The sequence below is a fragment of the Streptomyces sp. NPDC039430 genome (genome assembly GCF_055639435.1).
Genome location: NZ_JBVKAK010000023.1, coordinates 1 through 57,671 on the forward strand (window position 1 = coordinate 1; position 57,671 = coordinate 57,671).

At 73.3% G+C, this 57,671-nt stretch carries 18 protein-coding genes (1 of these 18 running past the window's edge); 9 read left to right on the forward strand and 9 right to left on the reverse strand.

The features are described 5' to 3' along the window. Window positions 1-172: 172 nt before the first annotated feature. The 4 genes from ACZ7LS_RS34205 to ACZ7LS_RS34220 all read right to left on the reverse strand — a co-directional run bounded on the left by ACZ7LS_RS34205 (window position 173) and on the right by ACZ7LS_RS34220 (window position 3,644). A complete protein-coding gene (locus ACZ7LS_RS34205) occupies window positions 173-550 on the reverse strand; it encodes a hypothetical protein (RefSeq protein ID WP_382529987.1) in 378 nt (125 codons plus the stop codon). A gap of 75 nt (window positions 551-625) precedes the next feature. Continuing rightward, window positions 626-934: an SCO5918 family protein gene (locus tag ACZ7LS_RS34210; RefSeq protein WP_382529989.1), complete on the reverse strand. Its 309-nt coding sequence runs from the start codon at window positions 932-934 to the stop codon at window positions 626-628. Between the two features lie 85 nt (window positions 935-1,019). Then, window positions 1,020-2,438: a DUF6056 family protein gene (locus ACZ7LS_RS34215; protein ID WP_385135258.1), complete on the reverse strand. Its 1,419-nt coding sequence runs from the start codon at window positions 2,436-2,438 to the stop codon at window positions 1,020-1,022. A 213-nt stretch (window positions 2,439-2,651) separates the two neighbouring features. Beyond that, window positions 2,652-3,644 (reverse strand): glycosyltransferase family 2 protein, encoded by a 993-nt coding sequence (locus ACZ7LS_RS34220; RefSeq protein WP_382529993.1) that lies wholly within the window; start codon window positions 3,642-3,644, stop codon window positions 2,652-2,654. A gap of 714 nt (window positions 3,645-4,358) precedes the next feature. On the opposite strand from ACZ7LS_RS34220, the gene ACZ7LS_RS34225 reads away from it, so the two are divergent. The 6 genes from ACZ7LS_RS34225 (at window position 4,359) to ACZ7LS_RS34250 (ending at window position 20,385) form a co-directional block, all read left to right on the forward strand. After that, a complete protein-coding gene (locus ACZ7LS_RS34225; protein ID WP_469449216.1) occupies window positions 4,359-11,570 on the forward strand; it encodes an SDR family oxidoreductase in 7,212 nt (2,403 codons plus the stop codon). 5 nt (window positions 11,571-11,575) lie between these two features. Then, entirely contained in the window at window positions 11,576-16,135 is a 4,560-nt protein-coding gene (locus ACZ7LS_RS34230) for a beta-ketoacyl synthase N-terminal-like domain-containing protein (RefSeq protein WP_385135253.1), read from the forward strand. Next, window positions 16,125-16,460: an acyl carrier protein gene (locus tag ACZ7LS_RS34235; protein WP_382529999.1), complete on the forward strand. Its 336-nt coding sequence runs from the start codon at window positions 16,125-16,127 to the stop codon at window positions 16,458-16,460. The genes ACZ7LS_RS34230 and ACZ7LS_RS34235 overlap by 11 nt, the downstream gene beginning before the upstream one ends. 4 nt (window positions 16,461-16,464) lie before the next feature. Then, entirely contained in the window at window positions 16,465-17,274 is an 810-nt protein-coding gene (locus tag ACZ7LS_RS34240; RefSeq protein WP_382530001.1) for an alpha/beta fold hydrolase, read from the forward strand. Beyond that, window positions 17,271-18,461: a glycosyltransferase gene (locus tag ACZ7LS_RS34245; RefSeq protein ID WP_382668835.1), complete on the forward strand. Its 1,191-nt coding sequence runs from the start codon at window positions 17,271-17,273 to the stop codon at window positions 18,459-18,461. Before ACZ7LS_RS34240 ends, ACZ7LS_RS34245 begins: the two co-directional genes overlap by 4 nt. Window positions 18,462-18,534: 73 nt before the next feature. Beyond that, window positions 18,535-20,385, forward strand: a complete 1,851-nt coding sequence (locus tag ACZ7LS_RS34250) for an ABC transporter ATP-binding protein (protein ID WP_382668837.1) — start codon at window positions 18,535-18,537, stop codon at window positions 20,383-20,385. Window positions 20,386-20,478: 93 nt separating this feature from the next. Here ACZ7LS_RS34250 and ACZ7LS_RS34255 read toward each other — a convergent pair whose 3' ends face one another. From ACZ7LS_RS34255 to ACZ7LS_RS34275, 5 genes are all read right to left on the reverse strand, one after another. Then, entirely contained in the window at window positions 20,479-21,279 is an 801-nt protein-coding gene (locus ACZ7LS_RS34255; RefSeq protein ID WP_382668840.1) for an SGNH/GDSL hydrolase family protein, read from the reverse strand. Window positions 21,280-21,354: 75 nt separating this feature from the next. Further along, on the reverse strand, window positions 21,355-22,026 hold the full coding sequence (locus tag ACZ7LS_RS34260; protein WP_385135250.1) for a 4'-phosphopantetheinyl transferase family protein: 672 nt from the start codon (window positions 22,024-22,026) through the stop codon (window positions 21,355-21,357). Between the two features lie 8 nt (window positions 22,027-22,034). Further along, window positions 22,035-22,883 carry a metallophosphoesterase family protein gene (locus ACZ7LS_RS34265; protein ID WP_382530011.1) on the reverse strand — a complete coding sequence of 283 codons (849 nt, stop codon included), beginning with the start codon at window positions 22,881-22,883 and terminating at the stop codon, window positions 22,035-22,037. Window positions 22,884-22,973: 90 nt separating this feature from the next. Beyond that, window positions 22,974-24,824, reverse strand: a complete 1,851-nt coding sequence (locus ACZ7LS_RS34270) for an ABC transporter ATP-binding protein (protein ID WP_385135248.1) — start codon at window positions 24,822-24,824, stop codon at window positions 22,974-22,976. Continuing rightward, the gene (locus ACZ7LS_RS34275; RefSeq protein ID WP_382875289.1) at window positions 24,793-26,559 is read right to left on the reverse strand and encodes an ABC transporter ATP-binding protein; all 1,767 of its coding nucleotides are present in this window, start codon (window positions 26,557-26,559) and stop codon (window positions 24,793-24,795) included. The genes ACZ7LS_RS34270 and ACZ7LS_RS34275 overlap by 32 nt, the downstream gene beginning before the upstream one ends. A gap of 275 nt (window positions 26,560-26,834) precedes the next feature. Between ACZ7LS_RS34275 and ACZ7LS_RS34280 the strand changes: the two genes are divergently transcribed. The 3 genes from ACZ7LS_RS34280 to ACZ7LS_RS34290 all read left to right on the forward strand — a co-directional run. Next, the gene (locus ACZ7LS_RS34280) at window positions 26,835-27,866 is read left to right on the forward strand and encodes a GDP-mannose 4,6-dehydratase (RefSeq protein ID WP_382530017.1); all 1,032 of its coding nucleotides are present in this window, start codon (window positions 26,835-26,837) and stop codon (window positions 27,864-27,866) included. A 183-nt stretch (window positions 27,867-28,049) separates the two neighbouring features. Beyond that, window positions 28,050-56,735 (forward strand): type I polyketide synthase, encoded by a 28,686-nt coding sequence (locus tag ACZ7LS_RS34285; RefSeq protein ID WP_385135246.1) that lies wholly within the window; start codon window positions 28,050-28,052, stop codon window positions 56,733-56,735. Window positions 56,736-56,759: 24 nt separating this feature from the next. Then, window positions 56,760-57,671, forward strand: the beginning of a protein-coding gene (locus tag ACZ7LS_RS34290; RefSeq protein WP_385341701.1) for a type I polyketide synthase. Its footprint extends 15,573 nt past the window's final position; the window shows 912 of its 16,485 coding nt (coding positions 1-912); it begins with the start codon at window positions 56,760-56,762; its stop codon lies beyond the right edge, outside the window.

A 57,671-nucleotide genomic window follows, 5' to 3' on the forward strand; every position in this document is an offset into this window, starting at 1 on the left:
GCAGAACCGCCCCCGCTTCCTCGACCAGCATGGTCATCTCACTGATCGTTTCCCCCAACAAAGCACCCTTCGAGGCCGGTGACGAACCCAATCGGAAGTGCCCCGGTACCAGCTGGTACCGGGGCACTTCCGCTGAGTGTGCGAAGGGGGTTCGGAGGGGGAGCGGACGGCCTCAGCCGTCGGAGTAGCTGAAGTCTCCCACCGTCCAGGCGTTCACGTCCCCGATGGCGATGCGGTACATGCCACCGGTCTCCGGGATCCCGAAACTTCCCTGGAGGATCCGGGCGACATGGAAATGCAGATGGGTGGGCGGCTCGTCCGGCCGCGACGCGCGGGCATCGGCGGCGGCCGGACCGAAGACGGCGGCGAACGGTCCCAGTCGCTCGGAGTCCTCCAGGACCTCGGCGACCCGCTCCCTCCACACAACTTCCGGCGCCAGCCGTCCTGTGATGACGGCGCCCTGGACGACCACGGTGAGGGACATCTGATTGCTTTGCTCGGACTCCACGGTGGTGGCGATGTCAACAAGCAGATGATCAGGCTTCGACATGGGCGCCGACTCTACTACGCGGGCGCCGCCCTGAGTGAGCGTACGGAACACGGGCCGTGGTCCGTCCGGCGCGGATCAGTCCCGCGCGGCGGGGCCGAGCAGCGCCGACGCGGTTTCGAGCGGGGTGAGCGGCTCCGGCGCGACGGGAGCCGGGACGGCGTGACAGGTGAAGCCGAGCCTGGTCAGCGCCCTCGTCACCTCGAAAGAGGTGAAATCGCGGCGGTCCTGCCGTGTGATGACTTCTCCCACCTGCTTGACGGGGTAGGCACGGCGGCCGATGACCACGGATTCGCCGGTGATGGGTTCCGGCTTGATGCCCTTCATCGCCTGCTGCACCTCGCTCTTGACCAGTTCGAAGGGGAAGCGGGCGATGACGCAGCGCATAGTGCCTCGGGGGGAAGAAGGGGAGGTGCGGATACGTCAGCATCCCACAAGAACGCGCGTGGAGGTGCCGGTGGCGGCGGCGGGATCAGGGGAGCCTCTCCGCGCGGGTGATCCGCTTCAGGTGGTAGTAGTCGGCGACACACCGGGCGGGCCAGGTCTTGCCTCCCCTGTGCCCGAACGGCTCCCCCATCCCGCTGACGGACAGCGGCTTGTACGGGAGGACCCGCGCGCCCCGCGCCGCCCGCTCCCGCAGCCAGTGGTCCTGGTGGTCCCACCTCTCGGCCCGTACCCGCATGCTCTCGCCCAGCTCGCCGAGCGGGAAGGCCAGTCCGACGCACACCGCGACGCACATCGCCGCCGCGGCGGCCGTCGCGACGGCGCCGGTACGCGTCGCGCACCCCGGGAACGTATGCCCGCGCGACGCATGACCGCGCAACGCCCGGCCCAGAAGCGCTCCGGCACCCGTCAGAAGCACGACATACAGCAGGAGGTAGTCGTTCCAGGTCCGGTACGCGAACACCACATGCGGTCCGAAGAGCGGGTACGTGATGACCGTGCAGACGTATCCGGCGACCAGGAACGTGACGGTGCCCGCGCCCAGCAGCAGGAGTGGGCTGTGCGGCAGCAGAACCGGCGCGCGCCCTTCGCGGTCCCCGGTCAGCAGCGCCAGCAGCACACCGGCCGCGAGGGCGCCCAGATACCACCAGCCGGTGAGCAGGGTCCCGAGGATGTCCAGGAACCCGTCCAGGGAGCCGGCGAGCGATTCGGGCGCGAACATCGAGCCGGTCCCGGCGTCGTACCGCTCACGGCGGTTGAGTGATCCGGGGGAGGTGAGCAGGAGCAGTGTGCCCATCACGATCCCGGCCACACCGGCCAGGCACCAGGCGCGCGCCCGCGCCCGTACGCGAGGGGCGAGGATCCGGCGGTTGAGCAGCAGCAGGGCCGTGAGCACGACCAGGGCGACGACCGATGTCTCCTCCGAGAGGGTGCCGAGGAAGACGCCCACGACGAGCGCGCACGCCGCCGCCACCACGCGTCCCCGGCGCGACCCGGCCCACAGCAGGGGCACGGCGGCGGCGCACGCCAGGACCGGTGCGACGGTGTGCGAGACGGAGGAGGCGGGCCAGTAGAACGTCTTGTACGTGTTGGGGCTCGCGAGGAGGAACACCACCGTCACCATGGACGCCGCGAACAGCGGTACACCACGCGGCGCCGTCCGGCCGGTCAGGCGCAGCAGCAGTACGGTCACGGCCCACAGCAGCCCCAGCATCACCACACCGCTGACCAGGCCGAACCACTGGTGGCCCGCGACCCCGAACTTCGCGTACACCCCGACCAGCAGCCCGTTCCCGAGCCGTCCGTTGTCCGTCAGATAGAACTTCCCGACCAGCCCCGTGATGCCGTGATCGCGCACGCCGGGCAGAAAACACCAGTCGTCCGCGCTGGGACGGACCTGGCGGCCGAGCCAGAACGCCCACCCGAGAAGGGCCAGTGGCAGTGACAACAGGCCCAGTACGCCGTATCCCGGCCACGGACGTACGGAGCGTACGGATGGCCCGCGGCCGTGCTCCCGCCGCCGCGGGGGTCGGGCGTCCGGCTGCTCCGGGGTGATGACGCTCGACGCGCCCGCGGCCATGTACACCACTGCCTTTCGAAAGGGGAAGTTCCGTTTCCGGCTGGACCGCGCCCGGCGGGAACGCGTCCGGCCGCCGGTTCCCTATCGCTCCGAACGGGCTTGTCCGACGGAGACCGCCGATGGCGCACCGGACGGAAAGGACGTACGCGTCGTGTCCGTTTCCCGGACCACATAGTGCGGACGGCGCTTCGCCTCGTGGTAAATCCGCCCGACGTATTCGCCGATGACACCGAGCGTGGCGAGCTGGATTCCGCTGAGCGCCACGATGGCGGTCATGAGCGTCGTATAGCCCGGCGCGTCCACACCGTTCAGGGCGACATTCGCGATGATCCACAGCGCGTACACGAGAGCGGAGAGAAAGAGCCAGAGACCGGTATGGATGGCGAGCCGCAAGGGGCGGCTGTTGAAGGAGAGCAGTCCGTCGATGCCGTAGTTGAGCAGATTCCGGCCGCCCCACTTGGAGGTACCGGCCGCGCGCTGGACATTCCGGTAGGTGAAGCTCGCCGTGTCGAAGCCGATCCAGGAGAAGATCCCCTTGGAGAATCTATTGCTTTCCGGCAGGGACAGCACGCTGTTCACCGCATGGCGCGAGAGCAGTCTGAAATCGCCTGCCCCGTCCACGACATGGACATCCATACAGCGCCGCACCAGCCGGTAGTAGACCCTGCTGAGCGCGGTGCGCAGGGCGCTCTCGCCGGTGCGGTCGCGCTGGGCGACGACCTGGTCGTAGCCGTGTCGGTGCAGCTCAAGCATGCGGGGCACCAGCTCCGGGGGGTGCTGGAGGTCCGCGTCCATGAGCACGACCGCGTCTCCCCGGGACATGCGCAGTCCCGCGAGCATGGCGGCCTCTTTGCCGAAGTTGCGGCTGAAGGAGGTGTACCGGACGCGCGGGTCCGCTGCCGCCAGTTCGCTGAGGTGTCTTCTGGTGCCGTCCACGCTGCCGTCGTCCACGTAGCAGATCTCGAAGGTCTGCCGGGTCGGTCCGAGGGCGGCGAGCAGAGCGGTGTGAAAGGCGGCGAGCACCTCGCTCTCATTGAAACACGGTACGACGATGGAAATCTGAGGGGGCGTCATCTCACTCCGCATACCCGTGGTGGGCGGGAAGGAATGGTCACCGAAAGCGAACGGTTCGCGAGGGGAAACCGTTGTAATACGGTGCTGTTCGTGGTCTTGAGGGAGTGTTGACCGGTCCTGCCCGTAGTGTTTTCCGGCGCTGTCACGGAAAGAGGGGACGCGCGTGCGAGGACGTGTGCGTCAACGGGCGGAAGCGGGCGGGCATATGGGCAGGAAGAGCTGTGATGGAACGTTCCTCACTCTTCTTCCTCCGATTCACGCCGCGTTCACTGATGCGGTGGCAACTATAAGATTTATCTATCGCCTACTCAAGCGTCACCACGGCATGGCGCCGAGGCAGGTGAAGCGTTTCTGCACATGGTCACGCCGCGTAGGCATGCCCTGTGGGCGACAGAATGCGAGACCCGGGTACTGTGATCTCTGGCACAGCTGATGGCCCGGAGACAGATCCTGCATTTCATGGGCATGACAGGTCGATATCACGCACATGATCCGCGGATTGCGCTCCTGGTAAGGCGTCCGATTACTGCCCCCTCGCGAGGGTTCTTCGACTACGGAGTGTGTGGGGCAGGGGCTACGCGTAACTCGTAGCGCAGCGTGAGCAGTTGACCCCCGGGAGGGAGGGCCAGTTAACTACCGGCCAGTCAACCTCACGGTCTGCCCCCCACGGTCAAGCCCTCACGGTCAACCCCCCACCTCGATCCGGGAGACTTCATGCGGATGCCGGAATCCGTCGCGTCCATTGAGTTCTCGCTCCCCCAGTCGGTCATCGCCGTCAACCCCCTGCACCGCCCGTCGCCACGGCTGACGGCCGCCGCCGCACGGGCGGGTGCGCTCAGCGTGCTGGAGCTGTCGACCGGTGACCCCAGGAGCGTCGCCGACACACTCGACCGCACCCTGCGCTGGTCGTCGCTGCCGTTCGGTGTGCGGATACGTCCCGGCTGCACCGTCACCGCGGCGGATCTGCCCGAGCCGGTGGACACCGTGCTGCTGGCGGACCCCGGGCGCACACCGGAGGAGTTCGCCGCCCGCCGGGTCCTCGTGGAGGTGACCGGTCTGGCGGGTGCGCGGCAAGCCGCGGGAGCCGGGGCGGCCGGGCTGATCGTGCGCGGCGCGGAGAGCGGTGGCAGGGCGGGCGAGCTGAGTACGTTCGTCCTGCTCCAGCAGGTGCTGGCGGACCCGGACATCGAGCTGCCGGTATGGGCGTGCGGTGGCATCGGCCCGCACACCGCCGCCGCCGTCGTCGCGGGAGGCGCGGCCGGTGTCGTACTCGACACCCAGCTCGCGCTGTTCGACGAGGCGGGCCTGCCCGCGGAGCTCACCGGCGCGCTCACCGGACTCGACGGCTCGGAGACGGTGCTGCACCACGGGACGCGCGTGCTGCGCCGCCGCGGTCCAGGCGCCCCCGAACTCCCGGACGATCCGGCCGAGTTCGAGGCCAGAGTGGGCAGTGACGATCTCCGCGTACAGTTTCTGCCGGTCGGCCAGGACGCCTTTCTCGCGGCTTCCTTCGCCCGGCGCTGGAAGTCGGCGGGCGACGCGATCCGGGGCGTCAGGGCGGCGATATCCGCCGCCGTGGAGGACGACAGGCCCGCCGCCGCGCTGGCCGCGGGATCGGCGGGCGCACGGGCACTCGGCACCGAACTCCCCATCGCCCAGGGGCCGATGACCCGGGTCAGCGACGAGCCGGCGTTCGCCGCCGCCGTCGCGGCCGGAGGCGGCCTGCCGTTCCTGGCGCTCGCGCTCGCCAACGCGGACCGTACCCGGACGATGCTGGAGCGCACCCGCGACGCCCTCGGCGACGCGCCCTGGGGAGTGGGTGTCCTCGGATTCGCGGACGAGGAGATCAGGTCCGCGCAGCTGGAGGTCGTACGCGAGCTGAGGCCGACACACGCGATCATCGCGGGCGGCCGGCCGGCCCAGGCCGCCGCGCTGGAGGCGGAGGGCATCGCCACCTTCCTGCACGTGCCCTCCCCGGGGCTGCTGCGGCAGTTCCTCGCCGCCGGCGCGCGCCGGTTCATCTTCGAGGGCGCCGAGTGCGGCGGGCATGTCGGACCGCGCAACAGCTTCCCGCTGTGGGAGGCGCAGACCGAGGTCCTGCTCGACTTCGTGGCCGAGGCCGGTGACGAGGCCGCCGCCGAGCTGACCGTCCTGTTCGCCGGAGGCATCCACGACGCCCGCTCGGCCGCCATGGCGGCGGCCCTCGCCGCCCCGCTGACCCGCGCGGGAACCGCGTTCGGCGTGCTGATGGGCACCGCGTATCTCTTCACCGAGGAGGCGGTCGCGGCCGGTGCCATCCAGCCGCTCTTCCAGCGCAGCATCGTCGCCGCCGAGCGGACCGATCTGCTGGAGACCGCACCCGGACACGCCACCCGCTGCGCCCACAGCGCCATCACCGAGGACTTCGCGCGGCTCAAGGAACAACTGCGCGAACAGGGTGTGCCCGACCGGGAGATCTGGGAACAGCTGGAACGGTTCAACGTCGGCAGGCTCCGGCTCGCCAGCAAGGGCATCGAACGGGTCGGCGACGAACTGCGGCCGGTCGACGAGACGCGCCAGTCCGACGAGGGCATGTTCATGGCGGGGGAGGTCTGCGTCCTGCGTGAATCCGTCACCACCGTCGCGGCGCTCCACGAGTCCGTCGCCGAAGGGGCCGCCGGATGGCTGCGCTCCCGGGCCGCCGGACTGCGCGGCGCACTCGGACTCGACCGGGCGGACGAGGACGCCGAGAGCGCCCCCGATCCGCTGCGGATCGCCGTGGTGGGCATGGCCGGCATGTTCCCCGGCGCCCCCGACCTCGCCGAGTTCTGGGCCAACATCCTGGCGGGCAAGGACTGCGTCACCGAAGTCCCGGCGCACCGCTGGGACGCGGAGCGGTACTACGCGCCCGACGGCGACGGCGAGCGCACCCCTTCGCGCTGGGGCGGATTCCTGCCCGAGATCCCCTTCGACCCGCTGCGCTACGGCATCCCGCCGGCCTCGCTGGCCAGCATCGAACCCGTACAGCTGCTCGCGCTGGAGGCCGCGCGGCGCGCGCTCGCCGACGCCGGGTACGACGGGGCGGACACCGATCACGCCCGTACCTCCGTGGTGTTCGGCGCGGAAGCGGGCAGCGATCTGTCCAACGCGACGACCCTGCGCACGGTGCTGCCCGGATACGTCGGCACCATCCCGGCCGCGCTCGACGAACAACTGCCACGGCTGACCGAGGACTCCTTCCCGGGCATGCTCGCCAATGTCATCGCGGGCCGGATCGCCAACCGCCTCGACCTCGGCGGCGCCAACTACACCGTGGACGCGGCCTGCGCGTCCTCGCTCACCGCCGTGGACGTGGCCTGCAAGGAACTGGTCACCGGCACCAGCGATCTGGTGCTCTGCGGCGGCGCCGACCTGCACAACGGCATCAACGACTATCTGCTGTTCTCCTCCGTGCACGCGCTCTCCCCGACCGGCCGCTCCGCCACCTTCGACGGCGCCGCCGACGGCATCGCGCTCGGCGAGGGAGTCGCCTGCGTGGCGCTCAAGCGGCTGGCCGACGCCGAGCGCGACGGCGACCGGATCTACGCCGTGATCGACGGTGTCGGCAGCGCGAGCGACGGCCGGGCGCTCGGCCTGACCGCGCCCCGCCCGGCGGGCCAGCGCTCCGCGCTCACCCGCGCCTACCGCAACGCCGGTGTGTCCCCCGCCGAGGTCGGACTGATCGAGGCGCACGGCACCGGTACCGTCGTCGGCGACCGCACCGAACTCGCCACGCTCACCGAGGTGTTCACCGAAGCGGGAGCCGAGCCGGCCGGCTGCGCGATCGGCTCGGTGAAGTCCCAGATCGGCCACACCAAGTGCGCGGCGGGGCTGGCCGGACTGATCAAGACCACACTGGCGCTCTACCACGGGGTCAAGCCGCCGACCCTGCACGTGCGCCGGCCCAACGAGGCGTGGGACGGCGAAAGCAGCCCGTTCGTCTTCCACACCGCCGCCCGGCCGTGGGCCGCGGAGCCCGCGGACCGGGTCGCGGGAGTGAGCGCTTTCGGATTCGGCGGCACCAATTTCCATGTCGTTCTACGCGCGTATGACCAGGCGCCGCCCGCGCATACGCTGGACACCTGGCCCGCGGAGCTGTTCATGTTCCGTGGCCGGGACGCCGCCGCGGCGCGCCGCGCGGCCCGTGCGCTGCTCGACCTGATCCGGCGCGGAGGCGACTGGCGGCTGCGTGACTACGCGCGACACGCGGCCCACCGCGGCGACCAGGCGGCGGTACGCGGCGAGCCGGTACGGATCGCCGTGGTGGCGCCGAGCCTGGCGGCGCTGCCCGAACTGCTGCGCAGGGCGGCCGAAGGGGAACACGACCCGGAGGCCGGGCTCCACGTGTCCGACGACACCGCGACCGGTGCCACCGCCACCGACGGAGAGGGAGCCGGAAAGCTGGCCTTCCTCTTCCCGGGCCAGGGCAGCCAGCGCCCCGGCATGCTCGCCGAACTCTTCGTCGCCTTCCCCGAGTTGCAGCGCTACCTCCAGCTCGGCGCGCGCTGGGCGGACGCGCTCTACCCGCCGGCCGCCTTCGACGAGGAGACGAAGGCCGGCCAGCTGGCCCGGATCACCGACACCTCCGTCGCCCAGCCCGCGCTCGGTGTGGTCGAACTCGCCGCCGCGGAACTGCTCGCCTCGGTCGGCGTACGCCCGGCCATGGCCGCCGGTCACAGCTACGGCGAACTCGTCGCGCTCGGTGTGGCGGGGGCGCTCGCTCCCCAGGACGTCCTCACCGCGAGCGCCGCCCGCGCCGAGGCGATCCTCGCCCAGGTGGCGGACGGCGACGCCGGCACGATGGCGGCCGTCACCGCCACCGTCGAGCAGGTCGAGGACGTACTGCGGCCGGCCGGTCTCGCCGAGGACGTCGTCGCGGCCAATCACAACGCCCCCCGGCAGACCGTCATCTCGGGTCCCACCGAGCCGATGGCCGCGGCCGTCGCCCGTCTGCGGGACGCGGGCCACCCGGCGAAGCCGCTCCAGGTGGCCTGTGCGTTCCACAGCCCCCTGCTGGCCGGCGCGGGCGACGCCTTCGCCCGCCGCCTGGAGTCCCTGACCGTCCACCCGACCACCTTCGACGTCTGGGCCAACCGCACGGCCGGGACGTATCCGGCGGAGCCCGCGGCGATCCGGGCCGGCCTCGCCGCGCAGATCGGCGCGCCCGTCCGGTTCACCGAGCAGATCGAGGCCATGTACGCGGCGGGCGCCCGGGTCTTCGCCGAGGTGGGCCCAGGCCGCGTGCTGAGCAAGCTGGTCTCCGCCGTCCTGGGCGACCGCCCGCACCGTACGATCCCGCTCGACGGCGGCCGGGGCGCCGGACTGAGCGGCTTCCTCACCGCCCTGGCCCGGCTCGCCGTCAGCGGAGCCGATGTCCGCGCCGGCCGGCTCTTCCAGGGACGCGACGCGGTCGACCCGGAGACCGCCGTCCCCGGGCGCACCGCCGGCTGGACGGTGGACGGCCAGCTCGTCCGCCTCGCCGACGGCACCATTCCCCCCAACGCCCTGCACCCCGCCAGACCCGTTACGGAGCTGATCGTGCCGGAGAACCACGCCCCCCACGGCGCCGCGGCGTCCGGTCCCGACGCACTCGTCGCCGAATTCCTGCGCACCAGCCGGGACTTGGTGGCGGCGCAGCGAGACGTCATGCTGAGCTATCTGGGCGGCCCCGCGGCCGTCCCGGCGGACCGGCCGCCCGTCTACGCCACCGCACCACAGCTGCCCGCCCCCGCAGCGCTGCCCGCGCCCGTTCCGGCGACCGCTGTCGTCACGACCGCCGTTCCGGCGCCCGCTGTCGTCGCTCCGGTGCTGGATCGTGAGGCGGTGCTTGGTGCGGTGCTGGCGGTGGTGGCGGAGCGTACGGGTTATCCGGTGGACATGATCGAGCCTGATCTTGATCTGGAAGCGGATCTGAGTGTGGACTCGATCAAGCGGACGGAGATCGCGGGTGAGCTGGCGGTCAGGCTGGGTCTGCCGGTCGATGGTGGTGCGGAGCTGGACGGGCTGAGCGCCGCCCGTACGGCCGCCGGGATCGCCGGGCTGCTCGCCGCGAAGGTCGCCGAGCTGCCCGCGCCCTCGTCCGCCTTCCCCCCCGCCGTTCCGGCGCCCGCTGTCGTCGCTCCGGTGCTGGATCGTGAGGCGGTGCTTGGTGCGGTGCTGGCGGTGGTGGCGGAGCGTACGGGTTATCCGGTGGACATGATCGAGCCCGATCTTGATCTGGAAGCGGATCTGAGTGTGGACTCGATCAAGCGGACGGAGATCGCGGGTGAGCTGGCGGTCAGGCTGGGTCTGCCGGTCGATGGTGGTGCGGAGCTGGACGGGCTGAGCGCCGCCCGTACCGCCGCGGGCATCGCCGGACTGCTCACCACCCGGCTCGGTGGCGGGGAGACGGCCTCCGGGACCGGTGACGCCCAGGCCGCGCCCGCCGCACCCACCGTCGTATCCGCCTCGCCCGCCGGGCCCGCGGCCGAGGTCGTGCCCCCGCAGCGGCTGGAGTTCACCGAGGCCGAACTGCCCGCCGTGACCGGCACCGTGGACAGCGGAAGCACGGTGCTGCTCCTGGGCGGCGGTGAGCTGGCCCCGGTCGTGGCCGAGCGGCTGCGCGCCGCCGGCGCCGAGCCCCGGCTCGTACCCACCGGACAGCTGCCGGAGGCCGGCGCCGACGCCGTGCTCTACCTGGACGCCCTCGACGCGGCCGAGGCGCCGCTGCCCGAGGCCTTCCCGCTCTTCCAGACCGTCCTGGCCGGCGCGCCGCGCCGACTGCTCGCCGTCGAGCGCAGGACCGAGGGGGCGGCCAGCGGGCTGCGCGGCTTCTTCCGCAGCGTCGGCCGGGAGTATCCCGGCCTCGCCGCGACCCTGGTCGAGGTGGCGCCCGGCGCGGCACCCGAAGCGGTCGCCGACGCGCTGGTCACCGAACTGGCCGCCACGGAGCGTGAGCCGGTCGTCCTGACCGACGGCGGTACCCGGCGCGCCCTGCGGCTGACCCTCACCGATCTCGGCGCGCTGGCCGCCACCGGAGCGGGCCCGGCCGGCGACGGGGTCGCCGAGGCCGAGGCGGCGGGACTCGACCGTGACGCGGTCGTCCTGCTGGTCGGCGGAGCGCGTGGGATCACCGCGCGGTTCGCCCGTACGATCGCCTCCGTCAGCCGGTGCCGAATCGAACTGATGGGCCGCACACCGGTCCTCTCCGACACCGAGGACCCGGCGACCGCCGGAGCCACGGACCGCGCCGGGCTGCGGGCCGCCTTCCTCGCCTCCGGGCTGACCTCGCCCGCCGAGGTCGAGCGCCGGGTGTCCGCCACGCTCGCCGCGCGCGAGGTGCGCGACACCGTCGCAGCACTGCGGGCCCACGGCAGCCAGGTCCGCTACCACTGCGTCGATGTGCTCGACGTGGAGGCGGTACGGGCCACGGTGAAGGACATCCACGCCGAGCACGGCAGACTCGACGGTGTCGTCTACGCGGCCGGTGTCATCGAGGACAAGCTGATCGCCGAGAAGCCGGTCGAGTCGTTCCGCCGGGTGTTCTCCACCAAGGTGGGCGGGGCGCGCGCGGTACTCGACGCGGTCGACTCGCTCCCCACCGGGCCGCGCTTCGCCGTACTGTTCGGCAGCATCGCCGCCGCGCTCGGCAACAGGGGCCAGTCCGACTACGCCGCCGCCAACGACGCGCTGGAGGAGCTGGGCCGCCGCTGGTCCACCGCGGACCGGCGCGGGCTGACCGTCCACTGGGGCCCCTGGGCGGCCTCCGAGACGAACGGCGGCATGGTCACCCCGGAGCTGATGCGGTCGTACGCGTCGCGCGGGATCAAGCTCATCGACCCCGAAGAGGGACCGCTGAGCCTGCTGCGTGAACTCGCCTGGGGCGCCCCCTCGGCGCACGCCGCGGTCTACACCGCCTCCGGCTGGTGACCGGGATGGATCCCCGGACGCCCGCCGGGTCCACGACACCGGTGGCCATCGTCGGGATGGCCGCGTTCTTCCCCGGCGCGAGGGACCTGGACGGCTACTGGCACAACATCGTCAACGGGGTCGACGCGATCAGCGACGTACCGGCAGACCGCTGGGACGGCGAGTTCTACGCGCCCGACGGGCCCCGGCGCAGCGACCGGGTGTACTGCCGGCGCGGCGGATTCGTCGACCAGGAAGCCGAGTTCGATGTCACACGGTTCGGCATCATGCCCACCTCCGTGGCGGGCACCGAGCCCGACCAGCTGATCGCGCTGGATGTCGCCCACCGGTCCATCGAGGACGCGGGCGGGGACCCCGTACTCCCCGCCGACCGGCAGCGCGCCGGGATCGTCCTCGGCCGGGGCGGGTATCTGACGCCCGGTCTGGTCAGGCTGGACCAGCGGGTGCGTACGGCGGGCCAGCTGGTCCGTACGCTCCGGGAGCTGGCGCCCGAGCTGGGCGAGGACAGGATCGAGGAGGTACGGGCGGCGTTCGCCGGTCAACTCGGCCCGGAGCAGCCGGAGTCGGCGATCGGTCTGGTGCCCAACCTGGCCGCCTCGCGCGTCGCCAACCGGCTCGATCTGCGCGGCCCCGCCTACACCGTGGACGCCGCCTGCGCGTCGTCGCTGGTGGCGGTCGACCACGCGGTCCGCGAACTGGCCGCCGGCCGGTGTGATGTCATGCTGGCCGGCGGTGTGCACCACTGCCACGACATCACCCTCTGGAGTGTGTTCAGCCAGCTCGGCGCGCTCTCGCCGAGCGAGCGGATCCGCCCGCTGCACGCCGGCGCGGACGGGGTGCTCATCGGCGAGGGCACCGGCATCGTGGTGCTCAAGCGGCTCGCGGACGCCGAGCGCGACGGCGACCGTGTCTACGCGGTGGTGTCCGGGACCGGAGTGGCCAGCGACGGCCGTTCCGCCAGCCTCTTCAACCCCGACCCCGGCGGCCAGATCCGCGCGGTGCGGCAGGCGTGGGACGCGGCGGGGCTCGACCCGCGCGCGGCGGACGCCCTCGGGCTGCTGGAGGCGCATGGCACCGCCACCGTCGCCGGTGACCGCGCCGAACTGACCACGCTCGCCGAGGTGTTCGGGCCGGCCGTGGGCGAGCGCGCGGCGATCGGCTCGGTGAAGTCCATGATCGGACACACCATGCCCGCCGCCGGGATCGCCGGGCTGATCAAGGCGGCGCTCGCGATCCACCACGGGGTGCTGCCCCCGACCCTGCACTGCGACGAGCCGAACCCGGCCCTGGACGGCACCCGCTTCGCCCCCCTCGCGAAGGCCAGGCCCTGGGCGGAGCCCGCCACCGGCGCCCCGCGCCGGGCGGGCGTCAACGCCTTCGGCTTCGGCGGCATCAACGCCCATGTCGTCCTGGAACAGCCGGCCACCGTGCCGGCCGCGCGGACAGCCCGTACGACGGTGACCGAGCCCGAACGGGTGCTGCGGCTCGCCGCGGCGGCCCCGGCGGAGCTGGCCGCGCTGCTGGACGCCGACGACTCCACGGTCCTGGCGGCCGGGCTCGACGAGCGCGACCCGGCGGCGGGAGCGGCGGCCCCCGTCCGGCTCGGCATCGTCGACCCGACCGCGCGCCGGCTGAAGCTGGCACGCAAGGCCGTGGCCAAGGGCACCGCCTGGCGCGGACGCAGCGACGTGTGGTTCAGCCCGCGCCCGCTGCTGGGCCCGGCGGGCGGCGGGCGCACCGCGTTCGTCTTCCCCGGCCTCGAAGCGGAATTCGAGCCCCAAGTGGCCGGACTCGCCGAACGGTTCGGCCTCCCCTGGACGACGGGTGAGGACGCCAGGGTCGGCGACGTGGGGCGGCACGGCGCCGCGGTGTTCCAGCTCGGCCGTCTCCTCGACACCGCGCTGCGCAGACTCGCGGTCGTGCCCGACGCGGTCGCCGGGCACAGCGTGGGGGAGTGGACCGCCATGGCCTGCGGCGGCATCCACGCCGCCGACGAGGTGGACGCCTTCCTCGCGGGCTTCGACCCGGACGCGCTGCGCGTCCCCGGCGCGGTCTTCGCCGTGCTCGGGATGCCCGCCGACAAGGTGCTGGCCGAGCTTGGCGGACGTACCGATGTGGTGCTCTCGCACGACAACGCGCCCAACCAGTCGATGATCTGCGGCCCGGAGGAGGCCGTCGGCGAACTGGTCCTGCGCTTCAGGGGCCAGGGGGTGATCGGGCAGGTGCTGCCGTTCCGGTCCGGCTTCCACACCCCGATGCTCGCGCCGTACCTCGATCCGATCCGGCGCGCGGCGGAGACGTACACCCTCCATCCGGGGACCACCCCGGTCTGGTCCGCGACGACCGCCGCGCTCTACCCGGCGGAACCGGCCGCCGTACGGGAGCTGTTCGTCCGGCATCTGCTCGAACCGGTGCGGTTCCGGCTCATGATCGCCGCGATGCACGAGGCGGGGTACCGCGCGTTCATCCAGCTGGGCGCCGGGCAGCTCGGCTCGCTCATCGACCACACCCTGGCGGGCGAGGACCGGCTCGTCGTCTCCGCCCACTCCACGGCCAGGGACAGTCTGGCGCAGCTGCGCCGGGTCGTCACCGCGCTCTGGGTGGACGGCGCCGCACCCGAGGTCGCCCCACTGCTGGGGCCCGTGACCGCCCCGGCGGTCCGGGCGGCGACCGCGTCCGCGCGGCCCGTCCGGGCGGGGGTACGGCTGGATCTCGGCGGGGCGCTCGTCTCCCTGCCCGAGCGGACCAGGACGGCACTGGCCGGGATCGTGCCCCGGCCCGTCACCCCCGCCGCCTCGCCCGCGCTCGCCGTCGCCGACGGCGGGGCGCTGGAGCTGCTCGGCCGGGCCGGCGCGCGCTTCCCGGTGGCCGCCGAACTCTCCGCGCTGCTCCACGACACGGCGGCCGTCGCGAACGAGCTCATCGGCGCGGGCGCCGCGCACCGGCGTACCGCCCCGGCCCGCCGGGGACCGTCGACGGAACCGCCCGCTGCCGCCTCCGTCTCCGTCCCCGCTCCGGCCGTGGCGCCGGTCCCCGAGGTGCTGCGCGTGGACGTCGCCGCGATGCCGTACCTGCTCGACCACTGCTTCTTCCGGCAGCGCCCCGGATGGCCCGACGAGGCCGACCGCTGGCCGATCGTCCCCGCCACCACCGTCATCGGCCATCTCATGGAGATCGCCGAACGCGCCGTGCCCGGAACACGGGCCGTCGCCGTGCACGAGGTGCGGCTGCTGAAGTGGATCGAGGCCATGCCGTCCGTCGACGTGCCGGTGGTGGTACGGCGCCAGACGGCCGACCGGGTCGAGGTCGGCCTCACCGGCTACTCCCGGGCGGTGGTCGAACTGGCCCCGAGCTACCCGGCACCGCCCGCGCCCTGGCCGGTGGACCCGGCCGCCGAGCGCACCCCAGGACTGCGGGCCGAACAGCTCTACAGCGAACGGTGGATGTTCCACGGGCCGCGCTTCCAGGGCGTCAGCGAACTGACCGGCCTCGGCGATCTGTCGGTGCGGGGCGTCATCACCGCGCCGGACGCCCCCGGCGCACTGCTGGACAACGTCGGACAGCTCCTCGGCTACTGGATCATGGCGACGCTCACCGAGCGCACCACGGTCTTCCCGGTCGGGATGGACCGGATCCGCTTCCACGGGCCGGAGCCGAAGCCGGGCGAACGGCTGGACTGCCTGATCCGTATCACCGAGGTCACCGACCTCACCCTCACCGCGGACATGCAGCTCGTCCACGAGGGCCGGGTCTGGGCCGAGTTCACCGGCTGGCAGGACCGTAGGTTCGACACCGACCCCAACATCCGCGCGGTGGACCGCTTCCCCGGCCGCAACACCCTCTCCACGGCCGAGCCCGAGGGCTGGACGAAGGTGCACGAGCGCTGGCCCGACCTGGCCACCCGCGAGCTGATCATGCGCAATATGCTCGGCGGCGCGGAACGCGCGGGATACGACCGGCTTCCCCCCGTCCGCCGCCGTCAGTGGCTGCTCGGCAGGGTCGCCGCGAAGGACGCCGTCCGCGGACTGCTGTGGGGCGAGGGCGCGGACGAGATCTATCCGGCCGAGATCGCGATACACAACGACGGCACGGGGCGGCCCGTCGCCCACGGTGTGCACGGCCGCGTGCCGGGCGAGCTGACCGTGTCGATCGCGCACTGCCGCGAGACCGGCGTGGCCATCGCCCGGCGCGGCGCGTGCGGGATCGACATCGAGGAGATCGCCGACCGGCCGCGGTCCGCCGTCGAGATGGCCTGCGACAGCGGCGAACTGGCCCTGCTGGACGGGCTGGTGGCGGCGGACCCGGAGAGCGGACCCGGCTGGTTCACCCGGTTCTGGACGGCCAAGGAGGCCGTCGCCAAGGCACGCGGCACCGGTCTGCGCGGCCGGCCCGCGGACTACCGCGTGGTGGCGGCGGACCCGGGCGGGCTGCGCGTGGTGACCGAGGGCCGCGCGTACGGGGTGAGTGTGCGGCAGGTGGCCAATCCACCGGGACTGCCCGAGCGGCAGTACATCGTCGCCTGGACGACCGATGACAACGAGACAGGAGAGTCTGATGAGCACTGAGGCGATCGGGTTCATGACCACGGAGCCGCTGGACACCGATGATGCCGCTGTGCTGGCGGACATCACCCGGATGCTGCGCGAACTGCTGGAGGAGGACGGCCTCGACGACGCCGAGATCACCCGGGAGACCACCTTCCACGACGATCTCGAACTGGAGAGCATCGATCTGGTGACGCTCGCCGGTGTCCTGCGCGAGCACTACGGGGACCGGGTCAACCTCGCCCTGTTCATCGCCGATCTCGAACTCGACGAGATCATCGCCCTCACCGTCGGTGAGCTGGCCGACTACGTCGCGGCGTCGCTGCGCGCCAACGGACAGGGCTGATCCGATGACCAAGATCCGTACCGGCGAGATCACCACGCATGTGCAGCGGCTCCCCGCCGCCACCCGGCCCGCCGACGGCAGCGAACCGGACGTCGTCGTCTTCGTGCACGGCCTGCTCACCGACAGCCTGGCCAGCTACTACTTCACCCTCGGCCCGGCCTTCGCCGCCGCGGGCTTCGACGTCATCATGTACGACCTGCGCGGCCACGGCCGCAGCGACCGGCCGGCCACCGGCTACCGGCTGGAGTCCTTCGTCGGCGACCTCGCGGGGCTGCTCGACGCGCTGGGCGAGACCCGCCGGGCGCATGTCGTCGGCAACTCCTTCGGCGGTACGGTGGCCGCCGGGCTCGCCGCGTGGCACCCCGACCGGGTCGCCACGGTCACCATGATCGAGTCCGAGCCGCCGGTCGCCGAGTGGACCCGGCACATGGCCGACGGACTCGCGGACGCCAAGCGCCAGCTCGCCCGCGAGGACGTCATCGGCTGGATCTCCGCCCATCACGGCGCGCACACCGCCCGGCTCTCCCGGGGCGCCAGCCGTATCCTGCGGGTCACCACCCTCGCCGAGGACATCCCGGCGGGACACGTCATCGACGACGATCTCTCCGCGCTCGGCTGCCCGGTCCTGGCCATCTTCGGCGACGAGTCCGGGCTGAGCGCCCAAGTGGACTCCCTGGAAGCCAAGCTGGCGTCCTGCCGCACCGTGGTCCTCGCCGAGCAGGGGCACTCCGTACTCGTGGAGCGGACCGAGGAGACCCGGGACCTGATCCTGGAATGGATCCGGGATCACACATTCGCCGGGGCGGTGCGGTGACCCGCTTCCTGCTCGTCGTCCCACCACTGGTCGGGCACGTCAACCCGCTGGTCGGCGTGGCCGGTGAACTCGCCCGGCGGGGGCACCAGGTCGCGTGGGCGGGCCAGGCCGAGCAGATCCGCCGGCTCGCCGGCCCGGACGCCACGGTCTTCGACTGCGCCATGCCCACCCAGGGGCTGACCAGGCCGCCGGAGCTGACCGGGCCCGCCGCCTTCCGCTTCCTGTGGGCGGAGTTCTTCGTTCCGCTGGCCGACATGATGGCACCGGACATCGAGGCCGCCATCGACGCCTTCCGGCCCGACGTCGTCCTCGGCGACCAGCACGCCGTGGCGGGCGCGCTCGTCGCCGAGCGCAAGGGCATCCCCTACGTCACCTCCGCGACCACCTCCGCCGAACTCGTCGACCCACTCGCCGGGATGCCCAAGGTGGCCGCCTGGCTCGGCGATCTGCTGGGCGCGCTACGCACCCGGATCGGCGACCCGGCGGGCACGGCCGACCCGCGGTTCTCCCCGTACGGCGTCATCGCCTTCACCGGGCGCGAACTGCTCGGTGACGCGCCGCTGCCCTGGGAGCGGACGCATCTGGTCGGGCCGGCCATCGCCGCACGCGCCGACCACTCCGACTTCCCCTGGGAAGAGCTGGATCCCGGGCGCCCCACCGTGCTCGTCTCGCTCGGCACGGCCAACGCGGACGCGGGCGGCCGGTTCCTGACGGAGGCGGTCACCGCGCTCGACGGGCTCGGGGACGCGGTACAGGGCATCGTGGTCGACCCCGGCCATACGCTCTCCGCGGTGCCGCCCGGGGTGCTCGTACGCGCCCACGTCCCCCAACTCGACCTGTTGGCACGGGCCGACGCCGTCGTCTGCCACGCCGGACACAACACCGTGTGCGAGTCGCTCTGGCACGGGCTGCCGCTCGTACTCGCCCCCATCCGCGACGACCAGCCCATCGTCGCGCAGCAGGTGGTCGACGCGGGCGCGGGGGTACGGGTCCGCTTCAACCGGGTCAACGCCGCCCGGCTGGCCACGGCCGTCGAAACCGTACTGGACAGCGGGAGCGGCCACCGCGCGGCGGCCGAGGCGATCGGCCGGTCCTTCCGCGCGGCGGGCGGCCATGTCACCGCCGCAGACCACCTGGAGCGGATCGCGGCGGGTCGCGCGACCGCGCCCGTCCCCGCGACCCGCTGAACCCCCCGCTCCCCACCGGCGGGCACCCCCCCACCGGGAACCCCCCTCCCGACCAGCGAACCCGGGACCACCCATGACAACGGCTTCCGCTCCTCCCGCGCCGGCTGAGACCCCGCGGCCATCCGCGCCGGCCCAGCCCCCCGAGCCGCCCGCCACGCCCCCGCTGCGCGTCCTGCTGCGCTACGCCCGCCCGCACCGTACGGTGCTGCTCGCCACCCTGCTCCTCGTGCTGGCCGCCAGCGCCGCCGGACTCGTCCAGCCACTGGTGGCCCAGCACGTACTGGACGGACTGAGCGACGGGCGCGGGGTGCTGGGGCCCGTGCTCCTGCTGGCCGCGCTCGTCGTCCTGGGCGCCGGACTCACCGGACTCCAGTCCTGGTGGCAGCAGCGCACCTCGGAACGGGTCGTCCGGCAGATCCGCCGCGACCTGGTGTTCCGGCTGATCCGGCTGCGCGTACCCGAACTGGACCGCCGTCCGCCCGGCGACCTCATCTCCCGCGTCACCTCCGACAGCGCCCTCGTCCAGAACGCCGCCACCGAAGGGCTGGTGATGGTCTCCAACGGAGTGCTCAGCATCCTCGGCGCGGTGGTCCTGATGGGCGTGGTGCATCTGGGACTGCTGGGCGTGACCGCCGCCGTGCTGATCGCCGTCGCCCTGGTCATGGTGCTCGTCCTGCCCCGGATCCGTGAGGCGGTCGCCCGCGCCCAGGAGTCGGTCGGCGCGGTCGGCGCCGCGCTCGACCGTACGCTCGGCGCCGCCAGGACCGTGAAGGCCAACGGCGCCGAAGGCCGGGAGACCGAACGCGCGGGAGACGCCATCGAGGGCGCCTACCGCGCGGGACTGGCCGGCGCGCGCTATGTCGCGCTGGTGAAGGTCCTCTCCGGGGTGTCCATCCAGGCGGCGTTCCTCGCCGTGCTCGGCGTGGGCGGGGCGCTGGTGGCCTCCGGCAGCCTCGAAGCCTCCGCGCTGATCGCCTTCCTGCTGTACGTGTTCTACCTGGCGAGCCCGGTCGGCTCCCTGGTCGCCGGGCTGAGCATGCTGCAACAGGGGCTCGGGGCCGTCGGCCGTATCGAGCAGGTCAAGCACATGCCCGTCGAGGACGATGTGGACGACCTCCGCGACCCGCGCGCGATTGTCGCCGCGCCCGGCGCGCCGCCGGTCGAGTTCCGGGACGTACGGTTCTCCTACCCCGGCCGCGCACCCGCCCTGCGCGGTATCTCGTACACCGTCCCCGGCGGCACCCAGACCGCGCTGGTCGGGCTCTCCGGCGCGGGCAAGACCACGATGTTCGCGCTGCTCCAGCGCTTCCACGAACCGGCCGCGGGACAGATCCTGATCGACGGCGTCGACATCGCCACCCTGCCCCGGTCGGAGGTGCGCCGGCGTATCGCCTACGTGGAGCAGGAGTCGCCGGTGATGGCCGGCACCATCGGGGACAACCTGCGGTACGCGGCGACCGGCGCCTCGGACGAGGACATCGCGGAGGTCCTGCGGCTCACCCGGCTCGACACCCTCATCGACCGGCTGCCCGACGGGCTGCGCACCGAGGTCGGCAACCGCGGCGTCACCCTGTCGGGCGGCGAGCGGCAGCGGCTGGCCATCGCGCGGGCCCTGCTGCGCCGGCCTGAGGTGCTGCTCCTCGACGAGGCCACCGCCCAGCTCGACGCGAGCAACGAACGGGCGCTGCGGGACGCGGTGGACCAGGCCGCCAGGCGCTGCACCGTGATCCTGATCGCGCACCGGTTGTCCACCGTGACCGGCGCCGACCAGATCGTGGTCCTCGAACACGGTCTGGTGCGCGCCGCGGGAACCCACGCGGAGCTGGTCGAGGCCGACGTCCTCTACCGGGAACTCGCTTCCTCCCAGATGCTGGTGAGCGAAGGAAATGAGGACATCGGCGAATTGGCCGAGGTGCCGCGCTGACAAAGCGAAACGGCAGTGGGGGCGTTCCGCCGAATGAAGCGGAACGCCCCCACTTATTCAATCCGTCGGCCGGTCGGCCGGCCGGTCGTTCCGTCAGCCGGTGAGGGCGTTCAGAGCGGCCAGATAACCGTCGCGGTGGCCCGCGGTGTTCGGGTGGTACGACTCGTTGATCTTGTCCCATTCCAGGCTGGTGACCCAGGTGGAACCGGATGAGCAGATCGTGTGCGGGTCGAATGCCGGCCGTGCGTCGAGGAATTCGAAACCGGCCGCCGCCGCACGGCTGGACATGACGGAGGCGAGAGTGTCGGCCGCGGAGTTCATCGCCGTACGCTCGGCGTCGCTCAGCCCCAGCAGGCCGCAGGAGCCCCCGATGGTGTAGAGCCGTGGATATCCGACGACGATGACTCTCGCGTTCGGGGCGGCGGCGCGCACCGCCGCGTAGGTCTGCGTGAGCGCGGGCGACAGGACGGACTGCGCCGCCTGCTTGGCCACCTGGACCCCGTTGATGCAGTCCCGGTCGTCGATGGTGAGGATGCAGTTCGTCAGTACGTCGACGAAGCCCACATCATTGCCGCCGACCTGCAGCGTCACCAGGGTGGTGTCCGCGGTGAGCCGCGGTATCTGGGAGTTGATCACTTCGGCCGTGGTCGCACCCGAACACGACGCCTCGACGAATGCCACCGAGCTGTGCTGAGCCGCCCACAGCCGTGGGTAGGTCAGCGGGCCCCGGCGGCACGCGTCGTTCGGGTCGTCGTAGGTACGGGTGCCGGGAGCGACCGCGTACGAGTCACCCAGCGCCACGTACTTGCCCTCGGCCGCGTGGGCGGAGGGTGAGATCGTGACCGCCGCGACGATTGCCAGAAGTGCGGCGAACAGTGCCTTTGTTGAACGCATGGAGATGCTTCTCCAGGAGTGGGGGGACAAGGACCCCACTTGGATAGCAGTTCATGGCGCCGGGTGACGATGGATTCAATGAAAAACTGATGACGATTCAGACGACAGATGGATCGCGGTGGCCACAAGGCCGCGTTCCGTGATCCAACGGCCCTGGAATTCACCGATATGACGGCCATTCACGACGGGGCCCGGTACCAGAAGCCTTGCCTGAAAGGTCCGTTCGACCGGATCGATGTCGATTTCCGCCTCGGAGAAGTCGAGTTCGCGTCCGGTGATCGGATACCACACCTTGAAAACACTTTCCTTGGCGCTGAAAATCAACCGGTCATAGCTGACTCCGGGGTGACGCACGGCCAGCGATTCGATACGTGTCCGCTCGGCCGGCAGCGCGATGACGTCCAGCACCCCCTCGGGCAGTGGCGCGTCGGGCTCCGCGTCGATACCGAGCGCCACCGTCTCCTCGGACCTGGCCACGACGGCCGCGCGGTAGCCGTCGCAGTGCGTCATGCTCCCGACGATGCCTTCCGGCCACTGCGGCGCCCCGCGCCGGTTGGGCAGCAGCGGTACGGGCCGCTGACCGAGACGTCGCATCGCGCGCCTGGCCAGGAACCGCACGGTGGTGAACTCCCGCTGCCGCTTCGGGACCGCGTTCGCCACCAGCGCCTTCTCCTGCGGGAACAGCTCTTCGCCCGGCTCGTGCCCGTCGTCGTAGGCCGCCTCCGCGGCGACCGAGGCGGGCAGCATCTCCCCGATCACCGGACGGCCTGTCCGGCCGGCTCGGGCAGGATCTGGCGCAACGGCTCCCGGGGCGGGCGTTTGCGCCACTCGCGCGGATAGCCGATCGAGACCTCCTCGAAGCGCACCCCGTCGTGCCAGGTGACCCGGGGAATGTGCAGATGGCCGTAGACCACGGCGGCGGCGCGGAAGCGCACATGCCAGTCGGCGGTCAGCTCCGTACCGCACCACTGCGCGAACTCCGGGTAGTACAGAATACGGGTGGGGTCACGGACCAGCGGGAAGTGGTTGATCAGCACCGTACGCAGGGACGGATCGACGGCCGACAGCCGGCGCTCGGTCTCCTCGACCCGCGACCAGCACCAGGCGTCCCGGCCCGCGAAGGGGTCGGCGTGCAGGAAGTACTCGTCGGAGCAGACCACGCCCGCCTCATGGGCCAGCCGCAGCGACTCCTCCGTGGTGGTGGCGCCCGGCGCCCGGAACGAGTAGTCGTAGAGCACGAACAGCGGAGCGATCGCCACCGGCCCGCCGGCGCCCCGCCAGACGGGATAGGGATCCTCCGGGGTGGCGATACCCAGCCCCCGGCACAGTTCCACCAGATGGAGATAGCGCTTCTCGCCCCGCAGATCGCAGGGATCCTGCGGATGGGTCCACAGCTCATGATTGCCCGGAGCCCAGATCACCTTGGCGAACCGCTCGCTGAGCAGCCGGAGCGCCCACTCGATATCGGCGTACTTCTCGGCGACATCTCCCGCGACGATCAGCCAGTCGTCGTCCGAGGCCGGGCGCAGTTCCTCGACCAACGCGCGGTTCTCGTCGTACACGACATGCAGATCGCTGACGGCCAGGAGTTTTCCGTCGGGCACAATACCGTCCTTATCGGTCGGGCTCGAACGCCGGTGGTCGGACCGGGTGCGCTGACCCTTCGAGGTTACGCGGAAGCGGGCGGCGGTGCGTCAGCCACCGGTAACCAGCCGCTCGTCGTCGGCGGCCGGCCGGGGGGAGCCATGGGAGCGGGCGGCGTGCAGCCGCGCGTATGCGCCCTGCTCACGGATCAGTTCGTCGTGGGTGCCGCGCTCCACGATCCGCCCCGACTCCATGACCACGATCACATCGGCGTCGCGGATGGTGGACAGCCGGTGCGCGATGACGAAGCTGGTCCTGCCCGCGCGCAGGGTGTTCATCGCGCGCTGGATCAGGACTTCCGTCCGGGTGTCGACGGAGCTCGTCGCCTCGTCGAGCACCAGCACGGCGGGCCGGGCGAGAAACGCCCTGGCGACCGTGATCAGCTGCTTCTCGCCCGCGCTCACGCCGGCCGACTCGTCGTCCAGCACGGTGTCGTAGCCGTCGGGCAGGGTACGGATGAAGCGGTCCGCGCAGGTGGCGCGCGCCGCGGCGACGATCTCCTCACGGGTGGCGCCGGCGTGGCCGTACGCGATGTTCTCGGCGATCGTGCCGCCGAACAGCCAGGTGTCCTGGAGCACCAGACCGAACCGCGCGCGCAGATCGTCGCGGGTCATCGTCGCGATGTCCGTGCCGTCGAGCAGGATCCGGCCCTCGTCCACCTCGTAGAAGCGCATGAGGAGATTGCCCAGGGTGGTCTTGCCTGCCCCGGTCGGGCCGACGATCGCGACCGTACTGCCGGGTGCCACGGTCAGGGAGAGATCCTCGATCAGCGGGGTCTCGGGGGAGTAGCGGAAGCTCACACGGTCGAACTCCACGCGTCCCGTGACTCGTTCGGGCCTGGCCGGGTGGGCCGGGTCGGGGCCCTGTTCCTCCGCGTCGAGCAGGGTGAAGACCCGTGCGGCGGAGGCGATCCCGGACTGCAGCCGGCCGGCCACACTGGCGACCTGCACGATCGGCTGGCTGAACTGCCGGGAGTACAGGATGAACGCCTGGACGTCCCCGAGCGTCAGCGCGCCGCTCACCACCTTCCAGGCGCCCACCACCGCCACCACCACATAGCCGAGGTTGGCGATGAACATCATGGCGGGCTCGATGGTGCCCGAGGCGAACTGGGCCTTGGCGCCCGCCCGGAACAACGCGTCGTTGTGCGCGTCGAACCGCCGCTCCGCCTGTTCGCGCCTGCCGAAGCCCTTGATCAGCGAGTGGCCCGTATAGACCTCCTCGACCTCCGCGTTCATCGAGCCGGTGGCGGCCCACTGTTCGGCGAACCGGGGCTGGGCGCGCTTGCTTATCCACGCGGCGAGCACCCCCGACACCGGCACGCTCGCCAGCATGATCAGCGCCAGGGACGGCGAGATCACCAGCATCAGGACGAGCATGGTGAGAAGGGAGAAGACCGAGGTGATCAGCTCGGCGAGGGTCTGCTGAAGGGTCTGCTGGAGGTTGTCGACATCGTTGGTCGTACGGCTCAGCACCTCGCCCGCCGGATTGCGGTCGAAGTAGCGCAGCGGCAGCCGTCCGAGCTTCTCCTCCGCCCTCTCCCGCAGATCGAAGACCACCCGCTGGACGACGGACGCGACCAGCCGGCCCTGCGCCAGCATGAACAGCGAGGCCGCGACGTACAGCACGAGCAGGAGCAGCAGCAGCCGCCCGACCGCGCCGAAGTCGACACCTCCGGTGGTGACCCCCGGTGCCGGGTCGCCCGGTGCGCCGAGCAGACCGGCCACGATCAGGTCGGTGGCCCTGCCGAGCAGGAGCGGGCCGAACGCGTTGAGCGTGATCCCGCCGATGCCCACCAGCAGGGCGACGGCGATCCGCGGGCGGTGCGGCCGGAGCAGTCCGAGGAGCCGGCGGCCGGGCCCCCGGGGTTCAGTGGGGCCGGGGCCGGCCGACGAGACCATGGGCGGTCTCCTCCTCGGTGAGCTGGGAGAGTGCTATCTCGCGGTAGGTGGCGCTGTCGTGCAGGAGTTCGTCATGGGTGCCGGTGGCGACGACGCGTCCGCCGTCGAGCACGACGATGCGGTCCGCGTACCGCACGGTGGCGACCCGCTGGGCGACGGTGAGCACGGTCGACCCCGCGATCTCCGGCGCCATCGCGGTGCGCAGCGCGGCGTCCGTGGCGTAGTCGAGCGCGGAGAAGCAGTCGTCGAAGAGATAGACGGCGGGGCGGCGCAGCAGGGTGCGCGCGATGGCGAGCCGCTGGCGCTGGCCGCCCGAGACGTTCGTGCCGCCCTGGGAGATCTCCGCGTCCAGCCCGTCGGGCATCCGCGCGACGAACTCGTCCGCCTGGGCGATCCGCAGGGCGTGCCACAGCTCGTCGTCGGTGGCGTCCGGGTTCCCGAAGCGGAGGTTGGTCGCGACGGTCCCGGAGAACAGATACGGCCTCTGCGGTACGAAGCCGACGGCCCCGCTGAGAACGTCCGGGTCCAGCCGCCGTACGTCGACGCCGTTGACCCGTACCGAACCCTCGGTGGCGTCGAACAGCCGCAGGACGAGGTTGAGCAGCGTCGTCTTGCCGCTGCCGGTGGAGCCCAGGATCGCCACGCTCTCCCCGGGGCCCGCGGTCAGATCGATGTCCTGGAGCACCGGCTTCTCGGCGCCCGGATAGCGGAACTCCGCCCCGCGCAGCTCCAGCCGGCCGACGGCGTCCGGCGCGGCCCCCACCGGCTCGGACGGCGGGGTGACACTCGTCGGCGTGGCCAGGATCTCCTGGATACGCCCGGCGGAGACCTTCGCGCGCGGCACCGACAGGAATACGAACGCGACCATCACGACCGACATGAGGATCAGCGAGAGATAGCTGAGGAAGGCGCTGAGCGCGCCGATCCGCATCGCCCCGCTGTCGATCCGGTAGGCACCGGCCCAGAGGACGGCGACCATGAACCCGTTCATGAGCAGCAGGACCACCGGCAGCATCGACGCGATGAGCCGGCCGACCCGCCGCGAGACCTCGAACAGTTCCGTACTCGTACGGGCGAACCGCTCGCGCTCGTAGCCGTCCCGTACGAAGGAACGCACCACGCGCACGCCGGTGATCTGCTCGCGCAGCAGCCGGCCGAGCCGGTCGAGATACGTCTGCATCCGCTCGTAGAACGCACCCATCCGGGCCAGCAGCAGTCCGAACGCGACGGCGACGACCACGACGAGGACCACCAGGATCAGCGCCAGCGGAACGTCCTGCTGAAGCGCCAGCACCACGCTTCCCAGACACATCAGGGGCGCGGCCACCACGATCCCGAAGCCCGACTGCGTCAGCGTCTGCACCTGCTGCACATCGTTGACCGTCCGGGTCAGCAGCGACGGCGTACCGAAGCGCCCCACCTCACGGGCGGAGAAGTCCAGCACCCGGCGGAAGACGACGGAGCGGATGTCGCGTCCCATCGCCATGGCCGTACGGGAGGCCAGGGACACCGCGCCCGTCGCCGCGGCGACCTGGACCAGGGCCAGGGCGACCATGACCGCCCCGAGGCGTGAGATGTAGCCGCTGTCCCGCGCGACGACGCCGTTGTCGATCAGGGCGGCGCCGAGCGTCGGCAGCAGCAGCGTGCCGAGGATCTGGATCAGTTGCAGGAGGACCAGCAGGGCGGCGGCGCGCCGGTACGGGCGCACATGGGTACGCAGAAGTCTGAACAGCACGGAAAGACGCTCCGGTTGACAGAGCCGGCCCGAACGCCGACGCACACAGTGCACCGCATCACGGTCCCGAAAATTACTAGTGTTCCGCCTCTTCGTGCCTTCCCCGATCCGCTCCGACTCGTGAATTCCCTAGTAAGCACGGGATTTCTTGACACCGTGGTCGGCGGCTTGCGAGCGTGCCGATGTCTATCGTCCGGACAGAAGCGTATTCGATGCAAGGTCGTCGACCGAGCTCTGCGTTTGGGCGGTCTCTCCGTGGTCGAGAAGGGGTTGGTATGACCAAGCGTGCGCTGATCACCGGAATTACCGGGCAGGACGGTTCCTATCTGGCCGAGCATCTCCTGTCACAGGGCTACCAGGTTTGGGGATTGATCCGAGGACAGGCCAACCCGCGAAAGTCCCGGGTCAGCCGGCTCGTCTCCGAACTCTCGTTCGTGGACGGCGACCTGATGGACCAGGGCAGCCTGGTCTCCGCCGTCGACACCGTGCAGCCGGACGAGGTGTACAACCTCGGCGCGATCTCGTTCGTGCCGATGTCCTGGCAGCAGGCCGAACTCGTCACCGAGGTCAACGGCATGGGCGTGCTCCGCGTCCTGGAGGCGATCCGGATGGTGAGCGGCCTGAACGGCTCGCGCACCGCGGGAGCCGGCCAGATCCGCTTCTACCAGGCGTCGTCCTCGGAGATGTTCGGCAAGGCCGCCGAGACCCCGCAGCGAGAGACGACGCTGTTCCACCCGCGCAGCCCCTACGGCGCAGCCAAGGCGTACGGGCACTTCATCACCCGCAACTACCGCGAGTCCTTCGGGATGTACGCCGTGTCGGGCATGCTCTTCAACCACGAGTCCCCGCGCCGCGGCTCGGAGTTCGTGACCCGGAAGATCTCACTCGCCGTCGCCCGGATCAAACTCGGACTCCAGGACAAGCTGCACCTCGGAAACCTCGACGCGGTACGCGACTGGGGCTTCGCCGGCGACTACGTGCGCGCCATGCACCTCATGCTCCAGCCCGACGAGCCGGACGACTACGTGGTGGGCAGCGGCACCATGCACTCGGTACGGGACGCGGTGCGCATCGCCTTCGAACACGTGGGCCTGGACTGGCAGGACTACGTCGTCATCGACCCCGAGCTGGTCCGCCCCGCCGAGGTGGAGATCCTCTGCGCGGACAGCGAGCACGCCCGGACCAAGCTGGGCTGGAAGCCCAGTGTCGACTTCCCCGAACTGATGCACATGATGGTCGACGCCGACCTGAATCAGGTCTCCCGGGAACACGAATACGGGGACCTTCTGCTGGCCTCCAACTGGTAGCGGAACGAAGACCGCGGAGGACTAGGGAATTCCCGTAGCGGTCCGTACGACACTCGCCACATGGCTTCCCGCTGAACGGCTGCGAAGCCATGTGGCTTTCTCTTTATCGCATTGCACGGCGAACGCGAGATGCCCCGCGTGATTCATGTTCGGCCGTCGGCTGTCGAGATGGGTTGAGTTGAGATGGACAACGAACAGAAGCTCCGGGACTACCTCAAGCTTGCGACCGCCGATCTCCGACGGACGCGGCAGCGGGTCAGCGAACTGGAGACGGCGGCCCAGGAGCCGATCGCCATCATCGGAATGACCTGCCGCTACCCCGGCGGTGTCAGCAGCCCGGAAGACCTCTGGCGGCTGGTCGAGGCCGGTGAGAACGGCATCACGGCGTTCCCCGCCGACCGCGGCTGGGACGCCGAGGCGCTCGCCTCGTCCAGCACCTCGTCCGGCGGATTCCTCCACGACGCCCCCGACTTCGACGCCGACTTCTTCGGCATCTCGCCGCGCGAGGCCGTGGCGATGGACCCGCAGCAGCGCGTCGCGCTGGAGTCCGCCTGGGAGGCGTTCGAACGCGCGGGCATCGACCCGACCTCGGTCAAGGGCAGCCAGACCGGGGTGTTCATGGGCGCGATGGCCCAGGACTACCGGGTCGGCCCCGCCGACGGCGCCGAGGGGTTCCAGCTCACCGGCAACACCGGCAGTGTCCTGTCCGGACGCATCTCCTACACCTTCGGCACGGTCGGCCCCGCGGTCACCGTGGACACCGCCTGCTCCTCCTCGCTCGTCGCCGTCCATCTCGCCACCCAGGCGCTGCGCACCGGGGAGTGCGCCCTCGCGCTCGCCGGCGGCGTCACCGTCATGTCGAGCCCCGGCACCTTCATCGAGATGGGCCGTCAGGGCGGCCTCTCCGCGGACGGCCGCTGCCGCTCCTTCGGAGACACCGCCGACGGCACCGGCTGGGCCGAGGGCGTCGGCATCCTCGTCCTGGAACGGCTCTCCGACGCCCGCCGCAACGGCCACGAGATCCTCGCCGTGGTACGCGGCACCGCCGTCAACCAGGACGGCGCCTCCAACGGACTGACGGCCCCCAACGGCCCCTCCCAGCAGGAGGTCATCCAGCAGGCCCTGATCAACTCCCGGCTGTCGGCCGCCGAGATCGACGCCGTCGAGGCACACGGCACCGGCACCACGCTCGGTGACCCGGTCGAGGCCCAGGCGCTGCTCGCCACCTACGGCCAGGGCCGCGACGAGAACCGGCCGCTGCTGCTGGGCTCCGTCAAGTCGAACATCAGCCACACGCAGGCCGCCGCCGGGGTCGCCGGTGTCATCAAGATGGTCATGGCGATGCGCCATGGAGTGCTCCCGCGGACCCTGCTGGCCGACGAGCCCTCGTCCCATGTCGACTGGTCGCGGGGCGCGGTCCGCGTCCTCACCGAGAACGCCCCCTGGCCCGGGACCGGCGCGCCCCGGCGCGCGGGTGTCTCCTCGTTCGGCATCAGCGGCACCAACGCGCACACCATCATCGAGGAGGCCCCGGCCGCGCCCGGTCCCGAAGGTGACGCCGACGCTGCCGACGCCCCCGGGGACGGCGCCGGCATCGAGCCGGGCACCGTACCGCTGCTGGTCTCCGGACGGACCCGTGAGGCGCTGCGCGCCCAGGCCGCGGGGCTGCTGGCCGCGCTGGAGGCCGACCCCGCCGCGACCGTACTCGACACCGCCTGCTCACTGGCCACCACCCGCGCCGGCTTCGAGCACCGCGCCGTGCTCATGGCCGCCGACCGCGACGGCGCGCTCGCCGCGCTGACAGCGCTGGCCGGGGACGAGGAGACGGCGGGCCAGGTGCGGGGCGCTGTCCAGGGCGCTGTCCAGAGTGACGGGAAGCTGGCGTTCCTCTTCACCGGCCAGGGCTCCCAGCGCCTCGGCGCGGGCCGGGAACTCCACGCCAGGTTCCCGGTGTTCGCCCAGGCGCTGGACGCCGCCTTCGCCGCGCTCGACCCGCTGCTCGGCCGGCCGCTGCGTGACGTGCTCTGGGGCGAGGACCCCGACGCGCTGAACCGCACCGAGTACGCGCAGCCCGCGCTGTTCGCCGTCGAGGTCGCCCTCTACCGCCTGGTCGAGTCCTGGGGCGTCAAGCCCGACTATCTGACCGGGCATTCGATCGGCGAGATCACCGCCGCCCATGTCGCCGGAGTGCTGTCGCTGAGCGACGCGGCGGCCCTGGTCGCCGCCCGCGGCCGGCTGATGCAGGCGCTGCCCGAGGGCGGCGCGATGATCGCCGTACAGGCCACCGAGGACGAGGTCGCCCCGCTGCTGGCCGGCCACGAGGACGCGGTGTCGGTCGCCGCGGTCAACGGCCCCTCCGCGCTCGTCCTCGCCGGTGAGGAGAGCGCGGTCGCCGCGGTCGCCGCCCGGCTGGCGGACGAGGGACGCAAGACCAAGCGGCTGACGGTCTCGCACGCCTTCCACTCGCCGCTCATGGAGCCGATGCTCGACGAGTTCCGCGCCGTGGTGGCCGGTCTGTCGCTCCAGGCACCGCTGCTGCCGTTCGTCTCCAACGTCACCGGTGAGCCCGCCACGGTCGCGCAGGTCACCTCCGCCGACTACTGGGTGGACCATGTGCGCCGGGCCGTACGGTTCGCCGACGGCGTCGGCTGGCTCGCCGGCCACGGCGTCACCACGTTCCTCGAACTCGGCCCCGACAGCGTCCTGTCCGCGATGGCCGAGGACTGCCTCGACGCGACGGACACCGAGGGCCACGCCGCGCTGCCCGCGCTGCGGGCCGGCCGCCCCGAGACCGACACCCTCACCACCGCCCTGGCCGGACTGTACGTACGCGGTGTCACCGTCCGCTGGGCGGAGTACTTCGCGGGCACCGGCGCGCGCCGTCGCGACCTGCCGACCTACGCCTTCCAGCGCCGCAGGTACTGGCCCAGGGGCGGCGCCCAGAACCAGTCGGCCGACCTGCGGGCCGCCGGGCTCGGCGCGGCCCACCACCCGCTGCTCTCCGCCGCCGTCTCCCTCGCCGACTCCGAGGGCGTGCTCCTCACCGGCCGGCTCTCGCTCCCGTCCCACCCGTGGCTCGCCGACCACGCGATGCGCGGCACCACACTGCTGCCCGGCACCGCCTTCCTGGAACTGGCCCTCCGCGCCGGCGACGAGGTCGGCTGCGACCTGGTCGAGGAACTGACCCTGGCCGCGCCGCTGATCCTCCCCGAGCGGGCCGGTATCCAGGTCCAGCTGTGGATCGGCAACCCCGACGACTCGGGCCGCCGCACCGTCAACGTCTACTCGCGCCCCGAGGGAAGCGACGAGACGGCCTGGACGCGGCACGCCACCGGCGTACTGGCCGTCGACGAGCGGGCCGGGGAGCGGGGCGCCGGGTTCGACGCCACGGTGTGGCCCCCCGCCGGGGCCGAGCCCGTCGCCGTCGACGGCGTCTACGACCGGCCGGCCGGCGACGGCCTGGCCTACGGCCCGGTCTTCCAGGGCCTGCGGGCCGCCTGGCGGCGCGACGGCGACGTGTACGCCGAGGTCGTGCTGCCCGAGGGCGGCGAGGCCGACGCCGACGCGTTCGGTCTGCACCCGGCGCTGCTGGACGCGGCGCTGCACGCGGCGCCCTTCGCCGACCTCGGCGCGGACAGCCGCGGCGGACTGCCCTTCTCGTGGGAGGGCGTGTCGCTGCACGCGGCCGGCGCCACGGCGCTGCGCGTACGGCTCTCCCCGGCCGCCGAGGACGCGGTCTCGATCACCGTCGCCGACACCTCGGGCGAACCGGTCGTCTCCGTCGAGTCGCTGGTGCTGCGCGCGGTCGCGGAGCGGCAGTGGGGCGGCGCCGCCACGGCCGCCCGCGACGCGCTGTTCGGCCTGGACTGGGTCCCCGTACGGCAGGGCACCGACGCCCCCGGATCCGTTGCCCTGGTGGGCCCCGACCCGTTGGGACTCGCCGGGAGCGAAGCCCTGGCGGACACGGCCGGGATCCATCAGGATCTGGCGGCGCTGGCGGCGGGCGAGGAGCCGGTGCCGGCCGTCGTCCTGGTGACGGCAGGCGGTACGGCCGACGCGGACGCGGCACGCTCCGCCCACGCTCTGACCGCAGAGGTCCTGGCGTCGGCACGGGCCTGGCTCGCGGAGGAGCGGTTCGCCGGATCACGGCTGGTGTTCGTGACGCGCGGCGCGGTGGGCGGCGCCGATGTGGCGGCGGCCGCGGCGTGGGGCCTGGTTCGCTCCGCGCAGTCGGAGAACCCCGGCAGCTTCGGACTGGTCGACCTGGACCCGGCGGCGCCCGTCGCTCTCCCGCTCCGGGCGCTGGGTGGCGACGAGCCGCAACTGATCGTCAGGGACGGTGAGATCAGGGCCGGACGGCTGGTCCGCAGGGCGCTCGGCGAGACCGGGGCCGGGCCGCTCTGGGACACCGAGGGCAGTGTGCTGATCACCGGTGGCACGGGCGGTCTGGGCGCGGTCACGGCACGGCATCTGGTGGCGGAGCACGGCGTGCGCCGGCTGCTGCTGGTGAGCCGCAGGGGACTGGGCGCCGAGGGCGCGGAAGCGCTGGCGCACGAGCTGACGGAGCTGGGCGCCGAGGTCACGGTCGAGGCGTGCGACGCCGCCGACCGCGACGCGCTGGCCGGGCTGCTGGCCCGCCACCCCGTCTCCGCCGTGATCCACACGGCCGGTGTGCTGGACGACGGACTGGTCGGCTCGCTCACTCGGGAACGGCTGGACACGGTCCTGCGTCCCAAGGCGGACGCGGCCTGGCACCTGCACGAGCTGACACGCGGTCAGGACCTGACCGCGTTCGTGGTCTTCTCCTCGGTCGCCGGAGTCATCGGCAGCGCGGGACAGGGCAACTACGCGGCCGGGAACGCCTTCCTGGACGCGCTGATGGAGCGCCGCAGGTCCGAGGGCCTGCCGGGCGTGTCCCTGGCCTGGGGTCCCTGGGACCGTACCGGAGGTATGACGGGCTCCCTGGCGGAGGCCGAGGCGGAACGGCACGCGCGCTCCGGGGTGCCCGCGCTCCCCGTCGAGCAGGGCGTGGCGCTGTTCGACGCGGCGCTGACCACCGGCGAGGCCGCCGTCGTGCCCGTACGGCTGGATCTGCCGGTCCTCCGCGCCCAGGGTGACGTACCGCCGCTGCTGCGGTCGTTGATCCGCACCCGCGTCCGCCGCGCGTCGTCCGTCGCGGGATCGGGTACGGCCGGCGATCTCGTCCAGCGGCTGACCAGGCTGGAGGCGGCCGAGCGTGCCGAGCTGCTGCTCGATCTCGTACGCGGACAGGTCGCCCTCGTCCTGGGGCACGCCGGTGGCGCGGACATCGACGCCGGGCGCGCCTTCCGCGAGCTGGGCTTCGACTCGCTGACGGCGGTGGAACTGCGCAACCGGCTGAGCACCGTCACCGGACTGCGGCTGCCCGCCACCCTGGTCTTCGACTACCCGACCGTGCGCGCCCTGGCCGCCCACCTCCTCGACGAACTGCTGGGCTCCGACGCGGCGGTGGCCGGGCCGGCCGCCACGCGGACCGCCGCGGTGGCAGACGATCCGATCGTGGTCGTCGGGATGAGCTGCCGCTATCCGGGCGGGGTGGCCTCGCCGGAGGATCTGTGGCGGCTGGTCACCGAGGGCGCGGACGCCATCTCCGGCTTTCCCGCCAACCGCGGCTGGGACGTCGAGTCGCTCTACCACCCGGACCCGGACCACCCCGGTACGGCGTACACCCGCTCGGGCGGATTCCTGCACGAGGCGGGCGAGTTCGACCCGGCGTTCTTCGGGATGAGCCCCCGCGAGGCGCTCGCCACCGACTCCCAGCAGCGACTGCTGCTCGAAGCCTCCTGGGAGGCCGTGGAGCGGGCCGGCATGGACCCGACGACGCTGCGCGGCAGCGCGACCGGGGTGTTCGCCGGGGTGATGTACAGCGACTACGGCACGGTGCTGGCCAGCCCGGAGTTCGAGGGCTTCCGGGGCGGCGGCAGCTCGGCGAGCCTGGCCTCCGGCCGGGTCTCCTACACGCTGGGCCTGGAGGGCCCGGCCGTGACGGTGGACACCGCCTGCTCGTCGTCGCTCGTCGCGATGCACTGGGCCATGCAGGCGCTGCGCAGCGGCGAATGCTCGCTGGCACTGGCCGGCGGTGTGACGGTGATGTCGACCCCCTCGGTGTTCGTGGACTTCGCCCGCCAGCGCGGCCTGTCACCCGACGGCCGCTGCAAGGCGTTCTCCGACTCGGCGGACGGCGTCGGGTGGTCCGAGGGCGTCGGCATGCTGGTCCTCGAACGTCTCTCGGACGCGCGGCGCAACGGGCACGAGATCCTCGCCGTGGTCCGGGGCTCCGCCGTCAACCAGGACGGCGCGTCGAACGGCCTCACCGCCCCCAACGGCCCCTCGCAGCAGCGCGTGATCCGCCAGGCACTGGCCAGCGGCGGGCTCGCCGCCGGTGACGTCGACGTGGTCGAGGCGCACGGCACGGGCACGACGCTGGGCGACCCGATCGAGGCACAGGCCCTGCTCGCCGCGTACGGCCGGGACCGCGACCCCGGGCGTCCGCTGCTGCTGGGCTCGGTGAAGTCGAACATCGGTCATACGCAGGCCGCCGCCGGTGTCGCCGGTGTGATCAAGATGATCATGGCGATGCGGCACGGGGTGCTGCCCAGGACGCTGCACGTCGACGCCCCGTCCTCGCATGTGGACTGGTCCGAGGGAGCGGTGGAACTGCTCACCGAGCAGACCTCCTGGCCCGAGACCGGCCGCCCGCGCCGGGCCGGTGTCTCCTCGTTCGGCATCAGCGGCACCAACGTCCACACCATCATCGAACAGGCCCCGCCCACCACGCTCCCCGCGCCCACCGCCCCGCGCCGCGAGCCGGGAGCCGTCCCCTGGCTGATCTCGGGCCGGACCCGGGACGCCCTGCGCGGCCAGGCCGCCCGGCTGCTCTCCTACGTACAGGCGAGGCCCGGACTCGACCTGGTGGACGCGGCGTTCTCGCTCGCCACCACCCGTACCCGCTTCGAGCAGCGCGCCGCCGTGGTCGCGGGGGACCGTACGGCGCTGCTGCGCTCCCTCACCGCGCTGGCCACCGACCGGCCCGACGCCGGACTGATCGAGGGGGAGGCGGCGCGGCGGGGCAGGACCGCCGTGCTCTTCACCGGCCAGGGCAGCCAGCGGCCCGCCATGGGCCGTGAACTGTACGAGCGGTTCCCGGCGTTCGCCGAGGCGCTGGACGCGGTGCTCGCCGAGCTGGACCCGCTGCTCGACCGCCCGCTGCGCGAGGTGCTGTTCGCGGGCGAAGGCACGGCCGGGGCCGCGCTGCTGGACCAGACCGGCTGGACCCAGCCCGCGCTGTTCGCGTTCGAGGTCGCGCTGTTCCGTCTCGTACGGTCCTGGGGCGTCACCCCGGACTTCGTGGCCGGCCACTCGGTCGGTGAACTCGCGGCGGCCCATGTCGCGGGCGTGCTGTCGCTGGCGGACGCCTGCGCGCTGGTCGCGGCCCGCGGCCGGCTGATGCAGGCGCTGCCCGGGGGCGGCGCGATGGCCGCCGTACAGGCCGCCGAGGACGAGGTCACCCCGCTGCTGGCCGGACGCGAGGACACCGTCTCGATCGCCGCGGTCAACGGGCCCGCCTCGGTGGTCGTCTCCGGCGACGAGGACGCGGTCCTGGAGATCGCCGCCACGTTCGACGCGCGCGGGCGCAAGACCAGGCGGCTGCGGGTGAGCCATGCCTTCCACTCGCCGCGCATGGCCGGGATGCTCGACGCGTTCCGCACCGTCGCCGAGGGACTCACCTACCACGCGCCGCGCATCCCGCTGGTCTCCCATCTGACCGGCGCCCTCGCCACCGACGAGCAGCTGTGCTCGGCGGAGTACTGGGTCGCGCATGTCCGCGACGCGGTCCGCTTCGCCGACTGCGTACGCACCCTGCGCGACGCCGGCACGACCACCTTCCTGGAACTGGGCCCCGACGCACCGCTCTCCGCCATGGTCCAGGACACCCTGGGCGACACCCACGACGCCGAACTCGTCCCGCTCTGCCGCGCCGACCGCGACGAGGAGACGGCCGTCACCACCGCGCTGGCCCGGCTCCAGGTACAGGGCGTCACGGTCGACTGGGCGGCCTACTTCGCGGGCGGCGCCCGCCGCGTCGATCTGCCCACCTACGCCTTCCAGCACACGTTCTACTGGCCCGAGCTGCCCACGGCCGCCGCCGCGCCGGGCACCGACCCGGGGGACCAGCGGCTGTGGGCCGCCGTGGAGCGCGGCGACGCCGACGAGCTGGCCGCCCTCCTCGGCCTGGGCGAACAGGAACACGACTCCCTCGGCTCCCTGCTGCCCGCGCTGACCTCCTGGCGCCGCGGCACGCGGGAGAAGACCCTGCTGGACTCGCTGCGCTACCGCGTCGAATGGACGGCGCTCAGCAAGCCGGCCGCCCCGGTCCTGGACGGCACCTGGCTGCTCGTCACGAGCGACGCCGAAGGCGCTGATACGGACGGTGGAGATCTCACCGAGCAGCTGGCGGGCGCGCTCAGCGCCCACGGCGCGCGGGTACGCCGCCTCGTCCTGGACCCCTCGTGCGCCGACCGGCACGTGCTGGCCGCACGGCTCCACGCCACCGCGTCCACCGACGATTCCGACAGCACCGCCCACGTCCTCTCCCTGCTCCCGCTCGACGAGCGCCCGAGCGACGGCCACGCGCCGCTCACCCACGGCCTCACCCTGACGCTCGCGCTCGTCCAGGCACTCGACGACACCGGATCCCGGGGACGGCTGTGGACGGCCACCCGGGGCGCCGTGTCCACCGGCCCCGCCGACCCGGTCACCCGCCCCGCCCAGGCCGCCGTCTGGGGCCTCGGCAGGACCGTGGCCCTGGAGCACCCGCGGCTCTGGGGCGGATTGATCGACCTGCCCGGCACACTCGACGAGCGGGCCGCGCAGCGCCTCGCGGGCGTGCTCGCCACGAAGGACGCCCCCGACGGCGAGGACCAGGTCGCGCTGCGCGCCTCCGGCGTCTCCGGCCGCCGGCTCGTCCGGTACACCGTCGACGCGCTGCCCGCCGCCGAGGAGTTCACCGCCCGCGGCACCGTACTGGTCACCGGCGGCACCGGTGGCCTCGGCGCCGAGGCCGGCCGCTGGCTGGCCCGTTCCGGCGCCGAGAACCTCGTCCTCACCTCCCGGCGCGGCCCGGACGCCCCCGGCGCCGCCGAACTCCGCGCCGAGCTGGAGGAGCTGGGCGCGCGGGTCGAGATCGTCGCCTGCGACGCCGCCGACCGCGACGCGCTCGCCGCCGTACTCGCCGGCATCCCGGCCGAACTGCCGCTGACCGGCGTCGTCCACACCGCGGGCGTCGGCCAGTACAGCCCCCTGGCCGGGCTGACCCCCGCCGAGTTCGCCGGACTGACCTCCGCGAAGCTGGCGGGCGCCGCCCATCTCGACGCCCTGCTCGGCGACCGCGAACTCGACCTCTTCGTCCTCTTCGGCTCCATCGCCGGTGTCTGGGGCAGCGGCGGCCAGAGCGCCTACGGCGCCGCCAACGCCTATCTCGACGCCCTCGCCGAGAACCGGCGCGCCCGGGGACTGACCGCCACCTCCGTCGCCTGGGGCCCCTGGGCCGCGGCGGGCATGGCCACCGACGAGGCGGTCTCCGGCGCCCTGGAGCGCCAGGGACTCGGCTTCCTGGAGCCGGGCCCGGCCATGACCGAACTGCGCCGCGCCGTCGTCCGGCGGGACGCCACCGTCACCGTCGCCGATGTCGACTGGGAGCGGTACGCGCCGGTCTTCACCTCCGTACGCCCCAGCGCGCTGCTCTCCGGCCTGCCCGAGGTACGGGCGCTCGCGAGCGCAGCCGAACAGGACGGCGCCGGCGGCGCCCCCGAGTTCGTCACGCGCGTACGCGCCCTGGACGAGCCCGAGCAGGACCGGCTCCTCTCCGACCTCGTACGGAGCGAGGCCGCGGCGGTCCTCGGCCACAGCTCCGCCGACGGCGTCCCGGAAGGACGCGCCTTCCGCGACATCGGCTTCGACTCGCTGACCGCCGTCGAACTGCGCAAGCGGCTCTCCGGTGTCACCGGTCTCGCCCTGCCCAGCACCATGGTCTTCGACTATCCGACCCCGGTGGAGCTGGCGCGGTATCTGCGGGCCGAGATCCTCGGCTCCGTCCTGGAGGTGGCGGGCCCGGTCGCCACCGGCGCGGCCGACGACGAACCCCTCGCCATCATCGGTATGAGCTGCCGCTTCCCCGGCGGCGCGGACTCCCCGGAACAGCTCTGGGACCTGGTCACCCATGGCGTGGACGCGGTGACGGAATTCCCCGTCAACCGCGGCTGGGACGCCCAGGGGCTCTTCGACCCCGACCCCGACCGGCCGGGCAGGACCTACTCCACCCAGGGCGGATTCCTGCACGAGGCGGACGCGTTCGACCCCACGTTCTTCGGCATCTCCCCGCGCGAGGCGCTGGTGATGGACCCCCAGCAGCGGCTGCTGCTGGAGACCACCTGGGAGACCTTCGAGCGCGCCGGGATCAGCCCCGCCGAGGCGCGCGGCAGTCTGACCGGCACCTTCATCGGCTCCAGCTACCAGGACTACGGACTCGGCGCGGGCGACGGCGCCGAGGGCCATATGGTCACCGGCAGCAGCCCGAGCGTCCTGTCCGGACGCATCGCGTACGTCTTCGGGCTCGAAGGCCCCGCCGTCACCGTCGACACGGCCTGCTCGTCCTCGCTGGTCGCGCTCCACCTGGCCTGCCAGTCGCTGCGCAACGGCGAGTCCACGCTCGCCGTCGCGGGCGGCGCCACGATCATGACCACGCCCGCCCCCTTCGTCGCGTTCAGCCGGCAGCGGGCCCTCGCGCAGGACGGCCGCTGCAAGGCGTTCTCCGACGACGCGGACGGGATGACACTCGCCGAGGGCGTCGGCATCCTGCTCGTCGAGCGGCTCTCCGACGCGCGGCGCAACGGGCACCCGGTCCTCGCGGTGATCCGCGGCTCGGCGATCAACCAGGACGGCGCGTCCAACGGCCTCACCGCCCCCAACGGCCCCTCGCAGCAGCGGGTGATGCGCCAGGCGCTGGCCAACGCGCGCCTCGCCCCCTCCGACATCGACGCCCTGGAGGCGCACGGAACCGGTACGCCGCTCGGCGACCCGATCGAGGCGCAGGCGCTGCTGGCGACCTACGGCCGGGACCGCGACCCGGAGCGCTCCCTGCTGCTCGGCTCGGTCAAGTCCAACATCGGGCACACCCAGTCCGCCGCCGGGGTGGCGAGCGTCATCAAGATGGTGATGGCCCTGCGCCACGGCGTCCTGCCCAGGACGCTGCACGCCGAGAACCCGTCCTCGCACGTGGACTGGTCCACCGGCGCGGTGCGGCTGCTGCACGAGGCCGTGGCGTGGCCCGAGACGGGCCGCCCGCGCCGTGCCGCCGTCTCGTCGTTCGGTATCAGCGGCACCAACGCCCACACACTGCTGGAGCAGGCGCCCGCGGCCGACGAGCCCGAGGAGGCCGGCCCCGCGCTCCCGCCGGTGCCCGTCGCGGGCGGCGTCGTCCCGTGGGCCGTCTCGGCCAGGACCGGAGCGGCGCTGCGCGAGCAGGCGGCCCGGCTGGTCTCGTACGTCGAGAGCGCGGACCCCGCGCCGCGCCCGCTCGATCTGGGTTTCTCGCTCGTCGCGTCCCGCTCCGTCTTCGAGCACCGCGCCGTGGTGGTGCCCACCGAGGACAGCGACCCGCTGGAGGCCCTGCGCGCCGTCGCGGCCGACGGACCGTCGGCCGTGGTGGCCCGGGGCGTGGCCGATGTCGAGGGCAGGACGGTCTTCGTCTTCCCGGGACAGGGCTCGCAGTGGGCCGGAATGGGCGCCCGGCTGCTGGAGGAGTCGCCGGTCTTCGCCGAACGGATCGGTGAATGCGCCGCCGCGCTCGGTGAGTTCGTGGACTGGTCCCTCATCGATGTGCTGCGGCAGACGGAGGGCGCGCCCACGCTGGACCGCGTCGATGTCGTCCAGCCCGCCTCGTTCGCGGTCATGGTGTCGCTCGCGGCCCTCTGGCGCTCGCGGGGCGTGGAGCCCGCGGCGGTCGTGGGCCACTCGCAGGGCGAGATCGCGGCGGCCGTCGTGTCCGGCGCGCTGTCGCTGCGGGACGGCGCGCGGGTCGTGGCCCTGCGCAGCCAGGCGATCGGCCGCACCCTGGCCGGCCACGGCGGAATGATGTCCGTGGCACTGCCGGTCGACCAGTTGGAGAGCCGGCTGGAGACCTGGCACGGCCGGGTGTCGGTGGCCGCCGTCAACGGGCCGCGCTCGGTCGTCGTCTCCGGCGAACCGGACGCCCTGGACGAACTGTCGGCGGAGCTGACGGCCGAGGACGTACGGGTCCGCCGGGTCGCGGTGGACTACGCCTCCCACTCCGCGCAGGTCGAGAACCTCCGCGGCGAACTCCTCGACGCGCTCGCGCCGGTCGCCCCGCGCACCTCCGGCGTCCCGTTCTTCTCGACGATGACCGGCGACTGGCTGGACACCGCGGAGATGGACGCCGACTACTGGTTCCGCAATCTGCGCCGCCGGGTCCTCTTCGCCGACGCCGTACGCGCGCTGCTGGGCGCCGGGCACCACGCCTTCATCGAGGTCAGCTCGCATCCCGTACTGACCATGTCGGTGCAGGACATGATCGACGAGACGGCCGAACCGGCCGTCGCCACCGGCACGCTGCGCCGTGACCAGGGCGGCGTCTCCCGCTTCCTGCTCTCGGTCGCCGAGGCGTACGTACGCGGCGTCGAGGCCGACTGGGCCGGACTCTTCGCCGGTACGGACGCCCGCCGGGTCGAGCTGCCGACCTACGCCTTCCAGCACGAGAGGCTCTGGGCCGTACCGCCCGCCCCCGAGCACGCGGTCGCCGCCGACCCCGCCGACGAGGAGTTCTGGACGGCGGTCGAGCGGGAGGACCTCTCCGCGCTGACGTCCGCCCTGGGCACGGACGAGGACTCCGTGGCCGCCGTACTGCCCGCGCTGTCGTCGTGGCGCAGGTCCCGCAAGGACCGCGACACCGTCGACTCGTGGCGCTACCGGGTGTCCTGGACACCGGTGGGCACCGTCCCGCGGCGGTCGCCGGCCGGCGGCTGGCTCGTCGTCTCCGCCGCCGGGCACGACACCGGTGAGGTGGCCGACGCGCTCGCGGGCCAGGGCACCGAGGTGATCCGGCTGGTGCTGGACGAGTCCTGCGCCGACCGCGCCGTGCTCGCCGGACGGCTGTCCGGCATGGGCGAGTTCGCCGGGGTCGTCTCGACGCTCGCCGCCGCCGAGGAGCCCGGCGAGCTCAACCCCGGGCTGACGCTCGGCCTCGCGCTGACCGTCTCGCTCGTCCAGGCCCTGGGCGACGCCGGAATCGAGGCGCCGCTGTGGTTCCTCACCCGGGGCGCGGTCTCCACCGGCCGCTCCGACGACGTCACCTCGCCCGCCCAGGCGCTGGTGTCCGGCGTCGGCTGGACCGCCGCGCTGGAACACCCGCAGCGCTGGGGCGGCGTCATCGACCTGCCGGACACGCTCGACCGGCGGGCGGCCGGACGGCTCGCCTCCGTGCTCTCCGGCGCGCTCGGCGAGGAGGACCAGCTCGCCATCCGTTCCTCCGGTGTCCTCACCCGCCGTATCGTCCGCGCCGGAGCCCGTGAGCAGGAGGTCTCCCGCGACTGGACGCCGCGCGGCACCACGCTCGTCACCGGCGGCTCGGGCACCCTCGCCCCGCATCTCGCCCGCTGGCTGGCCGAACAGGGCGCCGAGCACCTGGTGCTGATGAGCCGCCGGGGCATGGACGCCCCGGGCGCCGCCGAACTGGTCGCGGAACTGGCCGCGTCGGGCACCGAAGCCACCGCCGTCGCCTGCGACGTCACCGACCGCGACGCCGTCGCCGCGCTCCTCGCGGACCTCAGGGCCCAGGGCCGTACCGTACGCACGGTCGTCCACACCGCCGCGCTCATCGAGCTGTACTCACTGGCCGAGACCACCCTCGACGCCTTCTCCCGCGTCCTGCACGCGAAGGTGACCGGCGCGCAGGTCCTGGACGAACTCCTCGACAACGACGACCTGGACGACCTGATCCTGTACTCGTCCACCGCAGGCCTGTGGGGCAGCGGAGCGCACGCCGCCTATGTGGCGGGCAACGCCTATCTCGCCGCGCTCGCCGCCCACCGGCGCGCCCGCGGTCTGCGCGCCACCTCCCTGTCCTGGGGCATCTGGGCCGACGACCTCAAGGCAGGCCGCGTCGACCCGAAGACGATCCGCGGCAGCGGACTGGAGTTCATGGACCCGCGGCTCGCGCTGACCGGACTGAAGCGGGCCCTGGACGACGACGAGACCGTCATCGCCGTCGCCCACGTCGACTGGGACACGTACTACCCCGTCTACACCTCCAGCCGCCCCACGGCACTCTTCACGGAGGTCCCCGAGGTCCGCGCGCTCACCGAGGCCGCGGAACAGACCACCGGCACCGTCGTGGAAGGCGAGTTCACGGCCAGGCTGCGCGCGCTGTCCGCCGCCGAGCAGGAACGGCTGGTGCTGGAGGTCGTCCGTACCGAAGCCATGGCCGTCCTGGGCCTCTCGTCCCCCGACGCCCTGCCCGACCAGCGCGCCTTCCGCGACGTCGGCTTCGACTCGCTCACCGCCGTCGGACTGCGCAACCGTCTCGCGTCCGTCACCGGCCTGACGCTGCCGACGACCATGGTCTTCGACTACCCGAGCCCCGCCGCGCTCGCCGGCTTCCTCCGCTCGGAACTGGCCGGCGCGCGGAGCGCCCCCGGCACGGCCGTTGGCACCGCGTCCCCCGCCGCCGCCGACGACCCGATCGCCATCGTCGGCATGAGCTGCCGCTACCCCGGCGGGGTCACCTCACCCGAGGAGCTGTGGCAGCTCGTCCTGAACGGTACGGACGCCATCTCCGGCTTCCCCGCCGACCGCGGCTGGGACGCCGAGGGACTCTACGACCCGGACCCGGACCGCTCCGGCAGGACCTACTCCGTCCAGGGCGGATTCCTGCGGGACGTCGCCGACTTCGACCCCGGCTTCTTCGGCATCTCGCCACGTGAGGCGATGTCGATGGACCCGCAGCAGCGCCTGCTGCTGGAGACGGCGTGGGAAGCCTTCGAGCACGCGGGGATCGACATCGTCGCCCAGCGCTCCAGCCTCACCGGCACCTTCATCGGCGCCAGCTACCAGGACTACGCGTCCAGCGTGGCCAACTCCGCCGAGGGCTCCGAGGGCCACATGATCACCGGCACGCTCTCCAGCGTGCTGTCGGGCCGGGTGTCCTACCTCTTCGGCTTCGAGGGACCCGCCGTCACCCTCGACACCGCCTGCTCCTCCTCGCTGGTCGCGCTGCATCTGGCCTGCCAGTCGCTGCGCAACGGCGAGAGCTCCCTCGCGCTCGCCGGCGGCGTCAGCATCATGTCCACCCCCAGCGCCTTCGTCGGTTTCAGCCGGCAGCGGGCACTCGCGGCCGACGGCCGCTGCAAGGCGTACGCCGAGGCCGCCGACGGCATGACGCTCGCCGAGGGCGTCGGGCTGGTCCTGCTGGAGCGTCTCTCCGACGCCCGGCGCAACGGCCACACCGTCCTCGCGGTCGTACGCGGCTCCGCCGTCAACCAGGACGGCGCCTCCAACGGACTCACCGCCCCCAACGGCCCCTCGCAGCAGCGCGTCATCCGCCAGGCCCTGGCCAACGCCGGACTCGCGTCCCGCGACGTCGACGTCATCGAGGGCCACGGCACCGGCACCGCGCTGGGCGACCCCATCGAGGCCCAGGCCCTGCTCACCACCTACGGACAGGACCGGGACACCGGACGGCCCCTGCTCCTCGGCTCGGTGAAGAGCAACATCGGCCACACCCAGATGGCCTCCGGCGTCGCCAGCGTGATCAAGATGGTGCACGCGCTCCAGCGGGGCGTCGTACCGAAGACCCTGCACATCGACACCCCGTCCTCGCACGTGGACTGGTCCTCCGGCGCCATCGGTCTGCTGACCGAGCGGGCCGACTGGCCCGAGACCGGCCGCCCGCGCCGCGGCGCCGTCTCCTCCTTCGGACTCAGCGGCACCAACGTGCACACCATCCTCGAACAGGCCCCGGCGGACGAGCCGGCCGAAGAGCCCGCCGGGCAGCCGGCACCCGACGGCGGGGCCCGCCACGCCACCCTGCCGCTGGTGGTCTCCGCCAGGAGCGAGGCCGCGCTGCGCGCCCAGGCGGGACGGCTGCTCTCACTGGTGGAGGAGCGCCCCGACGCGCGCCTCACCGACCTCGCCTTCTCCCTGGCCACCTCCCGGGCCGGCCTTGAGCGCCGCGCCGCCGTGGTGGCGGGGGAGCGCGACGGACTGCTGCGGGGTCTGCTGGCTCTGCGCGACGGACTGCCCGGCCCCGGCGTCATCCAGGGCGGTACGGGCCGCGGCCGTACGGCGTTCCTCTTCACCGGCCAGGGCAGCCAGCGCCCCGGCATGGGCCGGGAACTGTACGAGCGGTACCCCGTCTTCGCCGACGCGCTCGACGCCGTACTCGCACAGGTCGACGGCGCCCTGGACCGGCCGCTGCGCGAGATCCTCTTCGCCGCCGAGGACTCGCCCGAGGCGGCCCTGCTCGACCGGACCGCGTACGCGCAGCCCGCGCTCTTCGCCCTTGAGGTCGCGCTGTTCCGGCTGGCCACGTCCTGGGGCGTCACCCCGGACTACCTCGCCGGGCACTCCATCGGCGAACTCGCCGCGGCACACGTCGCCGGGGTGTTCTCGCTGGAGGACGCGTGCGCCCTGGTGGTGGCGCGCGGCCGGCTGATGCAGGCGCTGCCCGAGGGCGGCGCGATGCTCTCCGTCCGGGCCGCCGAGGACGAGGTCCTGCCACTGCTCGCCGGACGCGAGGACCAGGTGTCCGTCGCCGCCGTCAACGGCCCGGCGTCGCTCGTGATCGCGGGCGCCGAGGAGGCCGTCCTCGACATCGCCGCGACGCTCGGGGCCGACGGGCGCACGACCAGGCGCCTGCGGGTGAGCCATGCCTTCCACTCGCCGCTCATGGACGCCATGCTCGACGACTTCGCACGGGTCGCGCGGAGCGTCACGTACCACCCGCCGGTGATCCCCCTCGTCTCCAACGTCACCGGTTCGCTCGCCACCGACGACCAGCTGAGCACCCCGGAGTACTGGGTCACGCACGTGCGGCAGGCCGTCCGCTTCGCCGACGGGATCAACTGGCTCTCGGCACAGGGCGGCGTCCGCACCTTCCTGGAGACCGGCCCCGACGGCGTGCTCTGCGGCCTGGCCAGGGAGAACCTCACCGACGCGCCGCGCACCGGACTGCTGCCGCTGCTGCGGGCCGGCCGGCCCGAGGAACAGACGGTCGTCACCGCGCTGGCCGGGGCGTACGCCCACGGTGCGGACGTCGACTGGGCCGCGTACTTCGCGGACACCGGCGCACGCCGGATCGAACTGCCGACCTACGCCTTCCAGCGCGAGCGGTACTGGCCCGACACGCTCGCCGTCGCGCCTCCGGGGGAGAGCGCGGGCGGCGCGGTGGACGCCGAGTTCTGGTCGGCCGTGGAGCGCGACGACATCGGCTCGCTCGCCGCCTCGCTCGGCCTCGACGACGCGACCGTCACCGCGATGGTCCCGGCGCTCACCGCCTGGCGCCGCCGCCGCGACGAGCAGTCCGAGGCGGACGCCTGGCGCTACCGGGTCACCTGGAAACCCCGGACCGGATCCACCGCGCCGACCGCGCTCACCGGCCGCTGGCTCGTCCTCGCGCCGTCCCGTACCGAGGACGCCGAGTGGTCCGCCGAGGTCGTCCGCGCCCTCGCCACCCGGACCGTGCTGTGCGAGGTCACCGGCGCCGACCGGACCGCGCTCGCCGCACGGCTGGCCGGACTCCACGCCGAGCACGGGGAGTTCGCCGGAGTCCTGTCGCTGCTCGGCCTCGCCGGCTGCGAGAGCGTCGCCCGCACCGGCGTACCGGATTCCCTCCTCCTGACCACCGTCGCCGTACAGGCGCTCGGCGACGCCGGGATCGGCGCCCCGCTGTGGACCGTCACCCGAGGCGCGGTCTCCGTGGGCCGCTCCGAGCCGGTCGTGGGACTCGACCAGGCCGCCGTCTGGGGCCTCGGCCGTGTCATCGCGCTCGAACACCCCGACCGCTGGGGCGGCTGCGTCGACCTGCCGGAGCGGCTCGACACCCACACCGCGCGCAGGCTGCGCGGCGTCCTGGCCGGCACCGGCGGCGAGAGCGAGTCGGCCGTACGCGCCTCCGGCGTCTTCGTACGCCGGCTCGCCCACAGCCCCGCCGCGCGGACCGACGGGCGCCCCTTCGACCCGTCGGGCACCGTCCTGATCACAGGCGGCACCGGCGGGCTCGGCGGACATGTCGCCCGCGGTCTCGCCCGCGCCGGCGCCGGACACCTGCTGCTCGTCAGCCGGCGCGGCGAGGACGCCCCCGGCGCGGAGGCGCTGCGCGCCGAACTGACCGCACTCGGCGCCCGGGTCACCCTCGCCGCCTGCGACGTCGCCGACCGCGAGGCGCTGGCCGCCCTGCTCGGCTCCGTCCCCGAGGACACCCCGCTCAGCGCGGTCATCCACACGGCCGGTGTCGTGGAGGACAGCGTGGTGGACGCGCTGACCCAGGACGGCTTCAGGACCGTCCTGGACGCGAAGGTCGCCTCCGCGCGCAATCTGCACGAACTGACCGCACGGCTGCCGCTGTCCGCGTTCGTCCTCTTCTCCTCCACGGCAGGCGTCTTCGGCGCCGCGGGACAGGGCAACTACGCGGCGGCCAACGCCTATCTGGACGCCCTCGCCGAATACCGGCGCGCGCACGGACAGACCGCGCTCTCGGTCGCCTGGGGCCCCTGGGCCGGATCCGGCATGGTCGCCGACGCGGCCGGGATCGAGGCCCGCGTACGGCGCGGCGGATTCGAGCCGCTCGCCCCGGAACCCGCCGTCCGCGCCCTCCTCCGGGCCATCGAGCAGGACGACACCGCCCTCGCGCTCGTCCGCGTCGACTGGACCCGCTTCCTCCGCGCCTTCGCGGCGACCCGCCCCCTGCCGCTCGTCGGCGACCTGCCCGAGGTACGGCAGTCCGCCACCGCCCCGTCCGGCGCCACCGGCGAGCAGCCGGAGCTGCGGCAGCGGCTCGCGGAACTCCCCGAGGCGGAGCGCGGCGCATACGTACGGGACCTGCTGCGCGGCCAGGTGGCCGCCGTCCTCGGGCACTCCGACGCCGGCGCCATCGAGGACGACCGGGCCTTCCGCGACCTCGGCTTCGACTCACTGACCACACTCGAACTGCGCAACGGGCTCGCCGCCGCCACCGGGCTCAGCCTCCCCGTCTCCCTCGTCTACGACCGGCCGACCCCACGCGAGATGGCCGACTTCCTGCTCGCCGAACTCCTCGGCTCACTGCCGGAACCGGCCGCCGCCGCGCCGGTGGCGACGGGACGCCCCCTCGACGACGACCCGATCGCCGTCGTCGGCATCGGCTGCCGCTTCCCCGGCGGGGTCTCCTCGCCCGAGGAGCTGTGGCAGCTGCTCGACGAGGGCCGGGACGGCATCACCCGCTTCCCTGACGACCGGGGCTGGGACATCGAGGCCCTCGGCGCGGGCGCCTCCGACACCCTCGAAGGCGGATTCCTCACCGGGGTCGCCGACTTCGACGCCCGCTTCTTCGGCATCTCGCCGCGGGAGGCGCTGGCGATGGACCCGCAGCAGCGCCTGCTGCTGGAGGCCACCTGGGAGGCGCTGGAGCGGACCGGGATCGACCCGTCCACGCTGCGCGGCTCCACCACCGGCGTCTTCGTCGGCACCAACGGCCAGGACTACCCCCACCTGCTGCGCCGGTCCGCCTCCGACGTCCAGGGGTACGTGGCCACCGGCAACACCGCCAGTGTCATGTCCGGCCGGCTCTCCTACGCCCTCGGCCTGGAGGGCCCGGCGGTCACCATCGACACCGCCTGCTCCTCCTCGCTGGTCGCGCTGCACTGGGCGGGCAAGGCACTGAGCGCCGGTGAGTGCTCGCTGGCAGTCGCCGGCGGCGTCTCCGTGATGTCGAGCCCCGACTCCTTCGTCGAGTTCTCCACCCAGGGCGGACTGGCCCCCGACGGCCGCTGCAAGGCGTTCTCCGACTCCGCCGACGGCACCGCCTGGTCCGAGGGCGTCGGCATCCTGGTCCTGGAACGGCTCTCCGACGCCGTACGCAACGGACACGAGGTCCGCGGCATCATCCGCTCCACCGCCGTCAACCAGGACGGCGCCTCCAACGGACTCACCGCCCCCAACGGCCCCTCGCAGCAACGGGTCATCCGGCAGGCCCTCGCCGACGCCGGACTGACCGCCGCCGACATCGACGCCGTCGAGGCCCATGGCACCGGCACCACCCTGGGCGACCCGATCGAGGCCCAGGCCCTGCTGACCACCTACGGACAGGACCGGGAGCGCCCGCTGCTCCTCGGCACCGTCAAGTCCAACATCGGGCACACCCAGGCCGCCGCCGGTGCCGCGGGCGTCATCAAGATGCTGCTGGCGATGCGGCACGGCACCCTGCCCAAGTCGCTGCACATCGCCGCCCCCTCCGCGCATGTGGACTGGACGGCGGGCGACGTACGGCTGCTCACCGAGCCGGAGGCATGGCCCGAGACCGGCCGCCCGCGCCGCGCCGGGGTCTCCGCGTTCGGCGTCAGCGGTACGAACGCGCATGTCATCGTCGAGCAGGCACCGGCCAGCGAGGCACCGGCCAGCGAGGCACCGGCCGTCGCGGGACCGGCCAGCGAGGCACCGGCCAGCGAGGCACCGGCCACCGAGGCACCGGTGGAGGGGACCGCCGAACCCGCCGCCGAACCCGCCGTCACCCCGGCCCTCGTGCCGTGGATCGTCTCCGGCAGGACCCGCGAGGCGCTCCGGGCCCAGATCGACCGGGTCACCTCCTTCGCCGCGGCGCACGGCGGCCTGTCCGCGCTGGACATCGGCCGCTCGCTCGCCACGGACCGCACGCTCTTCCCGCACCGCGCGGTACTGCTGGCCGGCCCCGACGGCGTACGGGAGAGCGCGCGCGGCGTCGCGGGCCGCGCCCCCGGCACCACCGCGTTCCTCTTCTCCGGCCAGGGCAGCCAGCGCGGCGCCATGGGCCGCGAGCTGTACGAGCGGTTCCCGGTCTTCGCCGAGGCCCTCGACGCGGTCCTCGCCCATCTGGACACGGAGCTGGAATTCCCGCTCAGGGAAGTGCTGTTCGCCGACCCGGGCACCTTCGAGGCGGAGCTGCTCGACGAGACGGGATGGACCCAGCCCGCGCTGTTCGCGGTCGAGGTCGCGCTGTTCCGGCTCGCCGAATCCTGGGACCTCACCCCGGACTTCGTGGCCGGACACTCCATCGGCGAGATCGCCGCCGCGCACGTGGCGGGGGTGTTCCCCCTGGCGGACGCCTGCCGGCTGGTCGCGGCCCGCGCCACGCTCATGCAGGCGCTCCCGCAGGGCGGCGCGATGGTCGCCCTCCAGGCCACCGAGGACGAGGTCGCCCCGCTGCTGGACGGCGACGTCTCCATCGCGGCCGTCAACGGCCCGCGCGCGCTGGTCGTCGCCGGTGCGGAGGACGCCGTGCTGGAGATCGCCGAGGTGTTCGCCTCCGACGGCCGCCGCACCAGGCGGCTGCGGGTCTCGCACGCCTTCCACTCGCCGCTGATGGACCCGATGCTCGCGGACTTCGCCCGGGTCACCGAGTCGCTCACCTACGACGAGCCCCGTATCCCGGTGGTCTCCAACCTGACCGGCGCCCTGGCGACGGCGGACGAACTGCGCTCGCCCGCCTACTGGGTACGGCACGTACGCGAAGCCGTACGGTTCGCCGACGGCGTGCGCACCCTGCGCGACGCCGGGGTCGGCACGTTCGTGGAACTGGGCCCCGACGGTGTGCTCGCCGCGATGGCCCAGCAGAGCCTGGACGGTGTCGAACCCGCGCCCGCGGTGGTGCCTCTCCTGCGCAAGGACCAGGGCGAGGAGGCGGCCGTGGCCGCCGCGCTGGCCGCACTGCACACGCACGGCACGGGACCGCGCTGGGCCGCCTTCTTCGAGGGCCTGGGCGCGCGCCGGGTCGAGCTGCCGACGTACGCCTTCCAGCGCGAGCGGTACTGGCCCGAGCCCGCCGCGCTCGCCGCCGCCGGCGCGCCCGACCCGGCGGACGCCGAGTTCTGGTCGGCGGTGGAGCGCGCGGACCTGGAGTCGCTGGCCGCCTCGCTGGACCTGGACGGCGACACCGTCACCACGATGGTGCCCGCGCTCTCCGCCTGGCGCCGCCGCCGTGGCGAGCTGTCCGCCGGTGCCAACTGGCGCTACCACGAGACCTGGACACCGCTCGCCGTACCGGCCGCGACCGCGCCGGCCGGCGACTGGCTGGTGATCGTGGCGGAGGGCGACGAATCGCCATGGCTCTCCGCCGCCGTCGGGGCGCTGCGCACGGGCACGGCACGGCTGGACACGGTCGCGGCCGACCCCGCCGGCCCGAGCGGACTGGCGCAACGGCTGGCCGCGGCGCGCGCGGACCGGGACGGGGCCCGCTACGCCGGCGTCGTCTCCCTGCTCGCCGCCGCGGACACGGCCGCGACCGACGCCGGGGACCTGCCGGCGGACGCCGCCTGGCCCGACGCGCTGCTGACCGCGCTGACCGAGGCGGGGATCGACGCGCCGCTGTGGTGCGCCACCCGTGGCGCCGTCTCCGTGGCCCCCTCCGAACCACCGCTCAGCGCCGGACAGGCCGCCGTCTGGGGCCGGGGCCGGGTCACCGCCCTGGAGCACCCGGACCGCTGGGGCGGCCTGATCGACCTCCCCGGTACGGTCGACGACCGGACGGCCGAGATCTTCGCCACGATTCTGACGCACCGTCAGGAAGGCGACGGAGAGGACCAGATCGCGGTCCGCGCCGACGGAGCCCTCGGACGCAGGCTGGTCCGTACGACCACCTCGCCGGCCAACCCGTCCGGCGCCTCCTGGCGGCCCACCGGCTCCGTCCTCATCACCGGCGGTACGGGAACGATGGGCGGCCGGGCCGCCCGCAGGCTGGCCCGCGAGGGCGCCAGGCATCTCCTGCTGACCGGCCGTCACGCCGCCGACCTCGCCGGGGCCGACGCGCTGGAAGCGGAACTGAAGCGGCTCGGCGCCACCGTCACCTTCGCTGTCTGCGACCTCTCGGACCCCTCCGGCCCCTCGGACCCCTCCGGCCACGCGGCGCTGAGCGCACTGCTCGCCGCGCTTCCCGAGGACGCGCCGCTGACCGCGGTGATCCACGCGGAGGAGGCACCCGCCACCGGCACCGCCGGCCTCGCCGCCGCGGCGGCCGGACTCGGCCGGCTCGACACCGTCCTCGGCGACCGGCCGCTCGACGCGTTCGTCCTCTTCGGCACGGTCGCCGGGGTCTGGGGCGTCCGTGGCCGGGCGGACGAGGCCGCGCTCGGCGCGTACCTCGACGCCTTCGCCCGGCGGCGCCGCGCCCGGGGAGCCACCGCGCTCTCCGTCTCCTGGAGCGCCTGGTCGGACGTGGTCGACACCACCATGGCCGCGCACCTGCGGATGAACGGACTGCCCGTCCTGGACGCCGACGCGGCGCTCGCCGCGCTCGGCAGGGCCGTCGCGGACGGCGAGGCCGCCGTGACCGTGGCCGATGTGCGCTGGGAGACCTTCGCGCCGGCCCACACCGCGGCGCGCCCGAGCGCCCTGCTGGCGGACCTGCCCGAAGCGCGCGAGGCCCTCGCGCCGGCCGCACGCGACCGCGGTGACGAGGCGCCCGCCGCCGGCGCCTACCGGCAGCGGCTGCTGGAACTGCCCGAGGCGGAGCGTGCCGACGCCCTGCTCACCCTGGTCACCGACAAGGTCGCCGTGGTACTCGGACATCCGGACACCGCGGTCGTCGAGCCCGATCTGCCCTTCCGCGACCTCGGGTTCGACTCGCTGACCGCCGTCGACCTGCGCAACCAGCTCACGGCGAGCACCGGCGTCACCCTGCCCGCCACCCTGGTCTTCGACCACCCGACCCCGGCCGAACTGGCGGGCCGTCTGCGCGGCCTGCTGCTCGGCGAACTGCCCGACGCAGAGGCCCCCGTGGCGGCCTCGGCCCGGAGCGGCGACGACCCCGTCGTCATCGTCGGCATGGCCTGCCGCTACCCCGGCGGTGTCGGCTCGCCCGAGGACCTGTGGCAGCTCGTCATGGACGAGACCGACGCCGTGGGCGAGTTCCCCACCGACCGCGGCTGGGACCTCGACACGCTGCTCGGCGGCCCGCCCGAGGGCGGACGCGGACGCAGCACCACCGGAAACGGCGGCTTCCTCTACGACGCCGCCGACTTCGACCCCGGAGTCTTCGGCATCTCGCCGCGCGAGGCCATCGTGATGGACCCGCAGCAGCGCATCGTGCTCGAAGCGGCCTGGGAGGCGCTGGAGCGGTCGGGCATCGACGCGGCGACCCTGCGGGGCAGCACCACCGGCGTCTATGTCGGCGGCGGCAGCGGCGACTACCGGCCGCCGGCCGAGGCGGGCCAGTGGGAGACGGCCCAGTCGGCGAGCCTCCTGTCCGGCCGGCTCGCGTACTCCTTCGGTCTCCAGGGACCGACGGTCTCCGTCGACACCGCCTGCTCCTCGTCGCTGGTCGCCCTGCATCTGGCGGCGCAGGCACTGCGCTCGGGAGAGTGCTCCCTCGCGCTGGCCGGCGGGGTGACCGTGATGGCCACCCCGGCGGGCTTCGTCGAATTCAGCGCCCAGGGCGCGCTGTCGCCCGACGGCCGCTGCAAGGCGTTCTCCGAGGACGCGGACGGCACCGGCTGGTCCGAGGGCGTGGGCATGCTCGTCGTCGAGCGGCTCTCCGACGCCCGGCGCAACGGCCACCACGTCCTGGCGGTCCTGCGCGGCTCCGCCATCAACCAGGACGGCGCCTCCAACGGACTGACCGCGCCCAGCGGACCCGCCCAGCAGCGGGTGATCCGGCAGGCGCTCGCCAACTCCGGCCTCACCGGCGCCGAGGTGGACGCCGTCGAGGCCCACGGCACCGGCACCAGGCTCGGCGACCCGATCGAGGCGCAGGCGCTGCTGGCGACCTACGGCCAGGACCGCGAGCCGGGGCGCCCGGTGCTGCTCGGCTCGCTGAAGTCCAACATCGGCCACACCCAGGCCGCCTCCGGAGTCGGCGGCGTGATCAAGATGGTGATGGCGATGCGGCACGGCACCCTGCCGAAGTCGCTCCACACCGAGACCCCGACCTCGCACGTGGACTGGACGGCGGGCGCCGCCCGGCTGCTCACCGAACCGGTCGCCTGGCCCGAGTCGGACCGCCCGCGCCGCGCCGGCGTCTCCTCGTTCGGCGCCAGCGGCACCAACGCCCACGTCGTCCTGGAACAGGCGCCCGCCGGGGCCGCCCCGGCACCCACCGCGCCCGGAGCGCCCGACCGCGAGGCGCGGACGCTGCCGGTCCTGCTCTCCGGCAAGTCCGCCAACGCGCTGCGGGCCCAGGCGCGCAGGCTGCTCGCCCAGGTGACGGCGCGGCCCGGCACCCCGCTGACCGACCTGGCGTACTCGCTCGCGACGACCCGCACGGTCCTCGACCACCGCGCCGCGCTGACGGTCACCGGCCGGGACGGACTGCTCGCGGGACTCGCCGCGCTGGCCGACGGCGCCACCGCCTCGGACCTGGTCGAGCACCAGGTGGAGCGGGCCGGAAAGAGCGCGTTCCTCTTCTCCGGACAGGGCTCGCAGCGGATCGGCATGGGCCGCGAACTGTACGAGGCGTTCCCGGTGTTCGCCGAGGCGCTCGACACCGTACTGACCGCGCTGGACGCCGAGCCGGCGCGTTCACCGCGTGCGGTGATGTGGGGCGAGGACGCCGAGGCGCTGAACGAGACGGGCGCCGCCCAGCCCGCGCTGTTCGCCGTCGAGGTGGCGCTCTTCCGGCTGATGGAGTCCTGGGACCTGAGGCCGGACTTCGTCGCCGGCCACTCGATCGGTGAGATCGCCGCGGCACATGTGGCTGGGGTGTTCTCGCTGGAGGACGCGGCCCGGCTGGTGGTCGCGCGGGCCCGGCTGATGCGGGCCCTGCCGGCCGGTGGCGCGATGGCCGCCGTCCAGGCCACCGAGGAGGAGGTCCTGCCGCTGCTGTCGGATCGGGTCTCCGTGGCGGCGGTCAACGGCCCCACGTCTCTGGTGATCTCCGGTGCCGAGGACGCGGTCCTGGAGGTCGCGGCCCGGCTGGAGGCCCAGGGCCGCAAGACGAACAGGCTGCGCGTCTCGCACGCTTTCCACTCGCCGCTGATGGACCCGATGCTGGACGAGTTCCGCGCCGTGGTCGCCGGGCTGTCGCTCCGGGCGCCTCGTGTCCCCGTCGTATCGAACCTGACGGGCCGTCTCGCGTCGGCCGAGGAGCTGTGCTCGGCCGAGTACTGGGTGCGCCACGTCCGCGAGGCCGTCCGCTTCGCCGACGGCGTACGGACCATGGCGGAGCGCGGCGTGACCACGTTCCTGGAGCTGGGCCCGGACGGCATCCTCGCCGCGCTCGCCCAGGAGACGGCGCCGCGCGACGCCGTGGCCGTACCGGTCCTGCGCAAGGGCCGGGGTGAGGAGATCACGCTCGTCACCGCGCTCGCCCGGCTGCATGTCCACGGGGTGAGCCCCCGCTGGCCCGCGTTCTTCGCGGGCACCGGGGCCCAGTGGCTGGACCTGCCCACGTACGCCTTCCAGCACGGCCGGTTCTGGCCGGACGTCATGCCGGGCGCCGCCGCCACCGACGCCGCCGCGCGGGAGACGGAGACCACGGACCGCGCGTTCTGGGACGCCGTGGAGCAGGAGGACTTCGCCTCGCTGGAATCCGCGCTGGACGTCGAGAGCGACGCCCTGTCGAAGGTGCTCCCCGCCCTGATGGACTGGCGCAGGCAGCGGAACGACGAATCGGTCGTCGACGGCTGGCGCCACCGGATCGTCTGGAAGGCACTGGCCGGCGCGTCCCTCGCCCACCGCAAGCCGCTGACGGGCACCTGGCTCGCCGTGGTCCCCGCCGAACTGACCGGCGACGCCTGGGTGTCCGGCGCGCTCGACGCGCTCGGCACCACGGTCGTACGGCTGGCCGCGGACGCCCCCGACCGGGCCGCACTGGCCGGGGAACTGCGCGACGCCGCCGCGAGCGCGCACGCCGAGGACGGCACGCGCTTCGCCGGTGTCCTCTCGCTCCTGGCACTGCGCGAGACCCTCACGGGCAGCGTGCCCGGGGGAACCGCCCTCACCGCCGTACTGCTCCAGGCACTCGGCGACGCCGGGATCGACGCGCCGCTGTGGTGCGCCACCCGGGGTGCCGTGTCCGTGAACCGCGCCGACGGCGCGCACCGCCCGCTCCAGGCCGCGGTATGGGGCCTCGGCCGGGTCGCCGCGCTGGAGTACCCGGAGCGCTGGGGCGGTCTGGTCGACCTCCCCGGGACACTCGACGAGCGCGCCGCCGCCGGCTTCGCCGCGGTGCTCGCGGGCCTCGACGGCGAGGACCAGGTGGCGGTACGTACTTCCGCGGTCCTCGCCCGGCGCCTCGTACGGGCGCCCGGCAAGCGGCCCGCCCGCGCCTGGGACCCGGACGGCACCGTCCTGATCACCGGCGGCACCGGCGCCCTCGGCGGCCAGGTCGCCCGCCGGCTCGCCGGGGACGGCGCCCAGCGCCTGGTGCTGCTCAGCCGGAGCGGCCCCGGGGCACCGGGCGCCGACGCCCTGCGCGCCGAACTCGACGCCCTCGGCACGGCCGTCACGATCACGGCCTGCGATGTCGCCGACCGCGCCCAACTGGCCGCCGTACTGGACGGCATCCCGGCGGAGCACCCGCTCACCGGCGTGGTCCACGCGGCCGGTGTCCTGGACGACGGAGTGCTCGACCGGCTCACCCCCGAGCGGTTCGAGGCGGTCTTCCGCGCGAAGGTCACCTCGGCCCTCCTGCTCGACGAACTGACCCGTGGACGGGACCTCGCGGCGTTCGTGCTCTTCTCCTCCGCCTCCGCGGCCGTGGGCAACCCCGGCCAGGCCAACTACGCCGCCGCCAACGCGATCCTGGACGCCCTGGCCGAACGGCGCCGCGCACAGGACCTGCCCGCCACCTCCATCGCCTGGGGCGCCTGGGGCGGCGGCGGAATGGCCGGCGGCGCCGGGGCCGACGAGGCCGCCGCGCGCGCCGGGATCGGCGCCATGGACCCGGACCTGGCCTGCGAGGCGCTGCTCCGGCTGGTCATGGAGTCCGAGCCGACCGCGGTCGTCGCCGACGTCGCCCTGGACCGGTTCGTCGGAGCCTTCGGCGCGGCCAGGCCGAGTGCGCTGCTCCGCGAACTCCCCGGCTACGACGAGAGGGTGGCCGCCACGGCGGCGCCCGGCGGCGGCGCGGCCGAGAGCGGTCTGCGGGAGCGGCTCACGGGCCTCCCGGCGAACCGGCGGCTGGAGACGGTCGTGGAGCTCGTCCGCACCCGGGCGGCGCAGGTGCTCGGCTACCCGGACACGGACGCCGTCGGCGCCGAACGGTCCTTCCGCGACCTCGGGGTGGACTCGCTCGGAGCCGTCGAACTGCGCAACCAGCTCAGCACGGCGACCGGCCTGAGCCTGTCCGCGACGCTCGTCTTCGACCACCCGACGCCCACGGCCCTCGCCGGCCGCCTGCTCGGCGAGCTGATCCCCGACGAGGCGGACGGGGCCGGGGCCGACGGCGAGGAAGCGGAGATCCGGGCCCTGCTGGCGTCCGTACCGCTCGCGCGGCTGCGGGACATCGGCGTGCTGGAACCGCTCCTCCAACTGGCGGGACGGGGCGGGACGGCCCCCGAGCCGGACGAGGAGACCGACGACACCGACGAGTCCATCGACGCGATGGCAGTGGCAGACCTGGTGCGGGCCGCGCTCAACGGCCAGTCCGACGCGTAGCGCGAGAGAGTGATGGAGCAGACCATGAACGCCCCCACCGAGAAAGCCCCCGACGCCAACGTCGTGGAAGCGCTCCGCGCCGCGATGAAGGAGGCGGAGCGGCTGCGGCGGCAGAACCGCATGTTCGTCGCCGCGGCCAGGGAACCCATCGCCATCGTCGGAATGAGCTGCCGGTTCCCCGGCGGCGCGCATTCCCCCGAAGGACTCTGGGACCTCGTCGCCTCCGGCACCGACGCCATCTCCGGATTCCCCGCCGACCGGCGCTGGGACCTGGACGCGCTGCGCGACAGCACCACCGACGCGCGCGACACCTCCGTCAGCCAGCAGGGCGGATTCCTCAGCACCGTCGCCGACTTCGACCCGGGCTTCTTCGGGATCTCGCCCCGCGAGGCCGTCACCATGGACCCGCAGCAGCGGCTGCTGCTGGAGACCACCTGGGAGGCCATCGAGCGGTCCGGGATCGACGCCACCCGGCTGCGCGGCACCCGCACCGGCGCGTTCATCGGCACCAACGGCCAGGACTACGCCTATCTGCTGGTCAGGTCGCTGGACGACGCGACAGGCGACGTCGGCACCGGCATCGCGGCCAGCGCCGTGTCCGGCCGGCTCTCGTACACCCTCGGGCTCGAAGGCCCGGCCATCACCGTCGACACCGCCTGCTCGTCCTCCCTGGTCGCCCTCCACCTCGCCGTGCAGTCGCTGCGCAACGGCGAATGCGGACTCGCGCTCGCGGGCGGCGTCAATGTGATGTCCACCCCCGGCTCGCTCATCGAGTTCAGCCGGCAGGGCGGGCTCGCCAGGGACGGCCGCTGCAAGGCGTTCTCCGAGTCGGCCGACGGCACCGGCTGGTCCGAGGGCGCGGGCGTCCTGATGCTGGAGCGGCTCTCCGACGCGCGGCGCGAAGGGCACCCGGTCCTCGCCGTCATCCGGGGCTCC

Coding starts and splice junctions, on each gene's coding strand:
- ACZ7LS_RS34205 (WP_382529987.1), bottom strand. CDS start 550: ATGTCGAAGCCTGATCATCTGCTTGTTGACATCGCCACCACCGTGGAG.
- ACZ7LS_RS34220 (WP_382529993.1), bottom strand. CDS start 3,644: ATGACGCCCCCTCAGATTTCCATCGTCGTACCGTGTTTCAATGAGAGC.
- ACZ7LS_RS34210 (WP_382529989.1), bottom strand. CDS start 934: ATGCGCTGCGTCATCGCCCGCTTCCCCTTCGAACTGGTCAAGAGCGAG.
- ACZ7LS_RS34230 (WP_385135253.1), top strand. CDS start 11,576: ATGGATCCCCGGACGCCCGCCGGGTCCACGACACCGGTGGCCATCGTC.
- ACZ7LS_RS34225 (WP_469449216.1), top strand. CDS start 4,359: ATGCGGATGCCGGAATCCGTCGCGTCCATTGAGTTCTCGCTCCCCCAG.
- ACZ7LS_RS34270 (WP_385135248.1), bottom strand. CDS start 24,824: ATGGTCTCGTCGGCCGGCCCCGGCCCCACTGAACCCCGGGGGCCCGGC.
- ACZ7LS_RS34260 (WP_385135250.1), bottom strand. CDS start 22,026: ATGCTGCCCGCCTCGGTCGCCGCGGAGGCGGCCTACGACGACGGGCAC.
- ACZ7LS_RS34250 (WP_382668837.1), top strand. CDS start 18,535: ATGACAACGGCTTCCGCTCCTCCCGCGCCGGCTGAGACCCCGCGGCCA.
- ACZ7LS_RS34255 (WP_382668840.1), bottom strand. CDS start 21,279: ATGCGTTCAACAAAGGCACTGTTCGCCGCACTTCTGGCAATCGTCGCG.
- ACZ7LS_RS34285 (WP_385135246.1), top strand. CDS start 28,050: ATGGACAACGAACAGAAGCTCCGGGACTACCTCAAGCTTGCGACCGCC.
- ACZ7LS_RS34235 (WP_382529999.1), top strand. CDS start 16,125: ATGAGCACTGAGGCGATCGGGTTCATGACCACGGAGCCGCTGGACACC.
- ACZ7LS_RS34240 (WP_382530001.1), top strand. CDS start 16,465: ATGACCAAGATCCGTACCGGCGAGATCACCACGCATGTGCAGCGGCTC.
- ACZ7LS_RS34280 (WP_382530017.1), top strand. CDS start 26,835: ATGACCAAGCGTGCGCTGATCACCGGAATTACCGGGCAGGACGGTTCC.